This is a genomic window from Mycobacterium sp. PSTR-4-N (genome assembly GCF_022348085.1).
In the GTDB taxonomy this organism is placed as follows: Bacteria; Actinomycetota; Actinomycetes; order Mycobacteriales; family Mycobacteriaceae; genus Mycobacterium.
On sequence record NZ_JAKRFN010000008.1, the window covers coordinates 1 to 57671 of the forward strand.

The 57671-nt window shown below is 68.4% G+C and carries 50 protein-coding genes and 1 tRNA gene (1 of these 51 running past the window's edge); 21 read left to right on the forward strand and 30 right to left on the reverse strand.

Annotated elements, in window-relative coordinates; genetic code table 11:
- Positions 1 to 198 (forward strand): hypothetical protein (locus MHN84_RS13175; protein WP_241205002.1); only part of this gene is annotated, 198 nt, incomplete at its 5' end.
- Positions 199 to 367: 169 nt separating this feature from the next.
- Here MHN84_RS13175 and MHN84_RS13180 read toward each other — a convergent pair.
- The 6 genes from MHN84_RS13180 to MHN84_RS13200 form a co-directional block, all read right to left on the reverse strand.
- Positions 368 to 892 carry an Imm61 family immunity protein gene (locus tag MHN84_RS13180; protein WP_241205003.1) on the reverse strand — a complete coding sequence of 175 codons (525 nt, stop codon included), beginning with the start codon at positions 890 to 892 and terminating at the stop codon, positions 368 to 370.
- Positions 889 to 1386, reverse strand: a complete 498-nt coding sequence (locus MHN84_RS13185; protein WP_241205004.1) for a hypothetical protein — start codon at positions 1384 to 1386, stop codon at positions 889 to 891. Before MHN84_RS13185 ends, MHN84_RS13180 begins: the two co-directional genes overlap by 4 nt.
- A gap of 501 nt (positions 1387 to 1887) precedes the next feature.
- Entirely contained in the window at positions 1888 to 2412 is a 525-nt protein-coding gene (locus MHN84_RS29980; RefSeq protein WP_374238363.1) for an Imm61 family immunity protein, read from the reverse strand.
- Positions 2409 to 5096, reverse strand: a complete 2688-nt coding sequence (locus MHN84_RS29865) for a glycohydrolase toxin TNT-related protein (RefSeq protein WP_241205005.1) — start codon at positions 5094 to 5096, stop codon at positions 2409 to 2411. Before MHN84_RS29865 ends, MHN84_RS29980 begins: the two co-directional genes overlap by 4 nt.
- A gap of 3 nt (positions 5097 to 5099) precedes the next feature.
- Positions 5100 to 5387 carry a WXG100 family type VII secretion target gene (locus tag MHN84_RS13195; protein WP_241205006.1) on the reverse strand — a complete coding sequence of 96 codons (288 nt, stop codon included), beginning with the start codon at positions 5385 to 5387 and terminating at the stop codon, positions 5100 to 5102.
- Positions 5387 to 5689 (reverse strand): WXG100 family type VII secretion target, encoded by a 303-nt coding sequence (locus tag MHN84_RS13200; RefSeq protein WP_241205007.1) that lies wholly within the window; start codon positions 5687 to 5689, stop codon positions 5387 to 5389. Before MHN84_RS13200 ends, MHN84_RS13195 begins: the two co-directional genes overlap by 1 nt.
- Before the next feature lie 223 nt (positions 5690 to 5912).
- Between MHN84_RS13200 and MHN84_RS13205 the strand changes: the two genes are divergently transcribed.
- The gene (locus tag MHN84_RS13205; RefSeq protein WP_241205008.1) at positions 5913 to 7061 is read left to right on the forward strand and encodes a PE-PPE domain-containing protein; all 1149 of its coding nucleotides are present in this window, start codon (positions 5913 to 5915) and stop codon (positions 7059 to 7061) included.
- Positions 7062 to 7070: 9 nt separating this feature from the next.
- On the opposite strand, the gene MHN84_RS13210 is transcribed toward MHN84_RS13205, so the two are convergent.
- Positions 7071 to 8006: a hypothetical protein gene (locus MHN84_RS13210; RefSeq protein WP_241205009.1), complete on the reverse strand. Its 936-nt coding sequence runs from the start codon at positions 8004 to 8006 to the stop codon at positions 7071 to 7073.
- 175 nt (positions 8007 to 8181) lie between these two features.
- On the opposite strand from MHN84_RS13210, the gene MHN84_RS13215 reads away from it, so the two are divergent.
- On the forward strand, positions 8182 to 9120 hold the full coding sequence (locus MHN84_RS13215) for a mechanosensitive ion channel family protein (protein WP_241205010.1): 939 nt from the start codon (positions 8182 to 8184) through the stop codon (positions 9118 to 9120).
- Positions 9121 to 9123: 3 nt separating this feature from the next.
- On the opposite strand, the gene MHN84_RS13220 is transcribed toward MHN84_RS13215, so the two are convergent.
- Genes MHN84_RS13220 through MHN84_RS13235 form a run of 4 tightly spaced genes read right to left on the reverse strand, consistent with a single transcriptional unit; the run spans position 9124 to position 12904 of the window.
- The gene (locus MHN84_RS13220) at positions 9124 to 10134 is read right to left on the reverse strand and encodes a TIGR03617 family F420-dependent LLM class oxidoreductase (RefSeq protein WP_241205011.1); all 1011 of its coding nucleotides are present in this window, start codon (positions 10132 to 10134) and stop codon (positions 9124 to 9126) included.
- A gap of 27 nt (positions 10135 to 10161) precedes the next feature.
- Positions 10162 to 11742, reverse strand: coding sequence for an MFS transporter (locus MHN84_RS13225; RefSeq protein WP_241205012.1), 1581 nt, complete (start codon positions 11740 to 11742; stop codon positions 10162 to 10164).
- A complete protein-coding gene (locus tag MHN84_RS13230) occupies positions 11739 to 12314 on the reverse strand; it encodes a TetR/AcrR family transcriptional regulator (protein ID WP_241205013.1) in 576 nt (191 codons plus the stop codon). Before MHN84_RS13230 ends, MHN84_RS13225 begins: the two co-directional genes overlap by 4 nt.
- Complete coding sequence (locus tag MHN84_RS13235) at positions 12311 to 12904, reverse strand: TetR/AcrR family transcriptional regulator (RefSeq protein WP_241205014.1); 594 nt, start codon at positions 12902 to 12904, stop codon at positions 12311 to 12313. The genes MHN84_RS13230 and MHN84_RS13235 overlap by 4 nt, the downstream gene beginning before the upstream one ends.
- 289 nt (positions 12905 to 13193) lie before the next feature.
- On the opposite strand from MHN84_RS13235, the gene MHN84_RS13240 reads away from it, so the two are divergent.
- The gene (locus MHN84_RS13240; RefSeq protein WP_241205015.1) at positions 13194 to 13922 is read left to right on the forward strand and encodes an aspartate/glutamate racemase family protein; all 729 of its coding nucleotides are present in this window, start codon (positions 13194 to 13196) and stop codon (positions 13920 to 13922) included.
- Here the strand turns inward: MHN84_RS13240 and MHN84_RS13245 are convergent.
- Genes MHN84_RS13245 through MHN84_RS13255 form a run of 3 tightly spaced genes read right to left on the reverse strand, consistent with a single transcriptional unit; the run spans position 13870 to position 19320 of the window.
- On the reverse strand, positions 13870 to 17229 hold the full coding sequence (locus MHN84_RS13245) for an ATP-binding protein (RefSeq protein ID WP_241205016.1): 3360 nt from the start codon (positions 17227 to 17229) through the stop codon (positions 13870 to 13872). The two genes, MHN84_RS13240 and MHN84_RS13245, sit on opposite strands and share 53 nt — an antisense overlap.
- The gene (locus MHN84_RS13250) at positions 17222 to 17902 is read right to left on the reverse strand and encodes a DUF4194 domain-containing protein (RefSeq protein ID WP_241205017.1); all 681 of its coding nucleotides are present in this window, start codon (positions 17900 to 17902) and stop codon (positions 17222 to 17224) included. The genes MHN84_RS13245 and MHN84_RS13250 overlap by 8 nt, the downstream gene beginning before the upstream one ends.
- Entirely contained in the window at positions 17899 to 19320 is a 1422-nt protein-coding gene (locus tag MHN84_RS13255) for a DUF3375 domain-containing protein (RefSeq protein ID WP_241205018.1), read from the reverse strand. Before MHN84_RS13255 ends, MHN84_RS13250 begins: the two co-directional genes overlap by 4 nt.
- A gap of 198 nt (positions 19321 to 19518) precedes the next feature.
- On the opposite strand from MHN84_RS13255, the gene MHN84_RS13260 reads away from it, so the two are divergent.
- The gene (locus tag MHN84_RS13260) at positions 19519 to 20151 is read left to right on the forward strand and encodes a DUF1345 domain-containing protein (protein WP_241205019.1); all 633 of its coding nucleotides are present in this window, start codon (positions 19519 to 19521) and stop codon (positions 20149 to 20151) included.
- 1 nt (position 20152) lies between these two features.
- On the opposite strand, the gene MHN84_RS13265 is transcribed toward MHN84_RS13260, so the two are convergent.
- Entirely contained in the window at positions 20153 to 21064 is a 912-nt protein-coding gene (locus MHN84_RS13265) for an NAD-dependent epimerase/dehydratase family protein (protein ID WP_241205020.1), read from the reverse strand.
- The gene (locus MHN84_RS13270) at positions 21061 to 21804 is read right to left on the reverse strand and encodes an SDR family oxidoreductase (protein WP_241205021.1); all 744 of its coding nucleotides are present in this window, start codon (positions 21802 to 21804) and stop codon (positions 21061 to 21063) included. The genes MHN84_RS13265 and MHN84_RS13270 overlap by 4 nt, the downstream gene beginning before the upstream one ends.
- Before the next feature lie 63 nt (positions 21805 to 21867).
- On the opposite strand from MHN84_RS13270, the gene MHN84_RS13275 reads away from it, so the two are divergent.
- Positions 21868 to 22614, forward strand: coding sequence for an alpha/beta fold hydrolase (locus tag MHN84_RS13275; RefSeq protein ID WP_241205022.1), 747 nt, complete (start codon positions 21868 to 21870; stop codon positions 22612 to 22614).
- A gap of 1 nt (position 22615) precedes the next feature.
- On the opposite strand, the gene MHN84_RS13280 is transcribed toward MHN84_RS13275, so the two are convergent.
- From MHN84_RS13280 to MHN84_RS13290, 3 genes are all read right to left on the reverse strand, one after another.
- On the reverse strand, positions 22616 to 23506 hold the full coding sequence (locus MHN84_RS13280) for a nitronate monooxygenase family protein (protein WP_241205023.1): 891 nt from the start codon (positions 23504 to 23506) through the stop codon (positions 22616 to 22618).
- A gap of 104 nt (positions 23507 to 23610) precedes the next feature.
- The gene (locus tag MHN84_RS13285; RefSeq protein ID WP_241205024.1) at positions 23611 to 25068 is read right to left on the reverse strand and encodes an aldehyde dehydrogenase family protein; all 1458 of its coding nucleotides are present in this window, start codon (positions 25066 to 25068) and stop codon (positions 23611 to 23613) included.
- Positions 25068 to 25982, reverse strand: a complete 915-nt coding sequence (locus tag MHN84_RS13290) for a zinc-binding dehydrogenase (RefSeq protein WP_241205025.1) — start codon at positions 25980 to 25982, stop codon at positions 25068 to 25070. The genes MHN84_RS13285 and MHN84_RS13290 overlap by 1 nt, the downstream gene beginning before the upstream one ends.
- Positions 25983 to 26096: 114 nt before the next feature.
- Between MHN84_RS13290 and MHN84_RS13295 the strand changes: the two genes are divergently transcribed.
- Both MHN84_RS13295 and MHN84_RS13300 read left to right on the forward strand, forming a co-directional pair.
- Complete coding sequence (locus MHN84_RS13295) at positions 26097 to 26474, forward strand: nuclear transport factor 2 family protein (protein ID WP_241205026.1); 378 nt, start codon at positions 26097 to 26099, stop codon at positions 26472 to 26474.
- A 62-nt stretch (positions 26475 to 26536) separates the two neighbouring features.
- On the forward strand, positions 26537 to 27172 hold the full coding sequence (locus tag MHN84_RS13300) for an NADPH-dependent F420 reductase (protein WP_241205027.1): 636 nt from the start codon (positions 26537 to 26539) through the stop codon (positions 27170 to 27172).
- Positions 27173 to 27266: 94 nt separating this feature from the next.
- On the opposite strand, the gene selD is transcribed toward MHN84_RS13300, so the two are convergent.
- Positions 27267 to 28256, reverse strand: coding sequence for a selenide, water dikinase SelD (selD, locus tag MHN84_RS13305; RefSeq protein ID WP_241205028.1), 990 nt, complete (start codon positions 28254 to 28256; stop codon positions 27267 to 27269).
- 40 nt (positions 28257 to 28296) lie between these two features.
- Here selD and MHN84_RS13310 point away from each other — a divergent pair.
- From MHN84_RS13310 to MHN84_RS13320, 3 genes are all read left to right on the forward strand, one after another.
- Positions 28297 to 28391 (forward strand) — tRNA-Sec (locus MHN84_RS13310).
- Between the two features lie 8 nt (positions 28392 to 28399).
- Entirely contained in the window at positions 28400 to 29680 is a 1281-nt protein-coding gene (selA, locus tag MHN84_RS13315; protein WP_241205029.1) for an L-seryl-tRNA(Sec) selenium transferase, read from the forward strand.
- Positions 29668 to 31350 (forward strand): selenocysteine-specific translation elongation factor, encoded by a 1683-nt coding sequence (locus tag MHN84_RS13320; protein ID WP_241205030.1) that lies wholly within the window; start codon positions 29668 to 29670, stop codon positions 31348 to 31350. The genes selA and MHN84_RS13320 overlap by 13 nt, the downstream gene beginning before the upstream one ends.
- Here MHN84_RS13320 and MHN84_RS13325 read toward each other — a convergent pair.
- The gene (locus MHN84_RS13325) at positions 31307 to 32338 is read right to left on the reverse strand and encodes a TerC family protein (protein ID WP_241205031.1); all 1032 of its coding nucleotides are present in this window, start codon (positions 32336 to 32338) and stop codon (positions 31307 to 31309) included. The genes MHN84_RS13320 and MHN84_RS13325 overlap by 44 nt on opposite strands.
- Before the next feature lie 102 nt (positions 32339 to 32440).
- Between MHN84_RS13325 and fdh the strand changes: the two genes are divergently transcribed.
- The 7 genes from fdh (at position 32441) to MHN84_RS13360 (ending at position 41244) form a co-directional block, all read left to right on the forward strand.
- Positions 32441 to 35704 (forward strand): formate dehydrogenase, encoded by a 3264-nt coding sequence (gene fdh, locus MHN84_RS13330; protein ID WP_241205032.1) that lies wholly within the window; start codon positions 32441 to 32443, stop codon positions 35702 to 35704.
- On the forward strand, positions 35704 to 36594 hold the full coding sequence (locus MHN84_RS13335) for a 4Fe-4S dicluster domain-containing protein (RefSeq protein ID WP_241205033.1): 891 nt from the start codon (positions 35704 to 35706) through the stop codon (positions 36592 to 36594). Before fdh ends, MHN84_RS13335 begins: the two co-directional genes overlap by 1 nt.
- Complete coding sequence (gene nrfD, locus MHN84_RS13340; RefSeq protein ID WP_241205034.1) at positions 36594 to 37598, forward strand: NrfD/PsrC family molybdoenzyme membrane anchor subunit; 1005 nt, start codon at positions 36594 to 36596, stop codon at positions 37596 to 37598. Before MHN84_RS13335 ends, nrfD begins: the two co-directional genes overlap by 1 nt.
- A gap of 105 nt (positions 37599 to 37703) precedes the next feature.
- The gene (locus MHN84_RS13345; protein WP_241205035.1) at positions 37704 to 38636 is read left to right on the forward strand and encodes an NAD(P)/FAD-dependent oxidoreductase; all 933 of its coding nucleotides are present in this window, start codon (positions 37704 to 37706) and stop codon (positions 38634 to 38636) included.
- Positions 38637 to 38654: 18 nt separating this feature from the next.
- Complete coding sequence (locus MHN84_RS13350; protein WP_241205036.1) at positions 38655 to 39194, forward strand: YceI family protein; 540 nt, start codon at positions 38655 to 38657, stop codon at positions 39192 to 39194.
- 158 nt (positions 39195 to 39352) lie between these two features.
- Complete coding sequence (locus MHN84_RS13355) at positions 39353 to 40858, forward strand: SulP family inorganic anion transporter (protein ID WP_241205037.1); 1506 nt, start codon at positions 39353 to 39355, stop codon at positions 40856 to 40858.
- The gene (locus tag MHN84_RS13360; RefSeq protein ID WP_241205038.1) at positions 40858 to 41244 is read left to right on the forward strand and encodes a MerR family transcriptional regulator; all 387 of its coding nucleotides are present in this window, start codon (positions 40858 to 40860) and stop codon (positions 41242 to 41244) included. Before MHN84_RS13355 ends, MHN84_RS13360 begins: the two co-directional genes overlap by 1 nt.
- Before the next feature lie 69 nt (positions 41245 to 41313).
- Here the strand turns inward: MHN84_RS13360 and MHN84_RS13365 are convergent, their stop codons facing one another.
- The 6 genes from MHN84_RS13365 to MHN84_RS13390 form a co-directional block, all read right to left on the reverse strand.
- On the reverse strand, positions 41314 to 42465 hold the full coding sequence (locus MHN84_RS13365; protein ID WP_241205039.1) for an FAD-dependent oxidoreductase: 1152 nt from the start codon (positions 42463 to 42465) through the stop codon (positions 41314 to 41316).
- Positions 42466 to 42516: 51 nt separating this feature from the next.
- Positions 42517 to 43911 (reverse strand): hypothetical protein, encoded by a 1395-nt coding sequence (locus MHN84_RS13370; RefSeq protein ID WP_241205040.1) that lies wholly within the window; start codon positions 43909 to 43911, stop codon positions 42517 to 42519.
- 11 nt (positions 43912 to 43922) lie between these two features.
- Positions 43923 to 46082, reverse strand: coding sequence for a CHAT domain-containing protein (locus MHN84_RS13375; RefSeq protein ID WP_241205041.1), 2160 nt, complete (start codon positions 46080 to 46082; stop codon positions 43923 to 43925).
- Positions 46083 to 46222: 140 nt separating this feature from the next.
- Positions 46223 to 47524 (reverse strand): DEAD/DEAH box helicase, encoded by a 1302-nt coding sequence (locus MHN84_RS13380; RefSeq protein WP_241205042.1) that lies wholly within the window; start codon positions 47522 to 47524, stop codon positions 46223 to 46225.
- 286 nt (positions 47525 to 47810) lie between these two features.
- Complete coding sequence (gene speB, locus MHN84_RS13385) at positions 47811 to 48752, reverse strand: agmatinase (protein WP_241205043.1); 942 nt, start codon at positions 48750 to 48752, stop codon at positions 47811 to 47813.
- A 3-nt stretch (positions 48753 to 48755) separates the two neighbouring features.
- The gene (locus MHN84_RS13390; RefSeq protein ID WP_241205044.1) at positions 48756 to 50279 is read right to left on the reverse strand and encodes a cytosine permease; all 1524 of its coding nucleotides are present in this window, start codon (positions 50277 to 50279) and stop codon (positions 48756 to 48758) included.
- A 184-nt stretch (positions 50280 to 50463) separates the two neighbouring features.
- Here MHN84_RS13390 and MHN84_RS29870 point away from each other — a divergent pair, with 184 nt between their 5' ends.
- Positions 50464 to 51351: an Lrp/AsnC family transcriptional regulator gene (locus tag MHN84_RS29870; protein WP_241205045.1), complete on the forward strand. Its 888-nt coding sequence runs from the start codon at positions 50464 to 50466 to the stop codon at positions 51349 to 51351.
- Between the two features lie 102 nt (positions 51352 to 51453).
- Here the strand turns inward: MHN84_RS29870 and MHN84_RS13400 are convergent, their stop codons facing one another.
- The 3 genes from MHN84_RS13400 to MHN84_RS13410 are packed head-to-tail and all read right to left on the reverse strand — an operon-like array spanning position 51454 to position 55508.
- Entirely contained in the window at positions 51454 to 52476 is a 1023-nt protein-coding gene (locus tag MHN84_RS13400) for a low specificity L-threonine aldolase (protein WP_241205046.1), read from the reverse strand.
- A gap of 12 nt (positions 52477 to 52488) precedes the next feature.
- Entirely contained in the window at positions 52489 to 54825 is a 2337-nt protein-coding gene (locus tag MHN84_RS13405; protein WP_241205159.1) for an AAA family ATPase, read from the reverse strand.
- Positions 54825 to 55508 (reverse strand): TVP38/TMEM64 family protein, encoded by a 684-nt coding sequence (locus tag MHN84_RS13410; protein WP_241205047.1) that lies wholly within the window; start codon positions 55506 to 55508, stop codon positions 54825 to 54827. The genes MHN84_RS13405 and MHN84_RS13410 overlap by 1 nt, the downstream gene beginning before the upstream one ends.
- Positions 55509 to 55547: 39 nt before the next feature.
- Here MHN84_RS13410 and MHN84_RS13415 point away from each other — a divergent pair, with 39 nt between their 5' ends.
- Together MHN84_RS13415 and MHN84_RS13420 are read left to right on the forward strand one after the other, a co-directional pair.
- The gene (locus MHN84_RS13415) at positions 55548 to 56186 is read left to right on the forward strand and encodes a hypothetical protein (RefSeq protein ID WP_241205048.1); all 639 of its coding nucleotides are present in this window, start codon (positions 55548 to 55550) and stop codon (positions 56184 to 56186) included.
- Positions 56186 to 57671: the beginning of a helicase HerA domain-containing protein gene (locus tag MHN84_RS13420; protein WP_241205049.1), read on the forward strand. The gene runs 1643 nt beyond the window's last position; the window shows 1486 of its 3129 coding nt (coding positions 1-1486); it begins with the start codon at positions 56186 to 56188; the stop codon falls past the right edge of the window. Before MHN84_RS13415 ends, MHN84_RS13420 begins: the two co-directional genes overlap by 1 nt.

Consider the following 57671-nt stretch of genomic DNA (forward strand, 5'->3'; position numbering starts at 1 on the left):
CGGCGACTCCTACCGCATGAAGGACGCCAAACACCGGAAGGAGCAGCCCAAGCCAACCTAGGAACTACCGCACGGGGCGGATACTTTTATCTGGCCACCAGCGGATACTTCGACTTGGCCATTGACATCCGCCAGTTCAAAGTTCGAGAATTTCGCAACGGCGGGATAGAGCTTTCTCCGGTCATTGGTCACGTCTAGTACCCACCAGTCATCCTCGTGCCTCAGGCGGTACGTCTGGTCATCGGACTTGAAGACGGCGTCTTCCTTTCCCTCGTCGACAATGACCGATGGATTCCACATCCCCGCCCACGCCGTCCATGTGAGCCAATCGATCCGCAATCGCGAAAAGTCGCGCATAGCCAACTCGCTACTTCGACAGCGGGAAGGCGGGGCGACCTTCGGGATCGGAGAAACTCTCTTTCAATACTCTGAGTGGCACTGACATCCAGTGCGAGGTTCGTACGAGATTGGCGACGTCGGAGATATCCGAAGTGGCGGCCATGACATTCTCTCCGTCCGGGTCCACGAGCCGTGACTGGCCGGACTCAGGTAGTTCGATGCAGAAGCATCGGGCAACCTGATCGGCACGAATGGGTATTCTCAGACGTGGCAGATGCATTCGGCTTCGTCTGTCCGAGCCAAACAAGCCCCAGAAGAAACGTTCGGCGACATCCAAGTTCCTCGCACTCAAAAGGTGCTGCTCGCCGCCCGTACGGCTCGCATTGGTGATATCAATCCAACCTGGTCTAACCACACTGGCTCGAATGTAGTATTTTTCCTCGCCGCCTTGGTTGAAGAATCGTATGGGCTCTCCGTAACCGTCTGGCTTCCAACTGAATCCGGATTCAGCAGCCCATGTCACGAGGTCTAGCGAGATTTCCATCGCGGTCATTCAAGAGCCTGGGTGGGACCCATGCCGACGTTGACGAGTCGTTCGATCTCCTCCACCGGCTTCGCCATCAGGTGGCTGAAGATCGTTGCATTTACGGTAGACAGAGCCGCAGTTCCTGCATCGCCCGAGAGCTCGACGAAGCCCAGTCGTACCTCTGTGGCCTTGACTGACGGCGAATAGCCCAATTTGTAGAGATCGGTTCCCAACGGGCCTGACGCTAGATCGCTTCGTAAGGAGGTCGCCCAATCCCAGATCAAGTACTTCTCCGCAAGTTCAAAACTCGAAAACTTCGCAGCAGCGGGATAGAACTTTCCGCGATCGTTCGTCACGTCGAGTACCCACCACTCGCCGTCGTGCTGCAGATGACACGTCTGGTCGTCGGACTTGAAGACTGCGTCTTCATTGCCGTCCTCGGCGACAACCGACGGATTCGACATTCCGGCCCAAGTAGTCCATGTGAGCCAATTGGCGCGTAATCGCGAGAAGCTGGCCATCGCTACCTTCTTTGCGGCACGTCGGGGTGACGGGGATGCGGGGCAATGTATCGGCTGCTGGTATCGGCGATTGCGGCGATGCGCTCAGAGCTGAAGTTGTCACTGGAGGCTCGCCGGTTGAAGGGAGTGGGCGACAGGGCGGCTACCGTGACGGCGGAAGTGGGCTGCGCATCGCTCATGCCTCGGTATGTGATTCCCGGGAGCGCGGGTAAGCGGGAGATCTGATCAACCAGATCGACACTCATGAGGATGTCTTCGCGATCGCCGCGACGGTGGCAGCCGCTGCGCGATTGATCACTTCAGTATCGCTTCCCTCGCCGTGCGCAATCAACCCGGAGCAGAAGCTCCTGAGCGCATCATGCGGGTATTCCCCCAGTGATTGTTTCGGAGTGCAACCGCCGACGTCCCACTTGCAGGCGTGGGGAACCGATAGTCCCTGTCCCACGCGCACACGCTCGCGCAGTGACGCAGAGATCTGCTCTACACCCAGATATTTCTCTGTCATCGCGTATAGCGGCCTGCTTTTAAGAGAGGTGCGCCGACCTCACTGAGGTACGACTCTCGCAGCTCTTCGTTGCTGAAGTGTAAGAAGTGGGACAGCGGTATCAGGACTAACAAGCTTCCTGGCTCACCACGAGCTGCGGCCACGACAGCTCCGGTAGGGTTTTGAGACAGGTAGCGGAATCTGTCTGCATCTAGTTCTGTCAACGAATAGCCCTCGGCCACGTCATCGTGGGAGAACGGCAGCATCAAGAAGTCCAATCCCGCATCATCGCGAACCGTCTGGCCGAAGACGTGAGTCAAGTAGCGCTCCAGGGCGTCTCTAGAAGAAGCGCGAAGATCGAACGTTTCCGAACGACCCCTGCTGGCCCTTGTCAGAAGCCAACCATCATCACCGCCTCTAACTACGTAACTTGTTTCGTCGCCCGTTGAGCTGAGAACCAAGGCCTCCCCATGAGACGCCGGTTCGAAGCCCGCCCTGTGCGCCCACTCAATCAGATCGTCGGAGAGTTCAGGTGCTGTCATCGGAGTATTCCCAACTGCTTCAAAGCCGGTATACGTACTGCTTCGCCAAGATCGTCGATTACGAGCAATTGAAGCGCACCGCCATCTCTCGCGAAAGCAGGTGCTACCTGGGAGATCTCGAGCGTCCATCCCTCTGGCAGGGTGCCCATCATGGTGTATGCAGCATACGGCTGAGAGAGGCTGAAGATCGGCAACGAGCGTTCCTCGAAGGTCGCCGGGACGCCATCGGGCATGACAGCCAGGTAGTCACCGTCGATCCTGCCGATACGGTCCACCAACAAGGTGTGGTCGCTCGCTCCGTAATCGCGTAGGAGCGCGTCCAGTGATTCGTAAACAACCCTCGTTCCCGGCACCGCTCCCGCGTTGGGTGGCCAATTCTGATGATGGTCACCGTCGGGCCCGACCTTGTCATACCGCGATTCGTATTGTTCCTGCGTCAGGGCATTTCCATCCGCATCACGGCCCCAAGGGGCCGACGGGTCTGAAATCAGGTCCCGCACTTCCCGGTGCATGTCCGATGGATAATCTCCATAGGTCCAATAGTCATCAAGCGGGTGTTGACCGTACTCAGGGTTTAGGCCCTCGTCGGCTCGGCGGTGCCAGCCTGGGCCGGAGTCTTCGGCTGAATGAATTGGGTCGACCGGCGAGGATGTTGCGTCGGTCCGTCCGTCGATCGCATGGCCGTCACTGTCAGTGCCGTCTCGTGTTGTGGTGCCCTCGGGGGCATAGCTACTGGATCGGTCGCGCGGGTCGACCTGTTCCGCAGACGCATCCGAAGTACGGTCTGGTTCTCGGATGTTCTGCGGAGGCTCGGTGGTCTTGGTCCCTTCAAGCTTTTCGGGGTCGTGTTCCTTTGCGCGAAAATCCCCGTGATGTGAAGGGGAGTGTTGTCCGATCCCGGTATCTGGATCAGTTCGCGTTGGTTGGTGGGCCTCTGGGGATGGGGCCTGATGAATTCGGTTTACTTCTGCCGATGTGTCCGGTCGTGGCGACATAATTTTCGGCGTCGGATCGCTTGCGGTATGGGACGTTGCGTCCTGTGCCCGTGATGTACCCGCTTCACCCTTTGAACTGCCCGATTGGGCAGGGGTGCCGGATCGATCGGCATCAACTGACTGCTCCGCTGTCACTGCTCGGGTTTCGGCGCTGTACGGTACCTCCGTGCGAGGCGCCTCCGCGGGTGCCTTCCCGCCAACACTCGAACCCGGCTGTGCCTCCGGTACTTTGATGCCGTCGAGCTTCGAACCGACCTCGCTCGCTTTGGTGCTGATCCCTTCAGTCGCGGACGCAGCGCGCGTGCCAGCAGCCGCCGCGGCGTCTCGCGTACCAGCGCCAGCAACCCGTGCCTCGGCTCCCGCGACCCGCGCCTCGGCCGACGCCGCGCTGGCGGCGGGCCCTGCCTCGCCGGCGCCCGGAAGGAACATCGTCCCCACCTGCGCCACGTTGTACCCCAACGCACGGAACGGGTCGCCTTTCTCGACGTCCTCCCAGTCGACCAATTTCTTCGCGGCATCGAGACTGCCCTGCGGATCCGAGATCACCTTTTCCGCCAACAGCGCCGGATTGGTCAGCATCGCAGTCGAATCCGCGAGCCCCTTCCATGTGTCCAATGCACCCTGCGGGTCATAGGCAAACCGCATCGGGTCGAGTCCCTGCAGCCCCTCCGCCGTGACGCCGAGGAACTTCAGTCCACCCGCCGGCAGGCCGGTCAATGCCTTGAAGTCCTGCGACAGCGCGGTGCCGACATCTTCGCCGAACACGTCGACAAACTCCTTGGTGGCCCAACTCTGCAGCGAAGTCGTCGCCGTGTCCAGAAGATTCATGCTCTGGCTGAACAAGGTTCGGGCGGCATCGGCCTGCCGCTTCATGTTGGCCAGCACAGTCTTGATCTCGTCGGCGACCTCCTGGACCTTCTGCCAGGGGTTCTCCCCGCTGAAGATGTCACCCAACGCGTCCAAGACCCCACTGATGCTCAGCTGGTGAAGCAGCCCTCGGATCGCGTTCTGCGTCGCTTCCACATTCGCTGCGAAGGTATCGACTTGCGCGGCCAAGTCCTTTGCCTGCGCGGCAATATCAGCCAGCCCGCTGCTGATCTGCGCTGTCGCATCGCCCATGTGTCCGGCTTCGGGGATCTGCTGCCCCGCCAGCGCCGTACCCGCGGCCCCGACAGGCTCGGCCACCGCGCCGATCGAGGCGCCGAACGATCGCCACGCCGCCGCAGCCGCGCGCATCTCTGAGGGGTTGCCGTCGGGCCACACATCCCCGACGAACGACTCGACGATCGTCCACAACAGCGGTTCCGCGACACCGCTGCCCATCGGCGGGGGCATCGACGGTGCGGTGAATGCGTCGGGCGCGGAGGGCTGTGGGATGGACGTTTCTCCGCCGCCCACGGTGGACGCGGCGTTTGCTCGTTCGTAGTTGACCGCCGACATCTGCACGCCGAAACCCGCCTTGCGACAGGCATTCACGGCCGATGCCGCGGCATCCAGCAATGACTGTCCTGCCTGTGTGTAGCTCTGCCCGAAGAGCGCGCCGGCGGCATCGTGTCCGAACATGGCCCCCGCGCCCGACAGCGCCGTCGACAGCGTGTGCGCCGCGGTGGCGACCGTGACGCCGTCAGTCGCGACGGCTGAGCCGATGCCGGCCAGAGCGGCGGGGTCGACGGTGATCGGAGCCGTCACCGATCACTCCCACATACGCAGATTCATCTGGGCCGTCGAGGAGTAGTTCTGGTGCGCTCCCTCGGCGATCGCGCGCAGGCGCGCCAGTGCCTCGCGCATCTCGCCCGCGCCCTCGTCCCACCGGGCTTGCGCAGCACGCTCCGCCTCACCGGCGTCGCCCTGCCACGACGTGCCCAACCGCGCCACACTGCTCGCAATCTGCGCCAAGTGCTTGTCGAGCTCGGAGTCGAACGCCGACATGCGATCCACCGCGGCCAGCAGCGCGGCGGGGTCCACGCTGAACGCGCTCATCACAGAACAACCCCAGAAATGTCGTCGCCCGACGTGGCGTCGGTCGCGGAGTACCGCTCGGCTGCGTCCTGCAGCAGGCTCGACATCCGGGTGAGCCCCTCGATCACCTGGGCCGCGCCCTCGTGCCAGTCCCGCCACACCGCGCCATAGGCCGTCGCCGCGTCCCCGGACCACCCGGCACCCAACGCATCGGAGATGTCGGCGTCGAGGCTGCCAAGCCCTGACTTCAACGACTGCGCCAGAGTGTCGAGCTCGCTCGACACGGCGACGAGTTCCGACGTCGAAACCTGCAGGCGCGACAAATCGACGACTCCTTCGATGCGGATCAGAATTCCCCCGATCAGCCTACGACGACGGCGAGGGGGGTCCGGCCGCTGATTTCCGCTGGCCGGCTCGGCATCCGCAGCAAAGAAAGCAGGCCGACGAACCCGATGACGGGGGGATTCCCCGATTCCTCCTTTCCGATACGGCAGTACCGTCAAAATGTCAGATCAGGACTTGTCGCTGCAGAAACCGGGGTGGGTCATGAAGCGTTTTGCCGTTTTGCTCGGAGCTCTGCTCATCACGCCGTCTGCGGGTATGGCGAACGCATCGACGGCCCTGCTTCTCGGCGGTAAGGGCATCTACGCCGAGCTGAGCGACGAGCAGATGGAGAACGCGTTCGGCGGGTACTTCGCCGAGTACGACCGCCGCGTCAATGTCCCCTTCCCCGGCAAGGAGTTCTACTCCTCGGTCAAGGTCGGCACCGAGAACCTCTACAACGCCGTCTACGACCCGCAGTACGCCGGACCCAAGACCATCGGCGGCGTCTCCGAAGGCGCCCCCGCCGTCATGGAGGTGCTGCGCCGCCTCGAAGCCGACCGCGCGAACACCACCGATGGCAAGGAACCGCCGCCGCCCTCGGAACTCAACGTCGCCATCTACGGCTCGCCGAGCGACCACTGGACCGGCAAGCTGGCTGGCCTGCCGGTGCCCGTCACGCCGTACAACATCATCATCGTCAGCGCCGAGTACGACGGCATCGCCGACTTCCCGGACAACCCGTGGAACATGCTCGCCGTGTCCAACGCGATCATGGGCGCGGCGATCCTGCACGTGAAGCAGTCCGAGTTCGACATCCGCAACCTCGACACCTACTACACCGTCGAGACCAACGAGGCCGGCGGGACGACCACCACCATTCTCATCCCGACCGAGGTGCTCCCGATCCTGCAGCCCATGGTCGCGTTCAAGTTCGATCCCGACTTCGTCGCCAAGCTCGACGCCAAGCTGCGGCCCAAGATTGACAAGGCCTACGACCGGCCCGAGATGGAGTACGGCATCCCGGACACCCTGACCGGTCCGCCGGGACCCAAGCCGACGGTTGCGCGCGTCGAGGCCGCCGTCGCTGATGAGGAGCCAACCGCCGAGCCGACGTCCACGGCCATGAAACGTTCTGCCACGTCGTGGAAGGAGTCGGCTGCCGAACGCCGCGAGGAGCGTAAGCGCCTACGCGCCGAAGCCCGCGCGGAAAAGCAGGCAGCGAAGGATGATTCGGCCGAGGATGAGTTCGTCACGCGGCCCGGTAAGTCCGTTGAGAAGAACGACGCGAAGGACGACGACGGCGGCACGCAGAAACGTGTCGAGAGGCCCGAGCGCGCCGCGGCGACATCGTCGGCCGGCGCCACCGAGTAGCTGCAACAATCACCGCTGCATTGCCTCCAGCCGTGCGGTGGTCGTATCGAACAATGCATCGTCGATACGGAGGTCGATCCCGATCGCCGGGATCTCGAGCGGACCCGAACTGTGTTCGAGCAGGCGCGGCAGAGCGTCGACCACCTCGAGGTACTCCGTGATGAATTCGTCGAAACTCTGCACCGGTGTATTGAGAATCCGTGCGCACGCGGCGATCACGTCGATGTACCCCGACGGCGCGGACAGCGCGCGGCAGCGTTCGGACAGTTCCAGCAGGCGCACTTGATAGTCCATCAGGCGGTGCGCCGTGTGCTCGACGCCGTCCGGGTCGTGTTCGTCGGCGATCGCCACACAGGCGGGGAGGAAGCCGCCGAGCTGGTGGGTCGTAGACAGCATCTCGTCGATCAGGCCGAGCAGCACGTCCGCCAGCCGCGGCCCCGACGAGACGTGCATCCCGTCACCCGTCGTGAAACCCGAGCGACTGTCGCGCAACCTCGGCACCAATTCGGCGGTGCGCTGCTGCAGCACCGACCCGAACACCGCGAGCTGCCATGCGCGCGGCTTCTCTCTTTTCAGCGTCGCGAGCTCGACCGCCGAGCGCGCCCGCCGCGCGACCGGTCCGTCCGCGGACGGTGACTCCAGCACCGCACGCGTCGGCGCATCCCCGCCGGCTCCGTAGATGGCGCGGCTGTCGTCGAGCATCGTCCACCGGCGTTGCCGTTCGGCGCGCATCCACAGATCCTGCTCGCGTCGCTCCGTGAGGCGGCGCTGCTCCTCGGCCCGTCGCAGGGCTGCGCGCGACGCGTAGAACACCCCGGCGGCCACCGCTGCGACGGCGAGGGCGCCGACGATGAACCAGATGTACTTGGCGATCAATCCCACGACCATCAGCACGCCGAAGACACCGGCGATACCGCCGCCGCCTGACTCCCGCCGTGCTGCCATGGGCAGACGATACGAGTGGGCACCGACACGTGATCAGAAGTCGTTAGTGCTGCTCACCGGTCGCCGACTCTGTCGCTGATGCCGGGCCGTCCCCGGACATGGCCCCCCGCGCCAAAGTGGCTCAGCCGCAGCGTGATTTGCGATCGGCGGAGTGGGTAACTGTACGGTCGAGATGATGGACGTATACAACCTCGCCTTCGAGTGGACCGAGACCAACCGGCATTGGCTGGTCGAAGTCCCCATCCGGATCGTTGCCTACATCCTGGTCGTGCTGATCGCGCGCTACCTGCTGCACCGGATGATCGACCGCGCCGCCACCGGTCGGCATCCCAAGGCCCGCGCTGACGACGCGATCACCAAGAAGCCCCCGCTGCTGCGCGGCCTCCGTGACCGCGCGCCCTCCAGCGCCCGCAGCGCCGAGCGCCGTCAGCAGCGCGCTCAGACCATCGCCTCGGTGCTGAAGTCCAGCGTGTCGATCGTGTTGCTGATCTGGGTGGTGTTGGGCGTCCTCAACGTCCTCGGGGTGAACATCGCCCCGTTCATCGCCTCTGCCGGCGTCGTCGGCCTCGCCATCGGATTCGGCGCGCAGAATCTGGTTCGCGACTTCGTGACCGGCGTGTTCATGCTGCTGGAAGACCAGTACGGCGTCGGCGACACCGTCGACCTGGGTGACGCGGTCGGCGAGGTGGAGAGCGTTGGCCTGCGCGTCACCACTGTCCGCGACATCGACGGCACCCTCTGGTACGTCCGCAACGGCGAGATCGCCCGCGTCGGGAACATGAGCCAGGACTACGCCGTCGCCCGCATCGAGATCCCCGTGGCGCCGACCGCCGACGTCGAACGCGCCGAGAAGGTGGCCCTCGACGCCGCACACAGCGCCCTCGAGGACCCGAAGATCGCGGCCAAGGTGCTCGGCGAGCCCGAGATGCTCGGTGTGCAGGAGGTGCGATCCGACCAGGTCACGCTGCGGATGACGGTGAAGACCCGCCCCGGGGTCCAGTGGTCGGTCCAGCGCCGACTGCGCCGCGAGATCCTGCGCGCCTTCGACGCGAACGGCGTCGAGCTGCCGTTCGCCGCCGGACGACTGCTGGCCGCGGCCTCCGGCAACGAGTAGCCGTCACGCCAGCCGCCGGGCAACCTCCCCGTACCGCTCGAACCAGTCCCGGTCGGCCATAGCGTTGTAGAGCACCAACCGTGTCGCGACCCCGGCGTACTTCGCGGTCAGTGCCTCGGCGAGACCGTCCCACGTCGATTCCGTCGCGAACGCGGCGATGTGCTCGTCGCTGATCTGCGCGGCCATCCCGGCGTAGTCACCCGCCTTCTGCTTCTCGCGGATACGCGCCGTGGTGCCCTCGAACCCCGCCTCGTCGAAGATGAACGCGTAGTTGGGCGTGCTGCCGTAGAAGCTCAGGCTCGCCCGCACCAGCTCGCGTTCCCGTTGCCGCTGCTCGTCGGTGTCCCCGACGATCGTCAACACCGGAACGATGACGGCGACGTCGTCGGGGGAGCGGCCGGCCGCCTGCGCGCCGCGTGCCCGGTCCGGCAGCACGTGCCGCGCGAGGTAGCCCGGCTCGCCGAGCGGATGCACGTGGATGCCGTCGGCGACCTCGCCGGCCATCCGCAGCATCCACGGATTGACCGCGGCGACGTCGACCTTCGGGTCCGGCGCGTCGATCGGACCCGGGCTCCACTGCGGGGTGATGAAGTCCAGCTCGTAGAACTCGCCGTGGTGGTTCAGCGTCCCCGTTCGGAACGCCGAGAAGCATGCCTTGACGGCCAGCACGTAGTCCCGCAGCCGTGGCCCGGGATGCTCGAACTCGGCGCCGTAGCGCCGGACCACGTGCGTGCGGACCTGCGTGCCGAGGCCCAGCCGAAACGTCCCGCCGGCGGCCTCCTGCAGCTCCCACGCCGTCGCCGCGGTGACGAACGGGCTGCGCGGGAACGCCACGGCGACGCCGGTGGATATCTCGAGGCCCGGGGCGGCCTGCGCGGCGACCGCGGCATTGAGGTAGGCGGTGCGGCCCGTCTCGGTGAACAGCAGACCCGGGAACCCTGCAGCCTGGGTGCGCGTGGCCAGGTCGGCGACCTCACGCAGCGGCCGCGGCACCGTCATCGCATCGACCTGCACGGGGCGACCCTACGCCGCGAGACGCGCTCAGCGTGCGCTGCGGACCGCCAGGTAGTGGTGCGAGGTCGCCGTCCCCTCGACCAACTGCTCGACGCCGGCCTCGATCACCTGATCCTGGCTGGTGAGCCGGGTGTAGTGCTGATGCATGTGCTCACCCCACGAGCGCACCATGAACGTCTCCACGAACGTCCACTCCTCCTCGACGCTGCGGAACAGCCGCCACTGCGCCGCACCCGTGCGCTGCCGCGAACGCCCCAGTACCGCCATCGCGGCGATGAACCGATCCTCGTTCTCGGGGAGCACGCGGTAGGACGTCAGCACCAGCACCGGGCCATCCAGCGGCTCGGGCTCGAACACCAGCGTGGGTTCCGGCCAATGCGACGACGGCGTCAGATCCAGGTTCCCGGTGTTCGCATGCAGCGGCCACCACAGCGACGACAGCCCGCACACCAGCAGCAGACCCACGCTCACCAGCAAGCTGGTGACGCTGCTGGTGCCACCCGCCAGCACGCCCCAGACCACCGAGCCCAGCGCCTGCCCGCCCATGAAGATCAGCTGGTAGACCGACAGGCCGCGGGCCCGCACCCACGCCGGCAGGCTCAGCTGCATCGACGCGTTCAACGTCGACAAGGACAACAACCACGACGCGCCGCCCACCACCAGCGCCGCGAGCACGACGCCGAACACCGGCACCAGCGCGAGCACCGTCGTCGCCGCCGCGAAGCCGATCGCACCCAGCGTCAACAGCATGTTCGCGCCGAACCGTGACCGCAGCCGGGAGAGCACCAGCGCGCCCAGCAGGGCGCCGACACCGAGCGCGCCGAGCAGCAGCCCGTAGCCCGATGACGAGAGCCGCAGCTGGTCGGCGGCGATCACCGGCAGCAGCCCCCACAGTGCGCTCGCGGGGGCGATGAACAGGGCGGTCCGCAGCAGGATCCGCCGCACGATCGGCGAACTGCGGATGAAGCGACCGCCCGCGCTCAACGCCGCCATCGCCCGCTCCTGCGGATAGTCGTGCTGGACCGGGGGCCGGCGCCACCACAGCAGCACCGCGACGATCCCGATGAACGACACCGCGTTGAGCGCGAACACCAGCGTCGGCCCGGCCAGCGACACCAACGCGCCCGCGATCGCCGGCCCGATCGCCCTCGCGCCGTTCATGCTCATGCTGCCCAGCGCGGCCGCCGCGGGAATCTGTTGCGGAGGAACGAGGTCAGGCTGGATCGCCTGCCAGGCCGGCGCGGTGAGCGCCTGCCCGCAGCCGATCACGAACAGCACGATCAGCAGCACCGCGGGGGTGGTCAACCCGAACCCGGTCAACGTCGCCAGGAACGCCACCCCGGCGGCCATCGCGCCCTGCGTCGCGAGCAGCAGCCGGCGCCGGTCCACCAGGTCGGCGAGCACGCCCGACGGCAGCGCCAGCAGCATCACCGGCAAAGTCGTCGCGGTCTGCACCAGCGGCACCAGCACGTTGGCGCGTGGATCGTCGACGAGCATCCACTGCGCGCCGACGGTCTGCATCCACGTGCCGAGATTGGAGACCAACTGCGCGATCCACAGCGCGCGAAAGACCGGTGAGCGCAGTGGCGCCCACGTCGAACTCGTCACGTCGACAATTTTGCGTCGAGAACCGCCAGCGCGGACGGCACCGCCTTCTCGGGCAGCGGGGTGTTGTGTGCCGCGCCGAAGATGACACCGACCATCGCCCCGGCGATCACGCGCCGTTCGGCCTCGTCGGTCGGCTCGTCGAGCCGCTCGTCCAGCGCGTCGGTGATGAGGTCGATGAGCCTGATGAACTCCGCGTAGATCAACCCGTGCGCCTCGGGGATCTGATACAGCAGCCGGTGTCCGGCGATGTCGTTCTCCCTGTCCTCGTCGGACAGTCCGCCGAACACCTCGGAGACGGCGTGCTCGTAGGCGGCGATCGGGGTCAAGTGCCGCGGCGCGGCGAGAAACGCCGCGACGATCGACGGTGAGTGATCGTCGGAGATCAGCACCGCTTCCTTCACCCCGAAGTAGCGGTAGAACGTTCGCGGCGAGACCTGCGCAGCCTCGGCGATCTGCTCGACCGTGGTGGCGGCGAAGCCCTGCACGGTGAACAGCTCAAACGCCGCACGGCGGATCGCGCGGCGGGTCTGGGTTTTCTTGCGCTCCCTCAGCCCGAGCAGCTCGTCGGTCATTCGCCACCCATGACGCGCGCGGTGTACTCGAGGATCGGCTCACGCAGCGCCGTGACGTCGTCACCGCGGGTCAGCGCATTGGTCACCAGCGTCGACACCGCCGCGACCAGCGCTTGGCAGGCGAACTTCTGTGCGTCGTCGCCGGCGTCGAAGATCTGCGCGACCCCGGCGACGAACTCTTGCTGCATCTCTACGCGACGGCGCATCGCGTCGGGGCCCGCGGCGTAGACCTCGAGCAGATACAGCCGGGCGGTGACGGGATCGAGAGCGATGAAGCCCAGGTAGCGGTCCAGCATCACTGCGAAGCGCTCCATCGGGGTGCCGGCGACGGGCACCTCGCGGATCGCGTGGATGACGTGGCGCTGCATCCGCCCGTAGCCGGACATGAAGAGGTCCTGCTTGGAATCGAAGTGCTCGTAGAACGTGGCGCGGGAGACCTTGGCCTCCTTGATCACGTCGTCGACGGTGGTATTGGCGTACCCGTTGATCGACATCACCGCCGCGAGTGCCTTGAACAGGCGCTGCTTCTGGTGGGCCGCCACCTCTGCTCGGCTGAGGTTGTGGCGGCCGGCGGCGAGCCGCTCGGACACTGGGTCGCTCCCTTGTGGACTGTGTGCAGCATCGGCATGGGCTCAGCTGATGCGAGGGCCTACGCAGTATATGCAGGGGTTTTTCGAAGGCCCTCTCCGAGCGATTCCTTATGTTTCTCAGAAACGGCGATGTTTATGTACGATGCACATGGTTTCTCTCGTCGGGACTGTCGAGGCGCGCGCAGTGAGGGGTTGAGCGAAGCCTTGCGTAGTGACGCGCCGGTCCTGATGTCTGTTGATGGGGGAGCAGTGGCCTCGGGGCCGGCGCGCTCGCTCGTATTCTGGAGCGGTGCGGACACTCGGTCTGATCGGCGGCATGAGCTGGGTGAGTACAGCCCATTACTACCGGGTGATCAACGAGCTCGTGGCCGACCGCCTCGGAGGATTACATTCAGCGCGAGTCATTCTCGACTCCGTCGACTTCGCCGAGATCGAGGCACTCAAACTCGCCGGGGACTGGGACGGTGTCGCGGAGCGGCTGGCTGAGTCTGGCCGTCGCCTCGAGGCAGCCGGCGCTGATGCGCTCGTGCTATGCACCAACACCATGCATAATGTCGCATCGGCCATCGAGGTCGCCGTCACGGTCCCGTTCCTGCACATCGCCGACACGACCGCGCGTGCCGTCGCCGCGGCCGGGTTGACCCGCGTCGGACTGCTGGCGACGGCGTTCACGATGGAGGAGTCGTTCTACGTCTCGCGGTTCGCGTCGTTCGGTGTTTCCGTGGTGACGCCTGATGCCGAGGATCGCGCCGCGGTCAGTCAGATCATCTATGACGAGTTGTGCCACAACATCGTTCGCGATTCGTCGCGCGAGGTGTATCGCGATGTCGTCGGACGGATGGCCGGCGTGCAGGGCGTGATCCTGGGCTGCACCGAGGTCGAATTGCTGCTCGGTCCCGATGACGTTGCCGTGCCGGTGTTCCCGACGACGCTGCTGCACGCGCAGGCCGCGGTCGACTTCGCGCTCAGCGCGCCAGCGCCGGCAACTTCTGCTTCATCTGGTGACGCAGCTCGGTGAACTCCGCGATCGACCGCGTCGCCACCGTGGCCACCGGCCGGGCGTTGCGACCCGTCGCCTCGGTCTTGCTGACCATCACCACGCTGTCGATGTAGGGCTGGATCGTCGTTGCGTTCTGCACAGTCGCGACGATCACCAGCTGGAAGCCGAACTTGCGGAACGCTTGCAGCGCCTGCTGCGCGAACTGCGGATCCGACTTCGAGAACGCCTCGTCGAGCATCAGCTGCGCGAACACCGGCTTGTTGTCCGCGCTGTCGGGGCTCGCGAGGTTGAAGCTCAGCGCGCCGGCCAGACAGAACGCCATCAGCTTCTCCTGCTCGCCGCCCGAGTTGTCGCCGGCGTTGCTGTGCGTGCGGATCAGCTCGTCGGACGCGACATCCCACTCCGCGCAGTCGAACGTGAACCGGTTGCGCACGTCGAGTGCGTCGCGCGTCCACGCCTTGTCCTCCGGCGCCGTCGACGCCAGCCGATTGCGCAGCCGCAGGATGTCGGCGTACTGGTCGAGGATCGCCTGCTTGTCCCCGAGGCCCACCTCGGCGATGCGCCGGCTGATCGCGCGCACGATCTCGGTCAGCTCCGACACCGCGGTCAGGCTGCGCGGTGTGGCGCGCAGCGTCAGCCGGGTGCCGCGGTTGAACTCGACAGCGCCCAACCCGGTGTTGACGCGCTCGATCTGTTCGGCGATGCGGCGGGTTTCCTGTTCGGCCACCCGGTGCAGCGTCAGGATCGCGTCCGGGGCCTGCTCGGTGACCAGCCGCATCATCCGCTCGTAGGCCTCGGGCAGCTCACGCTCGTCGATGTGGCGGCACAGCGCGACATAGTCGTGCACGCGCTCATCGAAGTTGTCCGAGTCGTTCGGGATCGCGTCGGGGAACGCGGTGTCGAACGTGTTGAGGATGCGCGCGAGTTCGTCATAGGAGCGTCTGCGGCTCTCGCGGAGCTGCTCGCGCTCCTTCTTGATCGCTCCGAACAATGCGTCGCGGAACGGTTCCGGGTCGAGCAACTCGAGGCTGACGGGCAGCTGCGCGGAATAGCGGGTCAGCAGCTCGGTCAGCGGTTCACTGACGAACGCCGGCGACAGCCGCTCCTCCAGTTCCATCAGCCGGGTGCGGCGCGCATCCAGATCGTCACGGCGGGTCTGGATCGCGCCGCGGCGCGTCATCAACTTCTGTATCTGCGACCAACATTCGTCGGCGCGCGCATTGAGCGCCTCGATGTCCGGGTTGTCGGCCAGCAGCAACTCGTACTGTTCGCGCAACCGCTCGGCGTGGCCGTCGGCGGTCTCGGTGTCGATCTGGCTCCACTGCGGGAACTGCTCGCAGATCGCCTTGCACGCCGCCGCACGGTCGCGCCACTGCTGACGCTGCGCGGCGATGTCGTCGGCCGTGCGGCGCGCCTTCTGGTACGCCTCCTCGGCGGCGGCCAGGTCGACGGTGAGCGCGTTGATCTTCGCCGACACGTCACCCTGGTACAGGTACTCCGACTGCTTGAGCGGGCGCCGGTCGTCCTTGATCGCGAGCCGGTCGGAATCCTTGTACAGGCCGGTGTCGGTGACGGCACGTCGGAAGCGGGCGAAGACATCGGGGGTGTCGACGCAGACGTGATCGCCCGCCGCCGCGACGATGTCGACGGTCTCGGCGGCGCACGGATGCTGCGGGTCGACGGGGAAGAGCTTGCCCGCCAACGTGTTCGGCTCCGGGACGTCGGGTTCCGCACCCAGCATCTTCGCCCGCACGTGGTGCAGCGCCAGTCGGCCCCGCATGTTCGTCTCGTTGACGAACTGCAGCACCGCCGTCCAGTGCTGATCCGGCACCATCAGGCGCAACCCGACGCCGCGCAACACCTTCTCCACCGCGGTGCGCCACCGGGTCTGATCGGCACGCAGATCCATCAATTCGGCGACATAGGGCAACTCGGCAGCGTCCACCCCGACCGCGGCGCAGATCTGATCGCGCATCAGCAGCGCGAACTCGGGCAGTGCCGAACCGACGTGCTCGACGCGCTTGAGCTCCTTGGCGGCGTCGTCGCGCGTCATGCGCGCAGCCTTCTGCGCGTACTCGGCGTCGGTGGACGCCTCTCGATTACGCTCCACCTTGGCGAGCAGTTCGGTGGCCTGCTGCAGCAGCTCCTCGCGCAGATTCCAGAACTCGTCAGCGGTGTCGGGAACCTCGAGATCCTGCGCGGCGAGCATGTCCTCGTAGGCGGCGCGGCGGCGCTCGATCTGCTCGGCCTCGGTTTCGGCGGCCGTCACCTGGCTCTGTAGCGGCCCGATGTTGGCGCTGGTGCCGCTGATCTGCGCGTTGAGCGAATCCGCCTCGGCCTTGGCCAGATTCAGCGATCGGGTGACGTCCTCGTACTCGTTATCGAGCTGGTCGATCGTGGTGTCGAGCTGGGCGATCTGCGCCGGGCACTGCGCGAGCCGGACGTGATCGGTGTACGCGCGGACCATCGGCAGGTCGACGAGGTCGATGATGCCGAGATCGGTGGACTCCGACGCGTAGCGCTGCTGGATCTTCTCGATGTCACCGAGGATCTTGCGCTTACGCTGCACAACGGCCAGCAGTTCGCGGGCCTCCACCAGGGGATCGATCTGCTTGAGCGCCTCGGGAAGACGGGCCAGGCTGTCCGGCTCGTCGAGCATGAACTCCCGCACGAACTGCTCGAGCCCGCCGACGCTCTTGAGCGACTTCGCTTTACCGAGCAGCTGCTGGGCCGCGTCGGACGCGCGGATGCCGATGGTCGCGTACAGCTGCGCCAGATACTGCGATTCGACCTTGGTGGTGAACCGCCAGCCGTTGTCCTTGAACACGCCGGTGTCGAAACGGCCTGACGCCCAACGATTGCAGACGTCCTCGATGCCGAGATCGCCGTCGCCGAGCACGAACCGGCTCGACGAGTCGTTACGGGACTCGCCCGTCAGCCACTTGAGCACCAGGCCCGTCACCGTGCGTCCGGAGTCGCTGGCATAGGTGACTGCGACGGCCGACCAGGCGGTCCCGTCGCCGCGCAGGTACATCACCCGGCTGGTGCCGCCGTCGCTGCGCTGACCCCACGCGCCGCGCACGTACTTGTCCACGGTGCGCCGGCCCGCGCTCGACCCGGCCGCGGTGTTGTCGCCGGAGGCGTTGAAGTTGCGCCGGTTGAACGGCAGGAAGCCGAGCGAAATAGCATCCAGCAGTGACGATTTGCCGCTTCCCGAGGCGCCGGCGATCAATGCGCCGCCGTCGCTGAACGGGATCGAATGGTATCCGTCGAACACGCCCCAGTTGATGACCTGCAGCCGGGACAGGTGGAACTGCTCAGTCAAGATCTGTCTCCTGCGTGGTGGTTCCTCCGCGTGCGAGGATCTCGAACTGCTGCTGCAGCTCGGTGATCACACTGGCCGTCATCACCGCGGTGATCACCGGGCTGATCGTGTAGCTGTCCTCGTCGTCGCGACTGCGACGCAGGATCTCCAGGCCGGTGAGCCGGGCGATCGCCGCGTCGATGCGGCCGGCGAATGTGACTGCGTCGCGGTCGACGTCGTTGAGCACCCCGGAGAACAGACCGTGCATCTCCTCCCGCGAGATCAACACGCTCTGCCCGCCGGCGGCACGCATCATCTGGGCGAGGTGCAGGGCCAGGATCGAGTCGTAGGTGCCGAGTGGTTCACGGCGTAACAGCTTGATGCCCTTGGCGGATTCGTAGCGGGCCTGCTCGACAAACGCCACGTCTGTGCCGTCGACGATGCGCAGCAGCAGGTCGAGCTCCGACAGCCGGACCGAGAGCTGATTACGGTACTCGAGCACCCACGCGTAGATGTCGGCGTCGGACTCTGCGCTGATGTAGCGCCGGGTGAGCAGGTGCTGCAACGCCCAGCAGGCGCGGTCGGGCAGCTCGGAGACGTCACCGTCGAACCGCGGTCGGCGCTGGTGAGGCGGCCGGGCGGTCTGGTCGACCTGCGGTAGCGACGAGAAGTCGATGTCGGCGTCGGTGCTCACGGGGCCACTCCCACGGTGATCGGTTCGGTGAAAGTCACGTCAGGAACGGCGATCTCGCGGTCTCGACCGTCCAGAGACCGGAACCGCACCGTGGTGGACTCTTTCACGGCTTCGTGCGGTTGCTTGAGCGCCCAGGACCAGAGCACGATGACGTGACCGAGGTACGCGTTGTCGAGTTTGGCGACCGCGTCGGGCAGCGAGAGCGGCAGCGCGTCGTTGATCATCTCCGCCATCGCGGCCGCGTCGACCTGGGTCGTCAGCGCGGCGAAGCTGGCGAGGTCGACGTCGCCGTCGGCCGGTTTGGCCGGCTGCGGAGTGGACAGGTCGCCGATCTTGAAGCTGAGCGCGCCAACGGAGCTGATCGCGTGCCGGGCCAGCGGCAGCTCGAGATCGAGCCGGGAATCGGTGAGCGAGGTCTTGAGCAGCGTGCGCGCGGCGCCGATGGCCTCGTTCAGCTGACGGGCGATGCCGCGGCTCTGCTCCAGCGTGCCGAACGCGGTGAACCGCTTGACCCGCTGCGCGCACCGCTGCTGGATGCGTTCGACCTCGTCGATCTGCTGGCCGACCAGCTCGAAGAAGCCGGCCATCACCCGGCGCAGCGCCGGGTCGAGATGCGGCAGCGCCCCCGCGACTGCGGCGACGTCGGCCTCGAACTCGGCCCGCTGGTCGGGATCGTTGATCATGCGCAGGAACGCGCGGTGGCTGTCGCGGCCCTGCGAGTCCCACGCCGCCTGGTAGTCGGCGTACATCTGCCGCTGCCGGTCCCGGTAGGCGAGGTTGCTGTCGATCGGCTCGTCGAGCGCGGCGGTGGCCTGCTCGATCATCGTGCCGTACTGGCCGATGTCGGTGATCAGGCGTTCCATCTGCAGCGCGATCGCGCGGGCCTCGTCGTAGGCGTCGGTGACATCCGGTTCGGGCCGCTCCCCGGCCTCCAGTTCGTCGAGCTCGCGACGCAGCGCGTCGATCTCGGCCTCGATGCTCTTGCGGATGCGGGCGGGATCATTGCCGACCTTGATCGCGACCTGCTTGAGCCGGCCGGCGATTCCGGTGATCGACCCGCCCGTGGCGATCGTGTCCTGCCGTCGCATCCCGCGCAGGAAGTCCAGCGCGCGCCGGGCGTCCTGGGTCAGATAGCAGACGTTCTGGTCGGTGCGTTCGTCGACGATGCGGTGCAGCCAGCCCTGGCTGGCCCACGACTTGACCAGGGCGAGGCCGGGCTGATCGTCGCCGAGGTCGGTCAGATCCCGCTCGAGGCGAACCACCAGATCGGTCTCGGCGACCACGCCGCCGCTCAGGTGCCGGTCCATCAACGTCGCGTAGAGGCTCAGGTTGGTGGCCGACAGCAGCCGCAGGGTCGGGGATGCCTGCAGCTCGCGGTTGCGCTCGAGCAGATCGGCCGCCGACAGCTGGTCGTCCACGCACCCTCCCTCTCCGTCTCGCTCCGGCGTCTGGCCGGAGGCCCCAACATAGGCCACGGCGCGGACACCGCCGCCGTCCGCGGGGGAGTGTCGCGAGGTTTCCGGCGCGTCGTGTGACGGGTGTGACCAGCGGGATTGTCGGGTCAGGTGGGGGTGTCTTCCAGGCCTTCGACAGGCCGGCCTGGTTGACTGCTTGAGATGACCTCGGCGCGGTGGCACACCCCCGCGATCCGGCTGCTGGGCGCGGCGATCCTCGGCCTGGTGGCCGGTGCGATCGCGTCCGTCGAATTCGGGCGGTTCGCCATTCTGATCGGCTGGGACGTCCTCGCGCTGACCTACCTGGTGTGGACGTGGTGGGTGCTGTGGCCGTTCGATGCCGAGCAGACCGCCTCGCATGCCGACATCGAGGAGCCGGGCCGGCGCACCGTGTTCGTGTTGGTCCTCGTCGGCGCGCTCGCCAGCCTGGTCGGCGTCGGGTTGCTGCTGGCGAATGCGCGGCCCGAACGTCTCGGCGCGGTGGCGCCCTTCGTGGCGGTGGGCAGCGTGGTGGTCTCGTGGTTCGCCGTGCACACGCTGTTCGCGCTGACCTACGCGAAGGTCTACTTCCGGGAAAAGCCGGTCGGCGGAATCGATTTCAACACTTCTGAGCCGCCTCGTTACAGCGATTTCGCGTATGTCGCCTACGCCGTCGGCATGAGCTTCGCGATCTCGGACACCAACCTGACGTCGTCGCGGATGCGCGCCACGGCACTCAAACACGGTCTGCTGTCGTACCTTTTCGGCTCGGTGATCGTCGCCTCCGTGGTGAACTTGATCGCCGGCGGGCTGTAGGTCAGACCAACCCGAGGTCTTTTAGCGACGCCACGGTGTCGCGGATCGTCTCGTCGAGCGGGCGCGGCTGCCAGCCGAGGATCTGTTTGGCCTTGGCGTTGCTGATCTGCGGCCGGGTGCCCTGGACATCGTCGTCGGCGTCGACACCGATGAGGCGAGCCAAATCCGCGAACGTCACCGGCGGCTCGTCGGCGACCACCAGGAAACGTTCGCCCGCGGCATCTTTCGTGGTCATCGCGCGCACGTGCGCGTCGGCGACATCGCGGACGTCGACCACCCCGAAGTACTGGCCGGCCGGTAGCGGATCACCGGCGAGCATCGAGCGGACGATCTGCACCGAGGTCGACAGGTGCGGACCGAGTGTCGGGCCGAAGATTCCGGTAGGCACGATCGTCGTCAACTCCAGCGCACCACCCTCGCGGGCCAGGAAGTCCCACGCTGCCCGCTCCGCAATGGCCTTCGACCGGATGTAGGCGGTGTTCTCATCGGCCGGATCCGTCCAGTCCTGCTCGGTCCAGCGCTGATCGGTGCTGGGCGAGTACCCCACCGCGGCGAACGACGACGTCATCACGACGCGCCGGCACCCCGCGTCGCGGGCATGGCGCAGCACACGCAGCGCGCCGTCGCGCGCTGGCACGATGACCTCATCGTCGGTCCGCGGATTCTCCGCCGGGAACGGCGACGCGACGTGCATGACGACGTCGGTGTTCGCCACCGCGTCGGCCCAGCCGTCGTCGGACGCCAGGTCGGCGTAGGCGACCTCGACGGCTGCTGCTGCCGTCTGGCGCACATCGTCGGCGCGTTGCGGGGAGCGGACCGCCGCTCTGACCCGGTAGCCCTGTGCGACAAGCTGATTGACCAGATGGCTGCCGACGTAGCCGGCAGCTCCGGTCACCAGAACCAGTTCGCTCACCGAGTGGCCAGCCAGTCACCGAACCGTTGTGTGCCCTGGCGGGCGCCGGGGCCGGTGACCAGGGTGTCGGCGTCGACGCGGGCGCCGAAGTACGTGGCCTGCGGGTCGTCGACGACGGTGTTGTTCTTCCCCTGGTGCGCGAGCACCGCGCGCGCCAGCTCGGCGAACGTCATCTTCTCCGGACCACCCACGTCGACGATGCCCTCGGCCGGCGCGCCCTGGGCAGCATCGGCGACCGCCGCCGCCACGTCCGCCGACGCGATGGGCTGGATGCGGGCCACCGGTGCGTGGTACTCGTCGCCGACCGCCAGCGACCCGACGATGGCCTCGGCGAACTCGTGGAACTGCGTCGCGCGCACGATCGTGAACGGTACGCCGGATTCGGCGACCGTGCGTTCCTGGATGACCTTGGCCCGCATGTAGCCGCTGTCGGTGATGCGGTCCGCGCCGACGATCGACAGGACGACATAGTGCCCGACGCCGGCGCCCGCGGCGGCCTTGACGAGATTCGCCGAGGCCGTGGTGAAGAAGTCGAGCGCCGGATCATCCTCGAGCTGAGGCGAATTCGTCACATCGACCAGTACCGCTGCCCCGGCGACCGCGCCGTCGAGCCCCTCGCCGGTCAGGACGTTCACCCCGGTGCGTAGGGAGGCCGCGACAACGTCGTGCCCGGCCGAGGTCAGAATCTGGACCACCTGGGCGCCGATCATTCCCGTTGCGCCGATCACTGAGATCTTCATGTCGTCACTCTGACATCGAGGGGGAGGACCACGGCCCCCGGAAAGTCCGTAGTCTTGAGCGCCATGACGGCGGTGTTCGTACACGGCAATCCCGAGACCTCCGCGATCTGGGGTCCGCTGCTCGCGGTCCTGGGCCGCGACGACGTGGTGCTTCTCTCGCCGCCGGGCTTCGGGGCGCCGCTTCCCGACGGGTTCGGCGCGACATTCGTGGAGTACCGAGACTGGCTGGAATCCGAGCTGTCGTCGATCGACGGGCCGATCGACGTCGTCGGCCACGACTGGGGCGGCGGGCACGTCGTCAACCTGGTGATGCACCGGCCCGAGCTGGTGCGCAGCTGGGTCAGCGACGTCGTCGGATTGTTCGACCCCGAATACGTGTGGCACGACATGGCGCAGGTGTGGCAGACACCGGGGGCGGGCGAGGAATCGCTCGACGCGATGCTCGGCGGTGACCTGAGCGCGCGCACAGACCTGATGATGTCCCTGGGAATTCCGGCCGACATCGCCGCGCAGATCGCCGAACACCAGAACGCCGACATGGGCCGGGCGATCCTGGCGCTCTACCGGTCAGCCGCGCAGCCCGCGATGGCCGAGGCGGGCCGAGAGTTGGCGCGCGCCGCGGCGCGTCCCGGTCTGTCTCTGCTGGCGACCGACGACGCGTTCATCGGCGCGCACGACAACCGGCGCCGGGCCGCCGAGCGGGCCGGTGCGCGCACGGAAGTGCTGGAGGGGCTGGGGCACTGGTGGATGGTGCAGGACCCGCACCGCGGCGCGCAGGCGCTGAACGACTTCTGGGCGACGCTGGACTGATTCAGGCCCGGGTGAGTCTGTCGATGACACTCTGCGCGTCCTCGATCGTGGTGATGTCGCCGACGCCTTGGCCGGCGTTGATGGGCGCGACGCGGTAGTCATCGTCGGCTACGGCTGCTCGTACGGCGTCTCTGGCGCGGTCGTCGATCTCGCTCTTGTGCCCGTCGTAGCGATCTGTGAAGCTGTTGCGCAGCACGCGTTCTGGCGTGTCTTGTGGCCAGCCGTAGCCGAAAGCCACGTCGAACGCGCGGGTGACGATCGTGTCGGTGGCCTGGGCCGCGATCAGCTGAGCACGCGCCGCGTCGGTGAGTAGCGACTCCCGGCACACCGCGAAGGCAGTGCCGATCCAGGCACCCGCGGCGCCGGCGGCCAGCACTGCCGACAGCGCGTGGGCGGACGCGATTCCGCCTGCGGCCAGCACCGGCGTCGTTGTGTGGTCGAGGATTTGAGCGAGTAGATCGTCGAGCCCCATGCGGGGCTGGCCGTGGCCACCGCCTTCGGCGCCGCGGGCGACCAGCACGTCGACGCCGGCGTCTGCCGCTCGTCGGGCCTGCTCGAGATCGGCGACCTGGGTGGCCGTCAGCGCGTCCGCGTCGTGGGCGTCGTCGACCCAGGAGAACTCGTCACCGAAGCTGACCGACAGCAGCGCGGGGCCGGCATCGAGGGCGGTGCGGAGCAGGCGGGGCTCGTCGCGCACCCGCCAGCCGATCAGGCCGATGCCGAACGCGACGCCGTGGACGTGCGGCAGCTCGTCGCGAAGGGTGGATGTGGTTGCGCTGCTACCCATTCCGATCATGCCCAGGCCGCCGGCCCGCGAGACGGCCGCGGCCAGCTTGCCGCCGGCGACTCCGCCCATCGGCGCGTTGAGAATCGGGACCGCGAGATCGAGCATGGCGTGATCCTAGGCAGAAGTGCTGCGCTCGTTGTGCGGCGAGCGCGCGCTGCGGTACGCGACACGCCGGTTGGGGGTGTGCAGACGCGCGCGCTCGCGGAGAATCAGATGGCGTAGTCGCGGGGTTCGTGCTGGATCGAAATCCAGTGATCGCTGGTGAATTCGTCGACCGCCCACTGGCCGCCGAACCGCCCGATGCCCGAACCCTTGACCCCACCGAACGCGGTGTTGGCGTCGTCGTTGACGGGGGAGTCGTTGACGTGGGTCATGCCCGCCTGGATGCGACGGGCGAAGCGTTCCGCCCGTCCGACATCGCGACTGAACACCGCCGACGACAGCCCGTACTCGGTGTCGTTGGCGATGCGCAGCGCGTCCTCCTCGTCGTCGGCGCGGATCACCGTGATGACCGGACCGAACACCTCCTCGCGCGCGGTGGCGACGTCGTTGCCGGCCGAGAGCACGTGCGGCGGAAGGCACAGCCCCGTCGGCCCGAACGGATCGCCTCCCGTCAGCAGCTGCGCACCCTCGTCCTGAGCACGCTTGAGCTTGTCCTGAATGCCTTCCAGCTGAGACGAATTGATCACCGGACCCAGCTGGGTGTCCGGATCGGACGGATCGCCGACGGTGAGTGCTGTGACCCGGCTGACGAATCGCTCGACGAACTCGTCGTGCACGGAGGCGTCGACGATGATCCGGTTGGCGATCATGCAGATCTGGCCCTGATGGAAGAACGACCCGAACACCGCGGCGTTGACCGCGAGCTCGAGATCGGCGTCATCGAGGACGACCAGCGGACCGTTGCCGCCCAACTCGAGGGCGAGCTTCTTCAGGCCGGCCTTCTGCGCGATGCCCTTGCCCACCGGCGTCGAACCGGTGAACGACACCACGCGCGGCGCGGAATGTTCGACGATCGCGTCGCCGATGTCGGAGCCCGACCCGACGACCACCGACAGCAAGCCCGCCGGTAGGCCCGCCTCCTCGAAGATCCTGGCCAGCAGCAGCCCACCCGTCACCGGAGTGTCACCGGCGGGCTTGAGCACCACGGCATTTCCGGTGGCCAGCGCCGGCGCGACCGACCGATTGGACAGCTGCATCGGGAAGTTCCACGGCGAGATCACCGCGACCACGCCGACGGGCTCGCGGTAGACGCGGCTCTCCTTGCCCGGAATGTCCGACGGCATGATGCGGCCCTGCATGTGGTGCGGCATGGACGCGGCCTCCCACATCACCGAGCGCACGAGGTTCCACTCCAGTTCAGCCTTGGCCAGGGTGCCGCCGGTCTCTCGGACCAGCCACGCGGTGATCTCGTCCTTGCGATCGGTCATCACGTCGGCCGCGCGGCGCATCACCCCGGCGCGTTCCAGTGGCGGCGCCGCCGCCCAATCCGGCTGCGCCGCAACGGCTGCGTCGTACGCCTCGTTCAAGTCGTTTTCATCGGCCTGCTCGAGCTCGGTGAGCGTGTCGCCGCGGTAGGGATCGGTGTTGGCGCGGGTCTTGCCGGTCGAGCCCGCCCGCCACGTCGTGCCGATCGGCATGCTGTCGAAAGGCGGATAGGTACTCATCAGGTGGCTACTCCGATCTTGACGTGGGGCCCTTCGGACTGTGCTTGCCACGCTTTCTCCGCCTCGTCGAGCGAATAGCGTGTGGTCTCGATCTGCAGACGACCTTCGGCCGCCAGCGTCGTGAGTTCGTCGTAGGCCTGGCGGAGGACTCGCGACGGCAGGAAATCGTTCAGATGACCGATGTGGGTGCGTCCCATCAGTTTCGAAAACGGTATGGCGGGAGCACTTCCCGCTCCCTGGCCGACCGTGATGAGTGTGGCGCCGGGCGCGGTGGCCTCCAGCGCCGCCACGAAGGGGTCGCCGTACACGAGATCGATCACGACGTCGAACCCGTCACCCGCCTCGTCACGCAGTGCAGCGGAGTCGTCGTCGCCACCGAGGGTGACGACAGCGTCGGCACCCAGGTCGGCGACCTTCGCCAACGCGTCCGTATTGCGTCCCGCGCCCACCACATGACCGGCGCCGAGAATCTTCGCGGCTTGCACGGCGATCGTGCCGACGACTCCGGTGGCGCCTAATACGAGAACCGACTGCCCTGCCGAGACGTCGGCATGTCGGGTCAAGGGCAGCCACGCGGCCAGGCCCGCGACACCGAGCGCGACCGCGACATCGTCGGTGACACCGTCGGGCACGGGATAGGTCTTCTCCGGGTCCACCCGGGTGCGCTCCGCCCACGACCCGTAGGGCGCCGGGGGCGAATCGAAGTACACCCGTGCCCCGTCGGCTGTGACGCCGACGCCCTCCTTGCCGACGACCTTGGGGGTTTCCGGTGTGCCCATCCGTCCCGACGCCAGAGCCAAGTCCACCGGGTTGCATCCCGCGAGCGTGACGCTGACGACATCGCCGCCCGTCGGGTCGGGGAACTCGGTGACCCTCGGGGATTCTCCGACCGCTTCCAGTACTGCTGCGCGCATGGTCCTCCTTCAGCCTCCCGGCGCGGCTACCCGTGGGGGATCGAGTGAAACGCGCGCCGACTTGACGCCAAATTGCATGGGCACTATAAAACTCGTGACGAGCGAGGAGATCTGATGAGCGACGACATCGTTCGGTTGATGGAAGAGAACCTGCTCGCAGTGTTCAACGAGCGCGATTCCGACGCCCGGTTGTCGGTGGTGCGACGCAACTACGGTGCCGACGTCAGGTGGTCCGATGCCGAGGAGACGGTGGTCGGACAGGACCGGTTGCACGCGAAGGCGCAGGCGCTGCTCGACGGGCCGCTGGCCGGACTGTCGTTCACCCAGGCCGGGCCGGTGCACCAGGTGGCGAACATGGGCTACCTCGACTTCGTGGTCTACGCGCCCGGCAGTGACGACGTGCTGATCGCGGGGTTCGACGTCGCCCTAATCGAAGACGGAGTGATCGCGCAGCTGTTCACGGTGGTGACGCAGGAGCCGGCCACACCGTGAGCGATGTAATGCTCTGCTAGCGTTCGCGTTAACACCCACTACAGAACTATCGAGGGGCCGCTATGAGGTACGCGATCATCGGTTCGGGCAACATCGGCTCGGCGGTGGCAGGGCACTTCGCCCGCACCGGCATCGACGTCGCCGTCGCTGCCTCCCGCGGTCCCGAGACCGTCGCGCCGCTCGCGCAGCGTCTCGGGTCGCATGTGGTTCCGTCGGAGATCTCCGACGCCTTGGCCGCCGATGTGGTGGTGCTCGCGGTCCCGTTCGATGCGGTGCAGCAGCTCGTCGGCCAGGTATCGGACTGGTCCGGCCGGATCATCGTCGACGCCACGAATGCCATTGACTACAGAGATTTCTCGCCAGCCGACCTCGGCGGGCGAGCATCATCGGATCTGGTCGGGGAATGGGCGAGCGGCGCCCGCGTGGTGAAGGCCTTCGGGCACACCTGGGCCAATGTGCTCGCCCGTGAGCCTGAGGACGGCCGGGGCGGGCGGCGAGTGCTGTTCCTCTCCGGCAACCACCCCGCCGCCAATGCCGAGGTGGCAGCGCTCATCGAGCGGTTCGGTTTCGAGCCGATCGATCTGGGCCGCAATGACGCCGGCGGGCTGCTGCAGCAGTTCGGCGGACCGCTGACCACTCGCAGCTTCATCTCGCAGGCGATCGGGGGAGCGTCACCGGCGGAGATGGACCTGGTGTAGCTGTCTGCGCACGCTGGGTCGTTGGCGAGCGCACGCTGCGGCACACGACACGCGGGGTCGGGGTGTACAGACGCGCGCGCTCGCCGAAACGGGGCTACCGGACGTGGATGGTGTGGTCGGTGCGGGGGATCAGCTCACCGATGACGGGGGCGCCCGGGATCTCGCCCGCGATCAGCAGGCCGCCCGAGGTCTGTGCGTCGGCCAGCAGCAGCGCCTCGTCCTCGCTCACCGACAGCTCGATGTGCGGACGCACCCACTCCAGGTTGCGCCGGGTGCCGCCGCTGACATACCCGTCGCGCAGCGCCTCCCGGGCGCCGTCGAGATACGGCACCGCCGCCGCGTCGAGCACGGCCGTCACCCCGCTGGCGCGCGCCAGCTTGTGCAGATGTCCGAGCAACCCGAACCCCGTCACATCGGTGGCGCAGCGGACACCGGCGTCCAGGGCTGCCTGAGAGGCCTCGGCGTTCAGCGTCGTCATCGCCTGGATCGCCTGTTCGAAGCGTTCGCCGGTGTTCTTGTGGCGGCTGTTGAGCACGCCGACGCCCAGCGGCTTGGTCAGCGACAGCGGTACGCCTGCGACGCCGGCGTCGTTGCGCAGCAACCGATTCGGATCAGCGATGCCGGTGACCGCGAGGCCGTACTTCGGTTCGGGGTCGTCGACGCTGTGCCCGCCGGCGAGGTGACAGCCCGCCTGCACGCAGACGTCCATGCCGCCGCGCAGGGTCTCGGCGGCCAACTCGAACGGCAGCACGTCCCGCGGCCAGCCCAGCAGGTTGACCGCCACCACCGGCCGGCCGCCCATCGCGTACACGTCGGAGAGGGCGTTGGCCGCCGCGATGCGGCCCCAGTCGTAGGCGTCGTCGACCACGGGGGTGAAGAAGTCCGTCGTCGCGATCAGCGCGGTGCCGCCCTCGATCCGGACCGCCGCGGCGTCGTCGCCGTCGTCCAAGCCGACCAGCAGCTCGCCGAGCGGGTTCACCGGCGTCTGATGCTGGAGCCCGCGGACCACTTCTTCCAGCTCGCCGGGCGGGATCTTGCAGGCACAACCGCCGCCGTGGGCGTACTGCGTGAGCCGGTGCGTCATGGCCTCCATGCTGCCCTGCCATGATGGACGGGTGGCACAGGGAGGCGTATCCGGTCTGGTGACCGGCCCGATCTTCAAAATCGCTGAGCGGCAGTTCCTGTCGCTGGCGGGTTCGATTCCCGTCCGCCTCCGCCACGGTGACCATGAGTGACCCCCGGCGGCGGGTCCCGCGCACCGACGCCGTGCTCGCCGATCCGCGGCTGGTCGCGGCGGCCGAGCGTGTGGGCCGCGTGCTGGTCAAGAGCGTGGTGGCCGACGCGCAGCAGCGGGCCCGCGCCGGGGAGATCGACCCCGAGCAGGTCGCCGACCACGCCGTCGCATCCTTGCCGGCGAGCGCGGCCACCTTGCGGCCCGTCATCAACGCGACCGGCGTGGTCGTGCACACCAACCTGGGCCGCGCGCCGCTGTCGCAGGCCGCTGTCGACGCCGTGACCACCGCCAGCGGCGCCACCGACGTCGAGTTCGACCTCGCGACCGGGCGCCGGGCCCGCCGCGGCCGGGGCGCGCTGGCGGCGCTGGCTGCCGCGGTGCCCGCCGCCGAGGCCGTCCACGTCGTCAACAACAACGCCGCGGCTCTGCTGCTGACCGCGATGACGCTGGCGCCGGGCAAGGAGATGATCGTCAGCCGCGGCGAGCTGATCGAGATCGGCGACGGCTTCCGGCTGCCCGAGCTGATGACGTCCACCGGCGCCCGCATCCGCGAAGTCGGCACCACCAACCGCACGCACCTGCGCGACTACGCCGACGCCATCGGACCCGACACCGGCTTCATCCTCAAGGTCCATCCGTCGAACTATCACGTCAGCGGGTTCACCTCGACGGTGTCGGTGCGTGACCTCGCGACGCTCGACGCGACCCTGGTGGTCGACATCGGCTCGGGCCTGCTGAGCCCCCACCCGCTGCTGCCCGACGAACCCGACGCCGCGACCGTCCTGCGCCACGGCGCCGACCTGGTGACCGCCAGCGGCGACAAACTGCTCGGCGGGCCGCAGGCAGGGCTGCTGTTGGGTGCCGCCGAGCTGATCGAGCGGCTGCGCCGCCACCCCGCGGCCCGCGCGCTGCGCGTCGACAAGCTGACGCTGGCCGCGCTGGAGGCCACGCTGGTCGGACCGCCGACGCCCGTCGCGCAGGCGCTGACCGCCGACGTGGCCGAGTTGCGTGCCCGGGCCTCGGCATTGGCGGCCCAGCTGCCCGGAGCCGAGGTCGTCGAGTGCATGTCGGCGGTGGGTGGCGGCGGCGCGCCGGATGTCGAATTACCCAGCGCCGCAATCGCTCTGCCCGAGCACTATGCAGCCACATTGCGGACCGGTGAGCGCGCGGTGGTGGGACGCATCGAAGACGGCCGCTGCCTGCTCGACCTGCGCACGGTCGCGCCCGACGACGATGCGGCGCTGCTCGCGGCGGTCCAGGCATGTACGTCATAGCGACGGCGGGCCATGTCGACCACGGCAAATCCACTCTGGTGGAACGACTCACGGGTATGTGGCCCGACCGGCTCGCCGAAGAGCAGCGCCGCGGCCTGACCATCGACCTCGGTTTCGCGTGGGCCGACATCGAGGGCCGAGAGATCGCGTTCGTCGACGTGCCCGGCCACGAGCGCTTCGTCGGGAACATGCTGGCCGGCGTCGGACCCGTCCCGGCGATCATGTTCGTCGTCGCCGCCACCGAGGGCTGGATGCCGCAGTCCGACGAGCATGCGGCGGCGCTGCGCGCCCTCGGCGTGCGGCACCTGCTGGTCGTGATCAGCAAGGCCGACCTGGCCGATCCCGCGCCAGCCATCGCGCAGGTGCGCCAGCAGCTTCCCGGCGCGACCATCGTGGTCGGCACCGACATCGACGCGGTGCGACGGGAACTCGTCGCACTGGTGGATCGGCTGCCAGCGCCGGACACCGACGCCGACGTGCGGTTGTGGGTGGACCGCTCGTTCACGGTGCGCGGTGCCGGCACCGTCGTGACGGGCACGCTCGCGGCCGGCACCATCCGAGTCGGCGACGAGCTGGTGCACGACGGGCGGCGCGTCACCGTCCGCGGGATTCAGTCGTTGGGCCGCGATCGCGCCGACGTGGGCGCGGTGGCGCGCGTCGCGGTCAACCTGCGCGGCGTCGACCACCACGACATCGCCCGGGGTGACACCCTGTGCACGCCGGGTGCGTGGCGGGACACCGGTGAGATCGACGTCGCGCTGCGTGCGGCCGGGAAACTGCAGCAGGAGCTGGTTCTGCACATCGGGTCGGCGGCGGTGCCCGTGCACGTGCGACCGCTCGGTGACGCCGGGGCGCGGCTGCGCCTGTCGAAGCCGCTGCCACTGCGCATCGGCGACATCGGGCTACTGCGCGACCCGGGCGAACACCGCATCGCCGCCGGGATCGAGGTGCTCGACGTCGCGCCGGCGCCGTTGCGACGCCGCGGCGACGCCCGTGCCCGCGCCGCCGAGTTGAGCACCGGCCGAGTGCACCCCCCGGTGTGTGCTCGCGAGGACGATCTGCGCGCCATGGGCTTCACGACAGACGGCGAGCGCGTGGGGGAGTGGGTGGTCGACGCGACGTGGTGGGCGCGTCAGCGTGAGCACCTGGTGAGCGCTGTCGCGCGCTGGTCCGCCGGACACGACATCGCCGCGGGCATACCCGTCGAGGAGCTGCGCCGTGCACTCGACCTGCCGGCCATCGACCTCGTGACCGCGTTGGGCGCAGGCACCGGACTCGAGTTCGCCGACGGCCGGGTCCGTCAACCCGGCGCCGCGCTGCCCGACCGCGTCGAGAAAGCGGTGGGCACCCTCGAGGAGTGGCTGGCCGCCGAACCGTTCCGCGCGCCGGACGCCGACGAGCTCGCCGAGCTGAGGCTCGGGCCGAAGGAGCTGGCCGCCGCGGTGCGGGCGGGCCGGCTGGTCAAGATCGCCGACGGTGTGGTGCTCGGCCCGCAGGCCTACGAGCAGGCGGCCCAGATCCTGGCCGGGGTGGCGCAGCCGTTCACCGTCGCCGATGCCAAACGCGCGCTGGACACCACCCGCCGCGTCGCCGTCCCGCTGCTCGAGGCACTCGACGCGCGCGGGATCACCCGACGCCGTCCCGACGGGACGCGCCATCTGACTCGGTGACGTTCTTGTGGGTTGCGCGCAGCGATCCCGGATGTGCCTTCGCGCTCGGATCCTTGCGAGTCTTGGCCAGGCTGGCGATGGTGGTGACGGCGAGGATCACGACGATCACCACCAGGCTCAGATAGGTGTTGACCTCGGGGATGTTCGGGTTGATGTCGACGTGGCCCCAGTGCAGCACCAGCTTCACCCCGATGAACGCCAGGATGATCGCCAGGCCCGTCGACAGGTACACCAACCGATCCAGCAGGCCCTTGACGAGGAAGAACAGCGCCCGCAAACCCAGCAGCGCGAAGGCGTTGGCCGCGAACACGATGTAGGCCTCGGACGTGACGCCGAAGACCGCGGGAATCGAGTCCAGCGCGAACAGCAGGTCGACGCTGCCGATCGCGATCAGCACCGCGAGCATCGGGGTGGCCATCCGGCGGCCCTGCACACGGGTGAGCAGCTTGCCGCCGTCGTAGTCGTCGCTCAGCGGCAGGAACTTCCGCGTCGCCTTGATCATGATGTTGTTCTCGACGTCGGGGTCCTCGTCGCGGTGCCGGAACAGCTGCACCGCGGTCAGGATCAGCAGGATGCCGAAGATCAGGAACATGAACGAGAACAGCGACAGCAGCGTGGCGCCGATCGCGATGAAGATCGCGCGCATGATCAGCGCCAGGATGATGCCGAACGTCAGCACCTTGTGCTGATGCTCCTCCGGCACGGCGAAGGTCGCCATGATGATGACGAAGACGAAGAGGTTGTCGACCGACAGGCTCTTCTCGACGATGTAGCCGGCGAAGTACTGCGTGCCGAAGTCGGTGCCGTAGGTGGCCATGAACCACACACCGAACCCGATGGCGACGGCGATGTAGAACACCGACCACGCGGTCGCTTCCCGGAATCCGACGCGGTGGGGTCGGAGCGCGGCAAGGATCAAGTCGACGGCGAGCAGGGCGACAATCAGGCCGATCGTCACCCCCCAGGTCAGCAGGCTGATCTCGAGCATGCACCCTTTGTACCTGAGAGTCGGCGGTAGATCGGCTGAGAAGCGGGTACCCCGGGTTGCCATCGCCCGACGGCGACGATTGGATGGACGCGGAGGTGACGGGTGGACATCAAGGGCTTGTTCCAATCGTGGCCGGTGTATCGGCAACTCACCGGGGACGACAAACTCGGCCGCGGCAGAGCCGCCCAGTCCCCGCGCTCCCTGACCCTGACTCCCCGCACCGCCGAAGCCGACCACGTCGCACACTCGGTGTGCCCGTTCTGCGCCGTCGGCTGCGCGCAGAAGGTGTACGTCAAAGACGAGAAGGTCGTGCAGATCGAGGGCAATCCCGACAGCCCGATCTCGCGCGGCCGGCTCTGCCCCAAGGGGTCGGCCAGCAAGCAGCTGGTCACCGGGCCGCAGCGGCTGACCACGGTGCGCTACCGCGCCCCCTACGCCACCGAATGGCAGGACCTCGATCTCGAGACCGCGATGACCATGGTCGCCGACCGGGTGCTCGACGCGCGGGAGAAGGGCTGGCAGCAGTTCGACTCCGATCGCAACACGCTGCGCCGCACGATGGGACTGGCCAGCCTCGGCGGTGCCACGCTGGACAACGAAGAGAACTATCTGATCAAGAAGTTGTTCACCGCGCTGGGCGCACTTCAGATCGAGAACCAAGCGCGTATTTGACACAGCGCCACGGTTCCCGGTCTGGGGGCCTCCTTCGGTCGCGGCGGAGCGACGGACTATCAGCAGGACCTCGTCAACTCGGACTTCATCGTCATCATGGGGTCGAACATGGCCGAGGCGCACCCGGTCGGATTCCAGTGGGTGATGGAGGCCAAGGCGCGCGGGGTCAAGGTCGTGCACATCGATCCGCGGTTCACCCGCACCAGCGCGGTCGCCGATCAGCATGTGCCGCTGCGCGCCGGCAGTGACATCGCGTTCCTGGGCGGAGTGATCAACTACATCCTGTCCAACGAGCTCGACTTCCGCGAGTACGTGACGGCGTACACCAACGCGTCGTTCCTGATCGACGAAAACTTCTGCGACACCGAGGATCTCGACGGACTGTTCTCCGGGTACGACGACGAGACCGCCTCCTACGACGCGTCGAGTTGGCGCTATGAGGCCACCGGGTACGACGCCGACAACGTCGGCGAGAAGGAGCGCGCGTCGTCGGATCAGCAAGGGTCCGGTGGCGCGCCGCTCGAAGGCGGCGCCGGCGACATCCCGTCCGACCCGACGCTGCAGCACCCGAGGTGCGTGTACCAGATCCTCAAACGGCACTACGCCCGCTACACCCCGGAGATGGTCGAGCGAGTCTGCGGCGTGCCCGCCGATCAGTTCCTGGCGATCGCCAAGGCGTGGACGGAGAACTCGGGCCGCGAGCGGACCGCCGCGCTGATCTACAGCGTGGGCTGGACGCAGCACTCGGTGGGCGCGCAGTACATCCGTGCCGGCTCGATCATCCAATTGCTGCTGGGCAACATCGGCAGGCCCGGGGGCGGCATCATCGCGCTGCGCGGTCACGCGAGCATCCAGGGCTCCACCGACGTCCCCACGCTGTTCAACCTGCTGCCCGGCTACCTCGCGATGCCCAAAGCCGGCGACGCCACGCTCTCGGACTACCTGGAGCGCATCATGGCGCGCAACCAGAAAGGCTTCTGGCGCAACGCGGATGCGTACATGATCTCGTTGCTCAAGGAGTACTGGGGCGAGCACGCGACGGCCGACAACGACTACTGCTTCGATTACATGCCGCGCATCAACGGCGACCACGGCACCTACCGCACCGTGATGGACATGGTGGACGGCAAGGTGTTCGGCTACTTCCTGCTGGGCCAGAACCCGGCGGTGGGGTCGGCGCACGGACGGCTGCAGCGGCTCGGCATGGCCAACCTCGACTGGCTGGTGGTGCGCGACCTGGTCGAGATCGAGAGTGCGTCGTTCTGGAAAGACGGGCCGGAGATCGAGACCGGGGAGATCTCGCCGCAGACGTGCCGCACCGAGGTGTTCTTGTTCCCGGCCGCCTCGCACGTCGAGAAGGCCGGCACGTTCACCCAGACCCAGCGGATGCTGCAGTGGCGCGAGAAGGCGGTCGAACCGCCCGGCGATGCGCGCTCGGAGCTGTGGTTCTTCTACCACCTGGGCCGCATCCTGCGCGAAAAGCTGGCCGGCTCAACCGATGAGCGCGACCGCCCGCTGCTGGACCTGTCGTGGGACTACAAGATGGAGGGCGACGAGCCCGACGGGGCGGACGTGCTGCGCCGCATCAGCGGCGTCGACCTGTCCACCGACCGTGCGGTCAACGGCTACACCGAGCTCAAGGCCGACGGATCGACGATGTGCGGCTGCTGGATCTACAGCGGTGTGTACGCCGACGAGGTCAACCAGGCCGCGCGCCGCAAACCCCACACCGAGCAGGGGCCCTACGACAACGAGTGGGGCTGGACCTGGCCGATGAACCGTCGCATCCTCTACAACCGCGCGTCGGCCGATCCGCAGGGCAGGCCCTGGAGCGAGCGAAAAGCGTTGGTGTGGTGGGACGCTGAGCACAACGAGTGGACGGGCCACGACGTACCGGATTTCGAGAAGAACAAGGCGCCCGACTACCGGCCGCCCGACGGGGCCGTCGGCGTCGAGGCGCTGCGCGGCGACGATCCGTTCATCATGCAGGCCGACGGCAAGGGGTGGCTGTTCGCGCCCGACGGCGTGCAGGACGGTCCCATGCCGACGCACTACGAGCCCCACGAGTCACCGGTGCGCAACGCGCTGTATGCCCAGCAGGGCAACCCGGCGCGCAAAGTCTATGGCCGAGCGGACAATCCGTCGAACCCGTCACCGCCGGAGGCGCACGGTGAGGTGTTCCCGTTCGTGTTCACCGCGGCACGACTGACCGAGCATCACACCGCCGGTGGCATGAGCAGGCAGCTGCCGTATTTGGCCGAGCTGCAGCCCGAACTGTTCGTCGAGGTGTCCCCGGAGCTCGCCGAGATCCGCGGGCTCACGCACATGGACTGGGCGCACGTGGTGACCAGCCGCGCCGCGGTCGATGCGCGAGTGTTCGTCACCAGCCGGATGCGGCCGCTTCGCGTGGAAGATCACGTGGTGCACCAGATCTGGATGCCGTATCACTGGGGCAACAAGGGCCTGGTCGACGGGGACGTGGTCAACGACCTGCTCGGGGTGGTGGCCGATCCGAACGTGTTCATCCAGGAGAGCAAGGTCTCGACCTGCGACATCCAACCCGGCCGCCGGCCCAGGGGCGCCGCGCTGCTGGAGTACCTGCACCAGTACCGGAATCGGGCGCAGATCACCGCGGAGACCGGTACCGACCTGGACACGACGCAGCCGTCCCGCGACCACACCGAGGAGAGGTGATGGACGTCAACAGTTTCCACGGCCCGCTGGAAGACCCGGCGGGCAACGCCGGATACGCCGACGACCACCCGCCGCGGGTGGGCTTCTTCACCGACACGTCGGTGTGTATCGGGTGCAAGGCGTGCGAGGTGGCCTGCAAGGAATGGAACGAGGTTCCCGAAGACGGTTACAACCTGCTCGGGATGTCGTTCGACAACACCGGCGCGCTGGGCGCCAGTACCTGGCGGCATGTGGCATTCATCGAACAGCCGGCCACCCCGCCCGTCGAGCTCGGCATGCCGGAGTTCCAGCGCCCGGGCGATGCGACGGGACCCGAAGCGCGACAGGACTTCCGGTGGCTGATGTCCTCTGATGTCTGCAAGCACTGCACGCACGCGGGCTGCCTGGACGTGTGCCCGACCGGGGCGCTGTTCCGCACCGAGTTCGGCACCGTCGTCGTCCAGCAGGACATCTGCAACGGCTGCGGATACTGCGTGTCCGGCTGCCCGTACGGGGTGATCGAGCGGCGCGAAGGCGACGGGCGGGCCTGGAAGTGCACGCTGTGTTACGACCGCCTGCACGACGGGCTCGAACCCGCCTGCGCCAAGGCCTGCCCCACCGACTCGATCCAGTTCGGCCCGCTCGACGAGCTGCGCGAGCGGGCAGCGATGCGCGTCAACGACTTACACGAGCAGGGCATCACCGAGGCGCGACTCTACGGCGAGGATCCCGACGACGGCGTCGGCGGTGACGGGGCGTTCTTCCTGTTGCTCGACGAGCCCGAGGTGTACGGGCTACCACCTGACCCGGTGGTGCCCACGCGCGACGCCGGGGCGATGTGGCGCTATGCCGGGATGGCGGCGTCGGCGCTCGTCGGTATCGCCGTGTCTGCGTTCGTGGGACGCGCCTGATGCGCGAGAAGCTCAGCGACACAGACGCCTCGGATCGCAACGCGCAATCCCGGCATCGGCGCGGCGGCCGCGACGACATGGCGGTGCCGCCCGCCGACTTCCGGTCCTACTACGGCCGCCCGATCCTCAAGCCGCCGGCGTGGAACTGGATGATCGCGGCGTACCTGTTCCTCGGCGGGCTCTCGGCCGGGTCGGCACTGCTGGGTGCCGGTGCCGATCTTCGCGGGCTGACCCGCTTGCGCAGGGTGTCGCGGTTGGGCGCACTGGCCAGCATCCTGGCCAGCCTGTACTTCTTGATCGCCGACCTCGGCCGGCCCGAACGCTTTCACCACATGCTGCGGGTGGCCAAGCCGAGCTCGCCGATGAGCATGGGCACCTGGATTCTGTCGGCCTATGGCCCGGGCGCCGGCCTCGCCGCGGCCGCCGAGGTGATGCCGAACCGGCTGCGGCGGTCTCGGCTCGGCAGGATGGTGTCGTGGGCCGCGCGGCCCGCGGGCCTGGAAGCCGCCGCCGTCGCCCCCGGGGTGGCGTCCTACACCGCCGTCTTGCTGTCGCAGACCGCGGTCCCGGCGTGGCGGGAGGCGCACCCGTATCTGCCGTTCGTGTTCGTCGGGTCCGCAGCGGCCAGCGGAGCGGGACTCGGCATGCTGGCCGCGCCGCTGTCGGAGGTCGGACCCGCACGTCGGATGGCCGTCGTCGGAGCGGCGTTGGAGGTGGGCGCCTCGCGCACGATGGAACGCGAGCTGGGGCTCGTCGGCGAGGCCTACACCACCGGACGGGCCCACCGGCTGCGGCAGGCCTCGGAGCTCCTGACCGTCGGCGGTGCCGTCGGCGCGGTGATCTCGGGACAGCGCCGCTGGGCGGTCGCCGCGTCGGGCGCCGCGCTGCTGGCGGGCAGCGTCCTGCAACGCTTCGGGGTGTTCGAGGCGGGCGTGGCGTCGACGAAGGACCCGAAATACGTCGTGGTGCCGCAGCGGGAGCGGCTGGCTCATCGAGAGGTGTAGCGCCGCCGCGAGTGTGCTTCGCGATACGGCCTTCGCGGCGTGTCGCGGATGGCATTGCACAGTCGGGGCAGGCGTAATCGCCCGACGACCGGGCACCAAGGAGTCATGGATTGGGAATGTGCGGTCGTCGGCGGTGGCGCAGCCGGGTTGAGCGGGGCGCTGGTGCTCGGCCGTGCCCGCCGGAAGACGGTCGTCGTCGACGCCGACGATCCGAGCAACCGCGCGGCGGGAGTCATCGGCGGGCTGCTCGGCTTCGACCAACGGCCGCCCGATGAGTTGTACGCGACCGGCAGGGCGGAACTGGACAGGTACCCCAGCGTCGAGTATCGCCGCGGCGAGGTGACGGGGGGCCGAGCCGTCGACAACGGCTATCTGCTCGACCTCGCCGACGGCACGACGATCGCCGCGAAGCGCATCCTGCTCGCATCCGGAATGGTCTACTGCCCACCGCCGCTGCCAGGACTCGAAGAGCTCTGGGGCCATTCGGTGTTCCAGTGCCCGTTCTGCCACGGCTGGGAGATGCGCGACAAGACCTTGGCAGCGTTGGCATCCGGCACACAGGGCGTGCACATGGCGTTGATGCTGCGTGGCTGGAGCGACGACGTGGTGCTGCTGACCGATGGGCGATCGGATCTCGGATCTGAAGACGCCCGGCTGCTCGCCGCCGCCGATATCACTGTCGACGAGCGACGGGTCACCGAATTGCGCAGCGACACCGGTGAATTGACTGAGATCGTGTTCGCCGACGGCTCGCGGCTGCCGCGTCAGGGCCTACTCGTCGAGGCCCCGTTGCGGCAACGATCGCGGTTGGTTGCTGAACTGGGTGCGACGTACACGCCGGGCCCGCTGGGTACCGAGCCGCTGACCATCGACGCGATTCACCGCACCAGCGCGCGCGGCGTGTTCGCCGCCGGCGACGTGTGTACCCAACAACCGCACATCGCCGGGGCGATCGCGTCGGGCTCGGAAGCGGCGATGATCGTCGTCCAGACCCTTCTTGCTGACGAATTCGGTTTGCCCTACCTTCCCGGTGGGTGACCTCGGTAGCGTCGACCGATGACCTGGACACTGGACCCCTCGTACGGCGAACTGCTGCTCACCACCGGGGTCACCGGGCCGGCGTCGGCGATGGGACACCGCCTGACGATCGCGATGACGGCCTGGCAGGCAACGGTGACCTGGGCCGGCGATCAGCCGACAGCGGTGGAGCTGACCGTCGACGTCGACTCCCTGCAGGTGCTGCGAGGCGACGGCGGGGTGAAGGGCCTCACCGGTGTGGAGAAGTCGCTGGCCCGCTCGAACGCGCTGAAAAGCCTGGACGCCGAGCGATTCCCGCAGATCCGGTTCTCGAGTTCGGACATCGATGCGATCGACGGCGGCTATCGGCTCTCGGGCACGCTGGAGATTCACGGGCGGACGCGACCACGCTCGGTGGACCTGCATGTGGAGGAACTGTCGCAGGCATGGCGCATGACGTGCACTGAGACGGTCAGCCACGCTGACTTCGGCGTCAAGCCCTACTCGCTGATGATGGGGGCGCTCAAGGTGGCCGACGACGTGGCGGTCTCGTTCACCGCCGAGCATCCCAAGGACTGAGCGCTTCGGGTGATCTACGCGACATAATTTGCGAGCCAACCCTCCCCCAGGGGTAGAGTTCAACCCGGCCCGCTTTCTCCTGCGCGGTCGGTACGCCCTTCGGGCTGGTGCGAAAACCGGCTTTAGACAACGTTTTCCGCTTCGCGAGAGGATCGTCGATGAGCGCTGCGCTCGACACGCCCACGCCACAACAACAGCAGTCCGTGCTGGCCGCGCTGCGGTCGCCGCGTCGACTCCGCACCGAGGTGCTGGCGGGACTGGTGGTCGCGTTGGCGTTGATCCCCGAGGCCATCTCGTTCTCCGTCATCGCCGGCGTCGACCCCAGGGTCGGCCTGTTCGCATCCTTCACGATGGCCGTCACCATCGCGATCGTCGGCGGCCGACCCGCGATGATCTCCGCTGCCACCGGTGCCGTCGCACTGGTCGTCGCCCCGCTGGTACGGAGCCACGGACTCGACTATCTGATCGCGGCCGTGATCCTGGCCGGCGTCGTGCAGATGGTGTTCGGGGTGCTCGGCGTCGCGCGCCTGATGCGGTTCGTGCCGCGCAGCGTGATGGTCGGCTTCGTCAATGCGCTGGCGATCCTGATCTTCCTCTCGCAGATGCCGCACCTGCTGGGGGTGCCCTGGCTCGTCTACCCGATGGTGGCCGTCGGCATCGCCGTGATCGTCGCGCTGCCGAAGCTGACGACCGCGATACCTGCCCCGCTGGTCGCGATCGTCGCCCTGACCGCGGCCGCCGTCGCCGCCGGGTGGAACGTTCCCACCGTCGGCGACGAAGGTCAGCTGCCGTCGAGCCTGCCGAGCCTGCTGATGCCCGACGTGCCTCTCACGGTGGACACGCTGCGGATCATCGCGCCGTACGCCCTGACCATGGCGCTGGTCGGACTCCTCGAATCGCTGATGACCGCGAAACTCGTCGACGACATCACCGACACGCACTCGGACAAGTCCCGCGAAGCCGTCGGGCAGGGGGTGGCCAACGTCGTGACCGGATTCTTCGGCGGCATGGGCGGGTGCGCGATGATCGGCCAGACCATGATCAACGTGAAGGTCAGCGGTGCACGCACGCGGATCTCCACGTTCCTGGCCGGCAGTTTCCTGCTCGCCCTGGTGGTGGGCCTCGGCGACGTCGTGGCGCGGATTCCGATGGCGGCTCTGGTCGCGGTCATGGTGATGGTGTCGGTCGCCACGCTGGACTGGCACAGCATTGCGCCGAAGACGTTGCGCCGCATGCCCAAGAGTGAGACCTTCGTGATGCTGGTGACCGTCGCCGTCACCGTCGCCACCGACAACCTGGCCCACGGGGTGGCCGTCGGAACCCTGGCGGCCATGGTGTTGTTCGCCCGCCGGGTGGCCCACTTCACCGAGGTCGACACCGTCGACGACGCTGCCGACGACACCAAGGTCTACACCGTCACCGGAGAACTGTTCTTCGCATCCAGCAACGACCTGGTGTACCAGTTCGACTACGCCGGCGACCCGGACAACGTCGTCATCGACATGAGCAGGGCGCACATCTGGGACGCGTCGACCGTCGCCACGCTCGACGCCATCACGACCAAGTACGCGGCGAAGGGCAAGACGGTCACCATCGTCGGGATGAACGACAACAGCGCCGAACGCCATGCGCGACTGTCGGGGCAGCTGTCCGGAGCGCATTGATGCCGGACGGGGTGTGGCAGATCGGAGAGGTCGCGGCGCGTACCGAGTTGTCCATCAAGACCATTCGGCACTATGGCGAGGTCGGGCTGGTGGTTCCGTCGGCGCGCTCTGCCGGTGGGTTCCGGCTCTACACCGCGCACGACATCGATCGGCTGCTCGCGATCCGGCGGATGAAGCCGCTGGGTTTCACCCTCGACGAGATGCGGCACCTGCTCTCGGCGTTGGACACCGTCGCATCGAACGACGCGAGTGCTGCGGATCTGGAGAGCGCCCGGGCCTACCTGGCCGACTGCCATGCGCGAGCCGTACAGGCGTGTGAGATGTTGACACGGCAGCTGAGCTACGCCGCGGAACTCACCGAGCAGCTGGCGGATTTCTCGCGATAGCGCCGCGAGTGTGCGACGCGATACGGCCGCGGCGGCGTGTCGCGGATGGCGATGTACAGTCGCGGCGAGTCACGATGCCGGCGGCGGCTCTCGCTTGGTGATGAGTTCCTCGCCGCGGTCGTAGTCCTCGTCGGCGTTGTAGGTGAGCACCCCGACGGTGGCGCCGTCGGCGGTGTACCAGACGGTGAAGCCGTCGTCGTGCTCGACCAACCGACTCTGGTCGTACCCGTCGCCCCAGGCATGGTATTTCACGTCGGCATCGCCGATCGTCGTCCAAAAGCCCGGTACGCCAGACCATGTCGCGTCGTCTTCGCCGGCGGCAGATGCGCCGGCCACCTCACCCTGATCGGCGGCATCCTGCCAGTGCTCGATCGGCAACGCCCGCCCGGCACCGGCGTTGACCGCGACGGCGACGTCGCCGGCCGCATACACCCCGGGCGCACTCGAGCGCATGTGCTCGTCGACCAGCACACGACCGTCCTGCATGGTCAGTCCCGCGGCCTCGGCGAGGGCACTGTTGGGCGTCACACCCGTGGCCGCCAGGACGACGTCGGCGGTCAGCACGTCGCCGTTGTCGAGGCGGACGGACCGGCCGTCGATCGAGTCGACCTTCGCGCCGCCGACATACCGGGCGCCTGCCTGCTCCACCAGCTGACGAAGGCGCTGCCCGGCCTCGTCGCCGAGACGCTTGGCCTGCGGTACCGGATCGGGTGCCACCAGGGTCACCGACAGTCCCCGCATCGCCATCGATGCCGCAGCCTCGCAGCCGATGAAGCCCGCACCGATCACCACGGCCGTCGTCGCCGCGCCCACCGCGGCGCGCAGCGTCTCGGCGTCGTCGAGCGAGCGCAGCTGCAGTGCCTGTTCCCCGCCGGGCACGGGAAGCGGAGACGGGCTCGCGCCACAGGCGAACACCAACGCGTCGTAGGCGTAGCGCTGTCCGCCGGCGACCACGACGCGCTCGTCGACGTCGATGCTCTGCACGTCGGCGTCATGGACCACCTCGACGGCGTGCTCGTCGAACCACTCTCGGGGGTGCATCTCGACGTCGTCGGTCTCTCCGCGCAGGAAGTCCTTGCTCAGCGGCGGCCTGCTGTACGGATGCCGACCGTCGGCAGTCAGGATGCGAATGGGACTGTCGGGACGGCGATCGCGGTAGGCCTCGGCGGCGCCGAGACCTGCCGGACCGCTTCCGATGACGAGCAAGCCGGGGTCAGACACCGGCGATGTGTACCCGCCGGCCGGCCGATTACACCTTGCTGCCGCAGAGCGTCACAAAGACGGCAGCACGGCCTGCCAGAACAGGTGTGCCACAGAGTCGTTGACGAAGTTGCTGTGTGCCCCGGACAGTCGATCCCCACCCGTGATGACGGCGTCGGCGTCGGCGTTGTAGATCCCGCCGCGGACGAACCCGTACTGGTGGCGGACATCCTCGTCGATTCGCAGGTCCTCCGCCGACCCGGTGCCCTGGATGCCGTAGCTGCCGATCCCGCCCCACTCGGGCAGGTCTCCGGGACCCAGCGTGTGATCGCGACCGATGCGTGCGCCCAGCGGGTACCAGGTGCCGACCGCCTTGTCGTGGGACGAGCGGGTGGTCGCCACGGCACCCCGGACCGCGGGCGGCTGCGCCCGAACCGCCCGATAGAACCCGGGACCGAAAGGGGCGTAGGGGATCTGGTCGGCGAAGGACCACAGCGACATCGCGCCCTGCACCAGGAACAGGGTGTCGACGGGCCGAGGTAGCGGATCGGTCCGCACGCCACCGGACACCGGGCCGGCCACCGCGGCGGTCATGACGATGCAGCCGAAGCTGTGGCCCATCAGATGAAGCCGGGCCGACGGTGCTGCGATCTGCAGATCGCGTAGCACCCGGTGGACGTCGCGCTCGCCGACCACGCGGGCCCGCTTCTTCATCGTCCAGAACGACAGCTGACGCACCGGGGCCAGGATGATGTCCCTGGCCGAGGCGAGCAGGCCGTCGCCCAGGACGCCCGGGTTGCCGGTGGCAGGGCCTGCGGTGCGCAACTCGGCGATCCACTGCTGCGCGGTGTCCTGCGGGGAGAACTCGGGCAGGTCGGCGCCGGGCGCGGCCTCCGGGCTCCCGTCGGACAGATCGCCGGCTGCGAACAGCCGGCGGTAGTCCGCCTCGAGTTCCGCAGGCATCTGGCCACTTTGAATCTGCAGCGCGGTGATCTCGTCGTCGGCGACCGCGGTGATGCGCTCCAATGCCGCGAGGGCCTCAGGTGAGGTCGCGATCCGGTCGGCATAGCGCTCGACGAGGCCGGAGGTGTCCATCGCGGCTTCCTCAGCCAGCGCGTCGTCGTCGGCGCCGAGGGTCGCCCTGGCGGGTCCCTCGTCGCCCCAGGGCAGGCTGGGCCAGTGCACCCCGACGATCAACGGGGTGAACCCGGGCACCTTGGTGGCGACCAGGGCCCGGTCGGCGTCCTGCTGTGCCACCGTCGGAAACCATCTGCCGTACTGCTCCAGCGCGGCAGTGACGTCCCCTTTCCAGCCGTGGCTGGCGATGAAGATGTCGGTCACGCCGGTGCGCACCGCCTCGACGATCGCGGTGCTGAGCAGCGTGCCGTCGTGCTCTGCCTGCTCCACCCCGTCTCTGCCGATCTCGAGCAGGTAGTAGTGCGGGTCGACGGAATCGATGAACGGCATGACCGGTCCTGTCAGGTCTGGGCCGCGGCGACGGGCGGCGTGATCTGGGTGGTGACATCGCAGTGCGACGAGTACAGCAGTCCGAGCGGATTGTTGTTGTGCTGCAGGAACTCCAAGCGCACGTCGCGCAGCGCCCGGCCGACCTCGGCCCCGTCGAGCAGCCGGTCGAGGAAGTTCTCCGCCCAGCGGATCGCGAACAGCACCGGCGTCGAGCACTCGGTGCCGATCACGCCGCGCGCTCCCTTCGACAGGAAGTACGGCACGAAGCCGTCGTAGAAGCGGGGCGAGAGATCGGCCGACTCGCACGCATTGAGCACGATCAGGGGCCGACCGGCGAGGGGAATGTCGTCGGGTGCGTCGTTGGTGAGGTCCGCGAGTGTGGCGAAGGTCGAGCGGTCGATCTGTGAGCCCATGATGATGGCCGATTGCTGCGGGTCGGCGTCATTGGTCTTCGCGTGGCAGTAGAAGTACGTCACCTTGTCGCGCGTGGAGTCCGCGGCCAGCGCGCTGACGACCTCGGCGCGATCAGACCGGGTGATCACCGAGACGCACCGCCGCGACACCGCGAGATCGGCGCATCGCTTCCGATGTTCGGCCACCTGATCGACCGCCGCCTCGCTGACGACGGGATTGATGTTCAGTCCCAGCGTCAGGTCGGGCAGGCTGTCGATCTCCGGATCGTCGTCGGCGGGCATCCGCTGAAAAGGCAAGAGCTCCACGATGTGTCGCATGCCGAGGAACCTGTCCCAAGTCAGCGCGTCGTCGTCGTCGATGTCGCCGAGGTAGAGCATCGACCAGGGGACGGGTACCTGACGGGCCACGATCTGCACCGTCAGCATCACATCGGGCTCTGCGACGTGGCGGGCCAACCAGTCGCCGATCGATCGGAGGTCGTCACCGCCCCCGGCGGGCCGGAACAGCTGGCGGTAGAGCAGCCGCCCGGCCCGGGCCAAGCGCTTCAGGGCCTGCCGCTGCACCTCCGCGGGGATGTCGATGTGCTCCAAGAACACCTGGCTGCCGCCGTACACGTCCGTGACGACGGCCGCCAGTTCGGCCCGGGCGTGGCCGGCCGCCGCGGCGAGTGCGTCGACGGTCAGCGGCATCGGCGCATCGAACGTGAACGGCCCGATGGCACTGCACAGGAATGTGTCGCCGGCCGGGCGGATCACCAGGCCGATGTCACGCGACTTGAGCACCGTCGCCGACGAGGCAGGGCGTCCCTCGGTCGTCGCCGTGAATTCACCCGGAGTCCCTACGGGACAGTGCAATTGCAGCTGCGTGAGGAAGTTGCCATCGCAACTGACCGTTGCGGTGAGCGTGGCGGCGCCCGCTCGACGGGGCGACACGTCGAAGCGTGCCTTGCCACGCGAGGGACCCGCCTTGGGCAGCTGCAGCGGACGCTGGGCCTGCCCCAGGATCTCGAAGTCCTCCGATGCCACCTGGACGGTGAGCTCGCGGAACGGCTCGTCGGTATCGGCGAACACCGCGACCAATGGGCCGTTGCCGCTCAACGGCTTACGCTCGGTGTCGACGTCGATCGCCACCGAATACGGCACGCCCACCTCGAGCGGCTGGCTCAGATCGTGGTCCTCGATCTCGGCGTTGACGAACCGCTCGCTCGGCGGTGGCGCAGCTGTCGGCGGTGCCGGTAGCGGATCTGCCGCCACGGGTTCCGGAAGGCTCGGTGCGTCGAACCCTTCGCCGATGAGGTCCTGCAATTCCGCATCGATCGTCAGGTCGATCGGGGGGTCGGCGAACACGACGGTCGTGGGAACGCCGATCTGCCGCCCCAGCACGATGGGATCCACCGGCGGCGGCTGCAGCGCCAACCGTTGCAGGGTGTCGAGCTGCCGCGCGACCGATTCCGGGAGAGCAGCACCGGACGGGTACCGCGCCGTCAGCTCGCGAACCTTCTCGCTCGTCGGCACCGCCCCCACCGCGGCGATGATGTCGATGAGCGCGCGCAGCCGGGCCGCCTCCGTGGCACCCAGCGGTCCGGACGGCATCCGTGCGAGCAAGTCATCGACGAGCCGGCGTGCTTCGTCGGCCGGCAGCCCGCTCAGCGCTTCGATGTCGGCGGCGCGGACGTGCTCTGGCCAGCCGGCGAGGATGCGCTGCGCTGCTGATGTCGCTTCGGTGCCCACCGAGACCCCCTGTTCGACGGTGCGCATACGGGAGTCATCGTGCAGACCGCTGACGTGCACGTCAAGAGGGGTGCGGCATGCCTACGTCGCCGAGTGTGAAAGGGAATCCGGCCGAGGCGGCGTGTCGCGGATGACATCGCACACCCGCGCACACGCCCGCCGGGTTGCTAGCGCTGGTGCGACCGGCCCCCGGCACTCGCGGGACGGCGCGAGCGCCGGCGTCCGGAGCCCGGCGAGCGCCGCGGCGCAGCCTGGGTCGCCGGACGGGAGGTCGCGACCACACGCTCGACCGGGGCCCGGTACGGCGCGACCTCACCGGCCACCTTCTGCACCGCCTCGGAGTCGGCCGTCACCTGCTGAGGCGAGACCTGGATACCCGCCCGACGCAGCAAAGCCTGTGTCTCCCTGCGCTGTTCGGGCAACACCACCGTCACCACGTCACCGGCGCTGCCGGCACGCGCGGTCCGGCCGGACCGATGCAGGTACGCCTTGTGCTCGGCGGGCGGATCGATGTGCACCACCAGTTCGATGTCGTCGACGTGCACGCCGCGGGCGGCGATGTCGGTGGCGACCAGCACGCGGACCTCACCGGAGCTGAACGCGGCGAGGTTGCGATCGCGTGCCGGCTGAGACAGGTTGCCGTGCAGGTCGACCGACGGGATGCCGGCCTCGGTGAGCTGCTTGGCCATCTTGCGGGCGTGATGCTTGGTGCGCATGAACAGGATTCGACGCCCGGTGCCCGACGCCAGCCGGTGCACCAGGTCCTTCTTGTCCTGCGGACCGGAGACATGGAAGACGTGGTGCGTCATCGCCGGCACGTGCGACTCCGGGCTGTCGACCGAGTGCAACACCTCGTTGCGCAGGAAGCGCTTCACCAGTTTGTCGACGCCGTTGTCCAGCGTCGCGGAGAACAGCAGCCGCTGACCGTCGGCCGGGGTGGCGGCGAGGATGCGGGTGACGCCGGGCAGGAAGCCCAGATCGGCCATGTGGTCGGCCTCGTCGATGACCGTGACGGCCACCTGGTCGAGGCTCACCAGCTTCTGCTTCATGAGGTCTTCGAGCCGGCCCGGGCAGGCCACGACGATGTCGACACCGGCCTTGAGCGCCTGCACCTGGCGGTGCTGCGAGACGCCGCCGAAGATCGTGGTGACCGTGAGGTCGTTCACAGCTGCCAGCGGCGCGAGGGTGGCCGAGATCTGGGTGGCCAGTTCGCGCGTCGGCGCGAGGACCAGGCCCGTCGGATGCGACGGGCGGCGCTTGCCGCCGGCGAGACGGCTCACCAGGGGCAACGAGAAGGCGAGGGTCTTACCGCTGCCGGTCTTGCCGCGGCCGAGCACGTCACGGCCGGCCAGGGTGTCGGGCAGCGTCTCCTGCTGGATGGGGAACGGGGCGGTGATCCCGCGCGCGGTGAGCGCGTCGATGAGGGATCGGGACACGCCGAGATCGGCGAAGGTCTTGTCGCTGGTCAACTTTCGAGTGCCTTTCAGGCATTGGTGTGCCGAGCCGGCGCAGTATCGGGCGCGGTCCTCAACACAGGGTGGCGAGAGTGCCGGTGGGCACAATCGATCGCCGTGACACGAGCTGTGTGGGTCCACGGGCCATCAGGCGGGGCGGCCTGGCAACGGTGCCGGCGCCACTGTCGATGACGAGCGTTTCACGACGCATCGGCCTGGTGAGAACCGGCCGACGTGTCACCACCCTACCGCACGCGACAGGATGGCCACAGAAAGGGGACGGACCGCGCGAGCTGACCGGTCAGCCCTGCGCTCCCAGCGCCAGTAGCGACACCAGGTCGTAGGCCACGTGCGCGGCCGCCACCCCGGTCATCTCGGCGTGGTCATAGGCGGGAGCCACCTCGACCACGTCGGCACCCACCAGGTTCAGCCCGCGGAAGCCGCGCAGGATCTCCAGCAGCTCGCGGCTGGTGATGCCGCCGGCTTCCGGCGTGCCGGTGCCCGGCGCGTGCGCGGGGTCGAGAACGTCGATGTCGATGGACACGTAGACCGGGCGGGTGCCCACCCGGGTGCGCAGTCGGTCGATGACCTCCCGCACCCCCTGGTAGTACACGTCGGCCGACGTGAGGATCCCGAAGCCGAACCGGCGGTCGTCGTCGAGGTCCTTCTTCCCGTACAACGGGCCGCGGGTGCCGACGTGGCAGAGCGCCTCGGTGTCGAGGATGCCCTCCTCGACGGCGCGGCGGAACGGGGTGCCGTGGGTGTAGGCAGCCCCGAAGTAGGTGTCCCAGGTGTCGAGGTGGGCGTCGAAGTGCACGAGCGCGACGGGCCCGTGCTTGGCTGCGGCGGCGCGTAGCAGCGGCAGCGCGATCGTGTGATCGCCGCCGATCGTGACCAATCTCGTGGCGTCGGCCGTCAGCTGGGCGGCCGCCCCCTCGATCGTCTCGATCGCCTCGTCGATGTTGAACGGGTTCACCGAAATGTCTCCGGCGTCGGCGACCTGCACCAGCTCGAACGGGGACACGTCCATCGCCGGGTGGTAGGGCCGCAGCAGGCGCGACGCCTCACGAACGTATGTGGGGCCGAAACGGGCGCCGGGGCGATAGGACACCCCGGAGTCGAACGGCACTCCGGCGACGACGATGTCGGCGCACGTCACCTGATCCAGCCGCGGCACTTTCGCGAACGTCGCCGGTCCGGCATAGCGGGGGGTGACGGACGCGTCGACGGGTCCGACGGGCATAGCTCAATCCTCCGAGACGATAGGGGTGTTGGCGGCGGGCCCGGCGGGCACCAGCCGGGGGCCTTCGGGACCGAACACGTCGGCGGGTTCCGGGAACAGCCGCAGCGCAAGCGGATACAACACCGCGGCCAGCCCCAGGCCGACGGGGATGCTCAGATCGACTCCGGCGGCGAGATCGCCCAGCGGTCCGACGAATTGGCCGGGTGAATTGACGAAACAGATCGACAGCGCCGCTGCGACCAGCCAGGCCCCGAGCCCTCGCCAGTTCCAGCCGTGGCGAAACCAGTAGCGACCGCCGCGCTGGCGCCGGTTGAACACCTGCAACGCATCCGAGTCGTACCACCCGCGCCGGGTGAACCAGCCCAACATCATCACCACCATCCATGGCGCCGTACACGTGACGATCAGCACCGCGAACGTCGAGATGCTCTGCACCACGTTGAACGCGAAGCGTCCGACGAAGATGAACACGATCGCCAGCGTGCCGATGAACACGGTGGCCTGTACCCGGCTGAAGCGCGGGAACACACTCGAGAAGTCCAGCCCCGTGCCGTAGAGCGCGGTGGTGCCGGTCGACATGCCGCCGATCAACGCGATCAGACACACGGGGACGAAGTACCACCCCGGGGAGACCGTCAACAGGCCGCCGACATAGTCACCGCCGTCGATGAATTCCGGTGCGGTGGTGGCGACGACGGTCGCGGTGACGAGTCCGAAGAGGAACGGCACCAGGGTGGCGAGTTGCGCACCGAACGCGGCGAGCATCGGCTGCCACGAGGGGGTGTCGCGGGGGATGTAGCGGGCCCAGTCGCCGAGGAAGGCCCCGAAGCTCACCGGGTTCGACATCACGATCAACGCCGCGCCGACGAACGACGGCCAGTACAGCGGATCGCCCGCGGACACCGTGCCGGCGTAGCCCGGATCGAACGTTCCGCCGAAGGCGAAGATGCCCGCCAGGAACAGCACGGTGGCGGCGATGACGGCGATCTTATTGACCAGCAGCATGAATCGGAAGCCATAGATGCACACGACCAGCACCAGGAGGGCGAACACGCCGTAGGCGACAGCGACGGCGAGGTCGTTGTCCGGCAGTCCGATCGCGCGGTGGGCGCCACCGACGAGAACGTCTCCCGACGTCCACACCGAGATCGAGAAGAACGCCACCGCTGTCAACAGCGACAGGAAGGAGCCGACGACGCGGCCGTGCACGCCCAGGTGCGCCGACGAGGACACCGCGTTGTTGGTGCCGTTGCGCGGGCCGAACAGCGACATCGGCGCGAGGATCGCCGCGCCCAGCAGCAGACCCGCCAATGTCGCGAGCAGGGCGTCGCGGAACGACAACCCGAAGATGATCGGGAAGGTGCCCAGCACCACGGTGGCGATCGTGTTGGCGCCGCCGAAGACGAGCCGGAACAAGTCGAGGGGACCGGCGGTGCGCTCGTCGTCGGGGATGGGCTCGACGCCGTGGACCTCGACTTCCGTGGCTTTCGGTGGGGCGGCGCGGTTAGTGGCGGGGGTCGAGGTCATGTCTGGCTCCTCATGGTGTGGTGAGGGCCACGCTAAGGCCACCCGTTCAGCGGCGCAATCGCATCGCTCGTCTATAATCGACCGCCTGTCATGATATGCCGGCAGACAGTGTAAAAAACGTCATAGCTGGCAGAATCACCTGCTATTGGCGCACGGTGTGCTCAGGCAGTGAGGCGGAAAAATCGTGGACGATGTGGACGGCGCGATCGTCAGCTTGCTCGAACAGGACGGCCGGCTGACACATCTCGACATCGCCGCGGCGGTCGGGCTGTCCCGCTCCGCAGCGGCGACCAGAGTGCACCGGCTACTCAGCACGGGGCAGGTCGTGATCCGCGGCGTGGTACATCCCTCGGTACTCGGTCGCGGTGCACTCGCGCATCTCGGCATCGTCGTGTCGGGCCGGGCCGCGCCGATCGCTCGTGCGCTCGCCGAGCGCACCGATGTCGCGTTCCTGTCGTTGACCAGCGGGGCTCACGGGATCGTCGCCGAGCTGCGGGCGGGTTCGATGAGCGACATCGATCGAGCCATCGGGGAGGTGCGGGCCGTCGCCGGGGTCGTGAGCGTGGACACGCTCTCGTACGTCGACGTGGTGCGCGATGTGATCGGACCTGTCGGCGAAGTCGGTGTCACCGTCGACGACGTGGACCGCCTGCTGCTGCGCGCGTTGCAGGAGGATGGCCGCGCCTCCTACGTCGATCTCGCTGCTGCCGTGGGTCTTTCGCCCGCAGGCGCGAGGCGGCGCATGGTGCGGTTGGTGGAGAACAACGTCGTGCGCGTCGGTGCGGTGGTGCGGCACTCAGGGCAGGACCGCCAAAGCGCGCTGGGGCTGGGGATCCGGCTGGCCGGCGCGCCTGATTCCGTGGTCACCGCACTGCGCGCGATGCCCGCGGCGATCTTCGTCGCACGGGTGCTGGGGCGGTGCGACGTGCTCGCCACGGTGCGGGCGTTCTCGGCGGCCCAATTGGTGGATGTCGTCGACGAGGTCAGGAATCTGGCCGGCGTCGCTGCCGTGGAGAGTTGGGTGCACCTCGACGTGGTCAAGGAGAACTACGCGTCGGGATTCCCGGAGTGAGTGCGGAGTCGGCCCATCCTCAGCGACACTGTCGGTGGTTGGTGAGGTGGGCTCGGTATCCGCCGACACTGTCGCTCGGGGTGGGCCGGCGAGAAGGTTGCGTCAGCGCAGCGTCGCCAGCACGTCGTCGACCTCGTCCTGCGTCGTGGCCCAGGAACACACCAGGCGCCACACCGGCTCCCCGAGATCGGGCTGGTGCACCTGATAGTGCGCCGAGAGCCGTTCTGCCGCAGCGGGCGTCAGCCGGACGAACACTTCGTTCGCCTCCACGGGCGAGGCCAGGCTGAGGCCGAGACCCTCGAGCCCGGCGGCGAGTGCGCCGGCCATCGTGTTCGCGTGCGCCGCGGAGCGAAGCCACAGATCGTCGGAGAGCAGCGCCAGGAACTGCGCCGCAACGTAGCGGTGCTTGCTGGCCAGATGGCCGATCTGCTTCTGCACGAAGCTGATTCCCGGGAAGTGCTCGGGCCGGCGTACCAGGATCGCATCGCCGAACAGCAAGCCGTTCTTGGTGCCGCCGACGGTCACGATGTCCGCGTCGCCGACCGCGTCGATCGGCGAGACCTGCTGGCTCGCAATGGCGTTGGCGACTCGGGCGCCGTCGACGTGGACGAGCAGCCCGAGGTCGTGCGCGTGGTCGACGAACCCTTTGATGGCCGGCGCCGACCACACCCGGCCGTTCTCGGTCGACTGTGTGATGGTCACGATGCGCGGCTGCGAATGGTGCACCGGGCCCCGGCGGGTCACCCGGCGATCCAGCTCATCGGTCGCGACGATGCCATCGGTGCTCGGCAACCGCGTCAACTGCGCACCGGAGAGCCGCACCGGTCCGCCGGCCTCGTCGAGCAGCACGTGCGCGACGTCGCTGCACAGGATCTCGTGCCACGGCTGCACCGCCGCACTCAGCGCGATGATGTTCGCGGCCGTGCCGGTGAACGCGTACAACACCTCGGCGCCGGGGGAGTCGAAGGTCTCCCGCAGCGCAGCGGCGCCCTGCGCGGTCACGTCGTCGTCGCCGTAGGACGGTGCCGGCCCGGTGTTGGCGCGAACCAGCGCGTCGAGGACCGTCGGGTGCGCGGGTGCGGCGTTGTCGGACGCGAAGGCAGCAGAGATCGGCACGCTCGCCATTGTGCCCCCGGGTCAGCGGGTGGCGAGCCAGGCGAAGAACTCCTCGGCGCAGAACACCGGCTTGCCGTACTCGGCCGCCTTGCGCGCCTTGCCCGACTGCGTGCCCACCTCCGCCGTCACGAGCACGTCGCACCGGGTCTTCGACACCGTCTTGACCGGGACCAGACCGGCGTCGGCGGCCAGCGCCTCCATCTGCGGGCGCTCGACGATGCGCCCCGTCGGATCCTGCGCGGTGCCGGTGAAACAGATGCGCGTTCCCGCGGCGAGCACGGCGCCGATGGCGGGTTCGTCGGCCTCGGTGGCGATGTCCGAGGTCAGGTCGACGCCCAGCAACTCGGAGGCCGACCGCAGCCGTGCCCGCACGTCATCGGGCACGCGCATCCCGGCGATGGCGCGGCGCAACTGGTCGGCGATCGTCTGGCGGGCCGCTGGTTCCCACGTGGCGTCCCACGTCGATTCGGCACCCGACGCAGGCCGCGCACCCAGCAGCACCGCCCCGACGTCGCGGCTGATCCGCAGCAGTGCCGACAACCCCGGCAGATGCTCGGCAGCCGGCGTCGGCACCGACGCATCCCGACTGACCAGCAGCCCGGCCGACTCGACCGCATCGGGCTCGTCGAACGCCGTCGTCCCGTCCGAGTTCGCGGTGTCCCGGTGGGCCTGGATCGCCGCTTGCGCCCGCTGCAGCGCGGAGCGTCCCGTGACGCGCGTCCCCCGGAGATCGACACCCAACGGCATCGCGGTGACGAAGCCGAGGCGCTTGAGCTCGAAGTCGATCAGCCCGAGTTGCTCGTCGACCCCGGGGCCGACCGGGGTGAATCCGGCGAGCATCGGCGCGATCACCGCCCACGCCTGCCGCAGCGTCGGAGCCAGCAGCACGTCCGCCACCGTGATGCCGTAGGCGGCCCGCGCGTCGGCCAGATCGCGCTGCGGGTTGATCAGCGTGGTCACCGCGGTACCGTCGTCGAACGCCACCGCCAGCTCCACCGGCCGCGGCCGCGACATCCGGCCCTCGTCCCCGACCGTCAGCATCCCGAACGCACAGAACCGGCGCGCTGCCGTGCCGTCGCCGCCACCGCGAAGGAACCGGGCGATCCGCCGATCGGTCTTCAGATCCTTCGGCAGCACAGGCCTTTTCAGGACCAGTCCGGCCAGCGAGGTGCACCGGCTCAGCGCCACGTACAACTGCCCGGTGGAGAACATGCCGCCCGTCAGGTCGACGACCACGCGGTCGAGCGTCTGCCCCTGGCTCTTGTGGATCGTGATCGCCCACGCCAGCTTGAACGGCAGCTGCGTGTAGGAGCCGATCACCTCGCGGCTCAGCGACCCGCCGTCGAGCACCGGCCTGGTGGCCTCCCAGCTGAACGGTGCCACGTCGGCGCAGGAGCCGTCCGGGAACTCGACCTCGACGACGGCGCCGTAGCGGTCGTAGCCGACTCCGACCACGCGGCCGATGCTGCCGTTGACCCAGCGATCGGACTGGTCGTTGTTGAGCATCATGATCTGGGCGCCGACCTTGAACCGCAGCGTCTCCTCGACCGGGGGGTCGAACAGGCTCAGATCGCCGGATGTGCGCGCCTGATGGACGAATTCGTCCCCGGAGAGCCTCTCGAGCTGTTGCCGGTTGCGCGCCGTCACCAGACGGTTGGTGGGGGCCAGGGTCAGCCAGAACTCGTCATCGGGCGGCACGAAGTCCTTGTCGGCGCGCGCGTTGAGCTGCTCCTGAGCGTGGCCGAGGAGAACACCCTCGCGAATCTCGTTGAGAATAGCGGTCATTCGATCATCGCCGAGCTGACGGAACACCGTGGTCAGCGAGACTGTCGGGAAGTCCTCCCGGCGGAACGAGCGAGCCGAGAAGAAGTAGGGCGTCTCGTAGGTGGTTTCGAAGAAGCCGGTCTCGTGCTCGCTGACCACCGGCGGCAGCTGATACAGATCGCCGACGAGCACGATCTGCACGCCGCCGAACGGGGTGCCCGGCGCGGGACCGAACCGCGACAGCGCCGCGGCGATCATGTCGAAGACGTCGGCGCGCACCATCGACGCCTCGTCGATGATCAGCGTCTGCAGCGACGCCAGCGTCTTGGTGAAGCGGCCGGGCCGGTAGTCGCCGCCGCGCACGTCGGCCAGCGTCGTCGTGGCCCGGAACCCGAACAGCCGGTGAATGGTGTAACCGTCGACGTTCAGCGCCGCGATGCCCGTCGGCGCCACCACCACGACGCTGCGATCCGTGTCGGCCAGGAAGCGGCGGATCAGCGTCGACTTGCCGGTACCGGCCTTGCCGGTGAGGAACACGTGCCCGCCGCCGGCGAGCCGGTCGAGCGCGTGGCGGAACTCGTCGGTCAGGACGATCACGGCTTGGACCGCCAGGCCCGCCAGCCGCGGTGCGCGGCATATGCCCCGGCGCCCGCGGTCACACACCACACAGCGATCGCGGCGATGAGCAGCGGCGCCGAGAACGAGCCGAGGGTCGAGCCCAGCGCCGTGTACGCGAACGCCTTCGGCGCCGAGCCGATCAGCGCGCCGGCCGCCATCTGCCACACGGGCACACCGAACGCGCCGAACGTGTAGGACGCCAGCGCATCGTTGATGCCCGGCACGAACCGCTGCCCGACCACCGCCCACAGCCCGCCGCGCCGGATCAGCGCGTCCACCCGTGCCGAACGCTCCGGCCCCAGCAGGGCGTGGGCGCTGTTCCGCCCGGCGCGCCGCCCCGCCACGGACGTCAACACCGCCGAGCCGACGGTGGCACCCAACGTGACGAACGTGCCCAGCACCGGGCCGAACAGGAACCCGCTGCCGCCGGCCAACAGCGGGCCCGGCACCAGCACCGCGCCCAGAACCGAGGACACCGCCACGTACACCAGCGGCGCCAGCGGGCCGGCCGATTCCACCACCGCGCGCACCGTGGCCACGTCGATGACCTGCCGGATCGCGGTCAGGTAGAACAACGCGCCCAGGACAGCGACGAACAGCGCGAGCCGCAGGACATGGCGGCGTCGCGACGTGTCCGGAGTGCCCTCGGTGTCAACCATGCCGAACGCCATCCTGCCGTAGCCGGTTAAGTTGGCAGGGTGACTGCGACGGCGGGGGAGCTGACGGGAACCGAACGCGCGGTGCTGCTGGTCCTGATGGCCCGGGCCCGGCCCGTGCCGAACTCCGAACTGGCGGCTCTGGGCCCCACGCTGGACAAGGCGGGGCGCGAGAAGCTGAACCGGCTGGGACTGATCGAATCCGAGCGGGCAGGCAACCGCTACATCCACGAGCTGACCGACCGCGGCTGGCGAATGTGCCGCGAACTGCTCGACGCGCCGCCACCAGCACGAGCCACCGGACCGGCGAAGGCGTTGCAGACCATCCTCGCGGGGCTGGGCCGTTACCTCGAGACCGCGCAGCTGAGCCTGGCCGATGTGTTCGGCGAGACGGCGGCGTCTACGGCGGCGTCTAAGGGTGCGCCCAGTGTCGAGGACCGCATCCGCGCGGTCTACACCGAGTTGGCCCCGCGACCGGGCGGCTGGGTGCCGCTGCGCCGGCTGCGCGCCGAGCTCGACGCCCCGCGCGATGCCGTCGACGCCGCGCTGGCCGCGCTGCACCGCACGCCGGGGGTGAGCGTGATCCCCGAGGAGAACCAGAAACAGCTGACCGACGAGGACCGCGCCGCCGCCGTGCTGATCGGCGACCGGCCCAAGCATCTGATCGCGATCGAGGGCTGATGGACGCATCGCAGCGAGAGGCGCTGAGCGCGCTGCGCCTGACCTGGGCGCCCACCAGTGACGACCTGTGGCGTCCGCAGGCCGCCACCCACGTCAGCGGGCTCAACGACGCGGCGGTCGACGACGTGATGGCGGCCTTCGGTGACGCCCGGGCCGATCCGGATTCCTCGCCCCTGGGCGTGGTGATCCAAGGGCCCGCCGGCTCGGGCAAGACCCACCTGCTCGGCCAGATCCGGGAGCGCGTGCAGGCCGACGGCGGTTTCTTCTTCGTCGTCGAGCTGCTCGACGCGGCCAGTTTCTGGGAGTCGGTGCGCAGCGGTGTCCTGGAGAGCCTCGGCCGACCGGGGCACCGGTTGGAGACCCAGCTCAAGGATGTGCTGTGGGAGCTGGCGTCGCTGGCCCACGTTTCGCGTGCGGACCGGCGGGCACTGGTCGGCGACGACGACCTCGACGCCGAGACGCTGTACCGCTTCGTGATGGCGCTGGCGAAGCAGCCGTCGGCGAAAGAGACGGTGCGGCAATGTCATCAGGCGCTGCGCGCGCTGGTGCTGGTGGCGTCCAACGACTTCATCGCCCACGACATCGGCGAGGGATTCCTGCAGGGCAGCGAGGAGTTCACCGCCGAGGAACGTGGCCCGTGGGGACTGCGGACCGCGCCCGCCTCGGCGCAGGCGTGCGTGCGCGACATCGCCCGGCTGGTCGCGCTGGCCGGCCCGGCGGTGCTCGCCGTCGATCAGATCGACACGCTGATCGCGCAATCGCTGGCCACCACAGACGAATCCGCCTCCGACGACCGCCGAGACGATCGGGTGCTCGAGCAGGTCGCCCACGGATTGATGGCCGTGCGGCAGACCATGCGGCGCACCGTGCCGGTGGTGGCGTGCCTGCCCGCGGTGTGGGAACACATCCGCGACACGGCGACAGCCAGTGTGGCCGACCGGTTCCGGGTCACCGGGGTGCTCCGGCCGCTGCCCACCGCCGACATCGGCCGCGCCATCCTGGAGCGCCGCTTCACCGCCAGCTACCGCGCGGTGGGCTTCACCCCGCCGTACCCCAGCTGGCCGATCGCGCCCGAGGCGTTCGACGAGGCGCCGTCCTACACGCCGCGGCAGCTGCTCATCCGCGCCGACACCCACGTTCGCGAATGCCTCAAGCACGGCGACGCCGTCGAACTACACCACCTGACGGGCAAGGGCGTGGTGTGGGACTCGTTGTTGGACAACGATACCGGGCAGGAAACTGCGCTCCTCGATCGACGGTTCGCCGACTACCGCAGGCGCGCGGTGCCCTCGGCGGCGACCGCCTCCGACGGCGAGGACGTCACGATGCCCGAGTTGCTCGGCGCAGCACTGACCGCGTGGATCGCCGAGCGCGACGGTGAGCAGACCTTCGCCTGCGACCCGCCGCCCGGCACACACGTCACGCTGCACGCGCGGCTGCGCGAGACGCTGGACAGCGCCACCGAGGACGAACGGCACTGGGCGT

Coding starts and splice junctions, on each gene's coding strand:
- MHN84_RS13210 (WP_241205009.1), bottom strand. CDS start 8,006: ATGGCAGCACGGCGGGAGTCAGGCGGCGGCGGTATCGCCGGTGTCTTC.
- MHN84_RS13270 (WP_241205021.1), bottom strand. CDS start 21,804: ATGAAGATCTCAGTGATCGGCGCAACGGGAATGATCGGCGCCCAGGTG.
- MHN84_RS13320 (WP_241205030.1), top strand. CDS start 29,668: ATGTACGTCATAGCGACGGCGGGCCATGTCGACCACGGCAAATCCACT.
- MHN84_RS13205 (WP_241205008.1), top strand. CDS start 5,913: ATGAAGCGTTTTGCCGTTTTGCTCGGAGCTCTGCTCATCACGCCGTCT.
- MHN84_RS13350 (WP_241205036.1), top strand. CDS start 38,655: ATGACCTGGACACTGGACCCCTCGTACGGCGAACTGCTGCTCACCACC.
- MHN84_RS13300 (WP_241205027.1), top strand. CDS start 26,537: ATGAGGTACGCGATCATCGGTTCGGGCAACATCGGCTCGGCGGTGGCA.
- MHN84_RS13375 (WP_241205041.1), bottom strand. CDS start 46,082: ATGCGCACCGTCGAACAGGGGGTCTCGGTGGGCACCGAAGCGACATCA.
- MHN84_RS13335 (WP_241205033.1), top strand. CDS start 35,704: ATGGACGTCAACAGTTTCCACGGCCCGCTGGAAGACCCGGCGGGCAAC.
- MHN84_RS13280 (WP_241205023.1), bottom strand. CDS start 23,506: ATGCTCGATCTCGCGGTCCCGATTCTCAACGCGCCGATGGGCGGAGTC.
- MHN84_RS13275 (WP_241205022.1), top strand. CDS start 21,868: ATGACGGCGGTGTTCGTACACGGCAATCCCGAGACCTCCGCGATCTGG.
- MHN84_RS13290 (WP_241205025.1), bottom strand. CDS start 25,982: ATGCGCGCAGCAGTACTGGAAGCGGTCGGAGAATCCCCGAGGGTCACC.
- speB (WP_241205043.1), bottom strand. CDS start 48,752: ATGCCCGTCGGACCCGTCGACGCGTCCGTCACCCCCCGCTATGCCGGA.
- MHN84_RS13195 (WP_241205006.1), bottom strand. CDS start 5,387: ATGAGCGCGTTCAGCGTGGACCCCGCCGCGCTGCTGGCCGCGGTGGAT.
- nrfD (WP_241205034.1), top strand. CDS start 36,594: ATGCGCGAGAAGCTCAGCGACACAGACGCCTCGGATCGCAACGCGCAA.
- MHN84_RS13180 (WP_241205003.1), bottom strand. CDS start 892: ATGACCGCGATGGAAATCTCGCTAGACCTCGTGACATGGGCTGCTGAA.
- MHN84_RS13295 (WP_241205026.1), top strand. CDS start 26,097: ATGAGCGACGACATCGTTCGGTTGATGGAAGAGAACCTGCTCGCAGTG.
- MHN84_RS13230 (WP_241205013.1), bottom strand. CDS start 12,314: ATGACCGACGAGCTGCTCGGGCTGAGGGAGCGCAAGAAAACCCAGACC.
- MHN84_RS13370 (WP_241205040.1), bottom strand. CDS start 43,911: ATGCCGTTCATCGATTCCGTCGACCCGCACTACTACCTGCTCGAGATC.
- selA (WP_241205029.1), top strand. CDS start 28,400: ATGAGTGACCCCCGGCGGCGGGTCCCGCGCACCGACGCCGTGCTCGCC.
- MHN84_RS29980 (WP_374238363.1), bottom strand. CDS start 2,412: ATGACAGCACCTGAACTCTCCGACGATCTGATTGAGTGGGCGCACAGG.
- MHN84_RS13390 (WP_241205044.1), bottom strand. CDS start 50,279: ATGACCTCGACCCCCGCCACTAACCGCGCCGCCCCACCGAAAGCCACG.
- MHN84_RS13325 (WP_241205031.1), bottom strand. CDS start 32,338: ATGCTCGAGATCAGCCTGCTGACCTGGGGGGTGACGATCGGCCTGATT.
- MHN84_RS13400 (WP_241205046.1), bottom strand. CDS start 52,476: ATGGCGAGCGTGCCGATCTCTGCTGCCTTCGCGTCCGACAACGCCGCA.
- MHN84_RS13260 (WP_241205019.1), top strand. CDS start 19,519: ATGACCTCGGCGCGGTGGCACACCCCCGCGATCCGGCTGCTGGGCGCG.
- MHN84_RS13215 (WP_241205010.1), top strand. CDS start 8,182: ATGGACGTATACAACCTCGCCTTCGAGTGGACCGAGACCAACCGGCAT.
- selD (WP_241205028.1), bottom strand. CDS start 28,256: ATGACGCACCGGCTCACGCAGTACGCCCACGGCGGCGGTTGTGCCTGC.
- MHN84_RS13355 (WP_241205037.1), top strand. CDS start 39,353: ATGAGCGCTGCGCTCGACACGCCCACGCCACAACAACAGCAGTCCGTG.
- MHN84_RS13285 (WP_241205024.1), bottom strand. CDS start 25,068: ATGAGTACCTATCCGCCTTTCGACAGCATGCCGATCGGCACGACGTGG.
- MHN84_RS13345 (WP_241205035.1), top strand. CDS start 37,704: ATGGATTGGGAATGTGCGGTCGTCGGCGGTGGCGCAGCCGGGTTGAGC.
- MHN84_RS13185 (WP_241205004.1), bottom strand. CDS start 1,386: ATGGCCAGCTTCTCGCGATTACGCGCCAATTGGCTCACATGGACTACT.
- MHN84_RS13360 (WP_241205038.1), top strand. CDS start 40,858: ATGCCGGACGGGGTGTGGCAGATCGGAGAGGTCGCGGCGCGTACCGAG.
- MHN84_RS13410 (WP_241205047.1), bottom strand. CDS start 55,508: ATGGTTGACACCGAGGGCACTCCGGACACGTCGCGACGCCGCCATGTC.